Origin of the sequence: Sphingobium sp. 3R8, from assembly GCF_020166615.1 — a bacterium.
GTDB lineage: Bacteria > Pseudomonadota > Alphaproteobacteria > Sphingomonadales > Sphingomonadaceae > Sphingobium > Sphingobium bisphenolicum.
Genome location: NZ_JAIQXR010000013.1, coordinates 55460 through 112636 on the forward strand (window position 1 = coordinate 55460; position 57177 = coordinate 112636).

Consider the following 57177-nt stretch of genomic DNA (forward strand, 5'->3'; position numbering starts at 1 on the left):
CATCGCCCAGCGGCATGCCGGGGGTGCAGACTTTGGTGCCGTTGCTGCTCAACCATGTGGCGGAGGGGCGGCTGTCGCTGCGGCGCTTCATCGAACTCACCTCGTCGGGACCGCAGCGGGTGTTCGGGCTTGTCGGCAAGGGACGGATCGCGCTCGGCTATGACGCCGACTTCACCGTGGTCGATCTGAAGAAGCGCTGGACGGTGGGCAGCGACTGGCTGGCCTCGCGCTGCAACTGGTCGCCGTTCGAGGGCGATCAACTGACCGGCAAGGCGGTCGGCACCATCATTCGCGGCAATCGCGTGATGTGGGAGGATGCGCTGGCCAATGTGGCGGTGGGTGAAGCGGTGCGGTTCGAGGCGACCCAGTTCGCCTGATATCATCCATCCGTCCGCTTCGAGACCGACTCGAAACGGACGGATGGAGATTTATGCCGTCGCCAGCCGGTTGCGCCGCGCGTTGGCGATCCCGTCGCTGGCGAAGAAGATGAGGCCGAGCCAGATCAGTCCGAAACTCGCCATCTGGCCGGTGCTGAGCTTTTCGCCGAACAACAGCACGCCGCAGAGAAATTGCAGCGTGGGCGCGAGATATTGCATCAGGCCGAGCGTCGCCATCGGCAGGCGCTGGGCGGCGACGGCGAACAGCACCAGCGGCACCGTGGTCACCGCGCCGGAGATGATGAGCAGCGCCGTGGTCGGCATATCCTGCCCGAAACCGACCCCGCCATGCCCCATTTCCCATAGCAGATAAGCGATGGCGAGCGGCGTGAGCAGCGCGGTTTCAACGCCCAGCCCGGTCATCGGCGCCACCGGCGTCAGCTTGCGCAGCAGGGCGTAGAAGGCGAAACTGAAAGCCAGCGCCAGACTGATCCACAGCGTGGTCAGCGCCGACGCGGCAAGAATGGCGACGCCGATGGCGGCGACGCCGATCGCCAGCATTTGCGAGAGCCGCAGCTTTTCCTTGAGCACAAGGACACCCAGGGTGACGTTCACCAGCGGGTTGAGGAAATAGCCCAGGCTGGCCGCGACGATATGGCCGCCGTTGACCGCCCAGACATAGGTCAGCCAGTTGACCCCGATCATCATCGCAGATCCCGCCAGCGGCACCACCAGTCGCCGGTCGCCCATGGCGCCAAGGAAGGCGGGCAGCCCTTTGCGGGCGGCGATGATGGCGAGGATCAGCAGCAGCGACCAGAGGATGCGCTGGGTCACGATCTCCACAGGATCGACATGGTGCAGCAGGCGGAAGAAGAGCGGCAGCAGCCCCCATAGGCCATAGGCGGCCAGTGCTGCGAGCAGACCCTTGCGCGCTTCCGGATGATCCCGGATCAGAATATGCCGCCGCCCAGAAACAGCCGCAGCGCGCCGAAAGCGGCGACGATCAGGCAGAAGTTCCGCCCGCCATTTTTCGACGACATCATGCCGACAAGGGCGCCGAACAGGGCCAGCGGCACCAATATCCAGTTGAGCGCGCCCAGCAGCGGAATGATCGCGGGGATCATGAGGATGAGGGTGACAAGGCCGATGAAGCCTGACAATATATTGAGCATCGGCCCATCATGGCCGACCAACTGTCCCAGAGCAAGACAGCGGGACAAGGCCAGTCGATAAGAGCTGGCCATCTGCGCAAAAATCGGCAGATTCACCAAATATCCTAATGGAATATTAACTTGCCCTCTTCATGGCTTGTTTACGAAGGAGTGAAGCATGGCGCGTGTCCGGTCTGTAGCGATGGTTTCTCTGGTGCTGGCGCTGGCCGCGTGCGGCAAGGGGGACAAGGATGCCAGCCTCGCCGCGCTCGATGCGCAACTGACCGACAATGCGACCGACCCGGCGCTCAAGGGGGCGCTGGCCGATCCGATCGTCGTCGATCCGCAACTGGTGGGTCAGGCCAACCGCAATGCCGTGCGTCCCGCCGATCGGCCCGCCAATGGCGCGGTACCGGTGCTGGCCGGGGACGCTGGCGCAGCGCAGGCGGAGGCGGTAAAGTCGGCCGGCGGCAAGCTGATCGCGGCCCCGGCGGCGAGCGAGGGCGAGGCGATGGCGTCGACCGTGACGCTGGGCGCGGTCGCGCGCGAACAGGCCGGGCGCCGTGGCGGCAACGGCAACTGCGCGAAGAAACTCAATTACGGCATGGAATGGGCGCAGCGACTGCCCGAGCCCTTCGGCCTGTTCCCCGGCGCGCAACTCACCGAGGCGGCGGGAGCGGAGGCCGGTGGCTGCACCCTGCGTGCGGCCAGCTTCGTGACGCCTGCGCCGCGGCAGGGCGTGATGGATTATTATTACACGCTGGCCCGTCGCGCCGGCTATGACGGCGAGCATAAGATCTTGGGCGGCGACCATGTGCTGGGCGGCACCCGCGGGTCCGACGGCAGCGCCTATTTCATCCTCTTCACCGATGCGCCGGGCGGCAAGACCAGTGTCGATATCATCGCTGATAACGGGCGGTAGGCCTGTTGTGCGACGGCAAGTTGGACAGTTCTAGCGGAGTCTATCGTCTTAAATCACTGTAATAATTTGATTTTTTATCGACTTGCCATGAACCGTTGTGCGCTTTCATCCTATTTTTCTTTGTTATCAAAGGCTTGTGCAGAAGTGCATCAGTGTCTGAAGAAGAGCGTTACGGACGCCACATGGTTGACGCGCATGTTGCCCGCGCGCTGATTGATGACCTGGTTGAGATAGCCCACTTCCAGTGTCGATGCGCCGGGCAGGCCGATTTCCGCGCCGACGAAGCTGCGTAGCTGGTCCAAGCCGCTGCGTGCGCCCCAGTCGGTGTCGTTGAGCGCGGCGAAACCCTCGGCATAGACCAGCGCGTTGACGGCGTCGCTGTCGGCACGCAGCGGTTTTTCGTAGCGAAGCATCTCGCGCAGCCGCCAGCCCATGTCGTCGCCGTCCGAGCGCCAGCGCTGTTCGAGGCGCGTGCGGGACGAGAGTTCGCCGCTCCAGGGCTTGCCGAGCGTCCAGCTCAATTGCTGGAAGCTGCGTTCCTCGTTGATATCCTTGCCGCCCTCGATCGGTACGACGACATGGGCATAGCCCTGATAGAGGGTTAAGCTGGGGGAGAATTTCCAGCCTGCAGCGCCGCGAAACAGCGACTGGTCGATGCGCGAGACGCCGTCGCCGATACGTGGCTGGATCTCCGCGAAATAGACAAGTTCGTCCTTCACCGATCCCATGGCGGTCAGGTTGAGCCAGAATTGCTCATCCTGGCTGGTGGCCGCGCGGCTTGGGTTCGACAGCAGGGCGAGGCAGGCGGACAGGCAAAGGGCGAAGCGGCGCATGGATTTCCTGGGATCGGAAGAGGAACGGACCGCCGACGGACGGGTGCCCTTTCTCTAATCCGTACGCATGTCCATCTTGTTGCCCGTGCGTTAGTTTATGTTCGGCCCGGCATGTTTGAAGCCGGGTGTCAGGTGATGACGCTCGGCTGCTCCATGCCGGTATGGCCGGATATGTCGGCGACCTCCTGCGCGGCGGCGATCAGCGGGGCGAGGGCGTCGCCGGTTTCCAGGCCGAGGTCGCCGTCCGGGCCGACATAACGCTCGATATAGACGCGCAAGGTGGCGCCCTCCGTGCCGGTGCCGGACAGGCGGAACACCACGCGCGATCCATCCTCGAACAGGATGCGGACGCCCTGATTGCGGCTGACCGACTGGTCGGTGGGGTCGGTATAGGCAAAATCGTCGGCCGCCCTGATCGTGCCGCCGCTGTTTGTCGTGCCGGGCAGGCTGTCGAGCTTGCCGCGCAGCGCCGCCATTAGCGCATCGGCCTTGTCCTTGGCGATGGATTCATAATCGTGGCGGGCATAATAGTTGCGGCCATAGGTCGCCCAATGGTCCGCCATGATGGCGGCGACGCTTTGCTGGCGGACGGCCAGGATGTTGAGCCAGAGCAGGACGGCCCAGATGCCGTCCTTTTCGCGCACATGGTCGGAGCCGGTGCCGGCGCTTTCCTCGCCGCAGATGGTCGCCATGCCGGCGTCGAGCAGATTGCCGAAGAATTTCCAGCCGGTCGGCGTTTCATAGAGCGGCACGCCCAGCTTTTTCGCGACCCGGTCGGCCGCGCCGCTGGTCGGCATGGAGCGGGCGATGCCCTTGAGGCCAGCGGCATAGCCGGGCGCCAGATGGGCGTTGGCGGCCAGCACCGCGAGCGAGTCCGAGGGCGTCACATAGCAATGGCGGCCGATGATGAGGTTGCGGTCGCCGTCGCCGTCCGACGCCGCGCCGAAGTCGGGCGCGTCGGGGGCCATCATCCGGTCGTACAGTTCTTTGGCATGGACCAGATTCGGGTCGGGATGGTGATGGCCGAAGTCCGGGAGCGGCGTGCCGTTCATCACCGTGCCTCGCGGCGCGCCCAGCCGGCGTTCGAAAATCTCGACCGCATAGGGGCCGGTCACTGCGCTCATGCTGTCGAAGGCGAGGGTGAAGCCATTCGCGATCTGGGCGCGGATCGCGGCGAAATCGAACAGGCTTTCCATCAGGTCGGCATAGGCCGCCACCGGATCGACAACCTCGACCGTCATGCCGCCCAACTGGCTTTCGCCGATCGTGTCGATATCGACATCGGCGGCATCGAGGATTTTATAGCTGTCGATGACGAGCGAGCGGGCGGCGATGGCGTCCGTCACCTTTTCCGGCGCGGGGCCGCCATTGCCGATATTATATTTGATGCCGAAATCCTCGTCCGGGCCGCCCGGATTGTGGCTGGCCGACAGGACGAGGCCGCCGAACGCGCCGGATGCGCGGATCAGGTGCGAGGCGGCGGGGGTGGACAAGATACCGCCTTGGCCGACCAGCGCCCGGCCGAAGCCGTTGGCCGCCGCCATCTTCAGGACGATCTGGATGACGTCGCGGCTCAGGTAACGGCCGTCGCCGCCCACCACCAGCGTCTGCCCGGCAAAACCGTCGAGGCTGTCGAACACCGACTGGACGAAATTTTCGGCATAATAGGGCTGCTGGAAAATGCGGACCTTCTTGCGCAGGCCGGACGTGCCGGGCTTCTGGTCGTCGAACGGCGTCGTGGCAACGGTGTAAATCACCCAATATCCCCTGAACTGCGTTTGCGCACTGCGATATTATGGGCCTTATGGCCCGGCAATGTTGCGACGCGCAATCGGGTTAAGCTTTTCAGGTCGCCAGCCGCAGTGCGACTTCGTTCATGAAGCGGGCGTCGTCATTCTTCGCCAGCCATTCGGCTTCCGCGCCGATCGCGGCCAGCATGTCGGTCAGGGCGTCCATCTCGCCCTTGGCGTAGTTGCCCAGCACATAGCCATGGACCTTGTCCTTATGGCCCGGATGGCCGATGCCGATCCGCACCCGGCGGAAATCATTGCCGATATGCGCGTCGGTCGAGCGCAGGCCGTTATGCCCGGCATTGCCGCCGCCGCGCTTCACCTTGACCTTCATGGGCACCAGGTCGAGTTCGTCGTGGAAGACAGTGACGTCCTGCGGTGTCAGCTTGTAGAAGCGCATGGCTTCGCCGACCGAGCGGCCGCTTTCGTTCATGAAGGTCGCGGGTTTGAGCAGGATGACCTTTTCCGGCCCGATCCGTCCTTCCTGCACCCAGCCCTGAAACTGCTTCTTCGGCGGCGAAAAGCGATGCAGGTCCGCGATCAGGTCCGCGACCATGAAGCCGACATTGTGCCGATGCATCGCATATTGCTGCCCCGGATTGCCAAGGCCGGCCCAGATTTGCATGGTCATGCTCCAAAGAAAATCCCGCCCGCCGGGTAGGCGGACGGGATCGGAATTTCCAGCCCGGAGGCAGAAAGGCTTATTCGCCTTCGGCCGCCTCGGCGTCCGCTTCGCCTTCGGCGCTCTTGAGAGCCGACGGGGCGACGACGGTCGCGATCGAGAAGTCGGTGTCCGCATGCAGGGCCTTGGTGCCCTTGGGCAGGGTCACGGCGCTGATGTGGATCGAATCGCCGACTTCCAGGCCGGTCAGGTCGACCACGACTTCGTCGGGGATTTCGGCCGCATCGACTTCGAGTTCGATGTCGTGCGCGACGACGTTCAGCACGCCGCCCTTCTTCAGGCCGGGCGAGGCGTCTTCATTTTCGAAGCGCACGGGCACATGGACGTGAACGGTGGCATGTTCCGAAACGCGCAGGAAATCGGCGTGCAGCGGACGGTCCGAGACGGGGTGAAAGGCCACGTCCTTGGCGAGGGTGCGGACGGTCTTGCCGCCGACTTCGACCATGATGACCGAATTGAAGAAGTGGCCGGTGCCGAGCTGCTTGTTGAGGAGCTTTTCCTCGACATGGATCGACAGGGGTTCTTCGTTCATTCCATAGATGACGGCGGGTACGCGGCCCTCACGGCGGAGGGCGCGGGAGGCTCCCTTGCCTGCCCGATCGCGTGCCTCGGCCGACAGCGTAAGCTGCTCGCTCATTGCGTGTCTCCAAAAGCAAAATTAATGTACTTTCCCGCCACGCCTCCAGGGATGACCATAGCGGAAGGCGGCCCTTTAGCAGAAAAGGGCGGGAATGCAAGGGTGGGGGCGATATTGCGCAAGGTCCGTTCGGTTCGCGCTTGTCGAGAACGATGGACGCGTTCTCGACAAGCTCGAACCGAACGGTGGTGGGGGAGGCGTTACTGCACCCGCGTCACCGTGAACCCCCTGGCCTTGAGCAGGTCGATCAGATTTTCCCGGCCGGTCAGGTGGCCCGCGCCCACCGCGATGAAGGGGCGGCCCTGCATCGGTTCGATCGCCTTCACCCAGTCGCGATTGCGGGCGACCAGAACGGCTTCCTCGACCATCGGGTCGGGCTGCTCGCCAATCTGGTCCTCCTTGGCGATCGCCTCCATGTCGCCCTTCGACCAGGCGGTCAGGATACGGTCGTAGAGCGCCTTCATGCCCTTGGATTCATGGACGGTCTGAACGAGCAGGCGGGACTGCGCCGCTTCGGGCAGGGTGTCGAAGGCGGCGAATTGCCGTTCCACCGTCTCCAGCCCGCCGATCGGCTTGCCGGCTTTCCTGAACGTTTCGATCAACACCGGCTCGACGCCGTCATCCTGGCTGACGCCCAGCCCCTGCTGGCTGGCGGCGGACAGCAGCATGGCGGCGGCCCAGCTTTCATAGCCCGACAGCAATTGGCTGTTGGTGCCGCCGTCGGCCATTGCCTTCACCAATGCCGTCTTTTCCTCGTCCGGCACGCGCCGTTCCAGCGGCGGCAGGTCGGCGCTGCGGCCCATTTTCTCGAACAGGGACAGCGTTTTCTGCTCGTCCTGCAGGTCCGCAGCTTCCAGAATCAGACGGTCGGAGGCGGTCATCGCGTCCTTTATCGTGGGTGTGTCCCAGGCGACACCCTTGGGCAGGACGTGGATCGTGCCGAACAGCCAGCCTTTCAGTTCGCCGCGCTGCACCTGCCACAGGGCCGGGCCGCCTTGCGCTGTGGACTGTTTGGGGGTGTCATTCTGTCCACAGGCTGCGACCAGCGTCAGCGCGAACAATGCGAGGAGGCGGGTGACGACGCGCATCATGGCTTTCCATCTTTCACGGGGGTTGGCTTCAGACGGCGGGCGCGCAGGCCCAATGTCTTGAGTTGGTCCTGCACGCTGCCCTTGCCGGCGAGATGACCCGCGCCCACGGCGACGAAGACGGTGCCGGGCTGGTCCAGCCGCGCCTTGATCCACTTGGCCCAATGGGCATTGCGGCCGGTGAGCAGAACCTGCGCCAGTTCCGGCGTCGCTTCGAGCGATTCGTTCATCGACTTGGCCAGCTTGTCCGGTTGCCCGGCCTGCCAGTAGCGCAGCAGGTCGCCAAATTCGCTCTCCATTTCCGGCAGGCCATCGACGGTGGCGTTCAGGAACTGAACCTGCTGCGCCATCGGCAGGCTGGCGAAGAAGCCGACCTGCTGCTCGACGGTTTCGAGCGCATCGACCTTCTTGCCCGAGGCCTGCGCCGCGCTGCGCAGGATTTTCTCCGCGCCGAGGTCATTTTTATAGCCCAGCTTTTCGAGCGGGGCGACCGACAGCGCCATGCCGCTCATCCAGGGATTGAACATGTCGAAGGTCCGCCAGGGCAGGCCGTTGGCGTCCATCGCCGCCTGATATCTCGTCCGCGCATCGGGGGCCAGCCGGTCGGACAGCTTCACCCCGTCCTTCGCCATCGCCATGGTCGTCATGGCCGCGCCGATCGCGCGGGGGTCGTCCGGCTCGATAATCTCCAGCACCAGTTCGTCCGACCGGTCGAAGGCGCGCTTTATGTCGCCATGGAACCAGTCGATGTCCGGCTTCATCACATGGACGGTGCCGAACAGATAGATGGTGGTGTCGGCATCCTGCACCGCCCACAGCGCCGGGGTGGCGGTCGCGATGCTGGAGGCGGGGGCGGCGGCGGGTTTGGCATGGGCAGGGACGCCGCCGATCAGCAGCCATGCGGCGCCAAAGGCCCGCAACAGGGTGGGTAGCAATTTCATGCTCCCTTCAATGGGGAGCGCGGGGCGGGAGGGCAAGCCGCTTAACCCTGTTTAGGGCGGCTTCCGCTAACCCTTGGCCCCTAACCCTTGGCCCTTGGCCCTTGGCCCTTGGCCCTTGGCCCTTGACCCTATCGGCCCCATGGGCCAAGGCGCGGCCACGTAATTCAGCGATTTCGATAAGGACGTTTCGTGGCCGAAGGCAAAGCGCTTTCCTTCCAGGACCTGATCCTGACCCTCCATGCCTATTGGGGGAAACAGGGCTGCGTCATCCTCCAACCCTATGACATGGAAGTGGGGGCGGGCACATTCCACCCCGCGACCACGCTGCGGGCGCTGGGGCCGCAGCCCTGGAACGCCGCCTATGTCCAGCCCAGCCGCCGCCCGACCGACGGGCGCTATGGCGAAAATCCCAACCGGTTGCAGCATTATTACCAATATCAGGTGATCATGAAGCCCAGCCCGGCGAATTTGCAGGAACTCTATCTTGGGTCGCTGGTGGAAATCGGCATCGATCCGCTGGTCCATGACATTCGCTTCGTCGAGGATGATTGGGAAAGCCCTACCCTGGGCGCCTGGGGTCTGGGCTGGGAAGTGTGGTGCGACGGGATGGAAGTCACCCAGTTCACCTATTTCCAGCAAATGGGCGGATATGACTGCAAGCCGGTCGCGGGTGAGCTGACCTACGGGTTGGAGCGGCTGGCCATGTATATTCAGGGCGTCGACAGCGTTTACGACCTGAAATTCAACGCCGCCGGCGTCACCTATGGCGACGTGTTTCTGGCCAACGAACAGCAGATGTCGAAATGGAATTTCGAGGTCGCGGACACGGACAAGCTGTTCCGCTGGTTCAAGGATTGCCAGGCCGAATATGGTCGTTGCATCGAAGCGAACGTGCCACTCGCCGCCTATGACCAGGCGATCAAGGCGAGCCATGTGTTCAACCTGCTCCAGGCGCGCGGCGTGATTTCCGTGCAGGAACGCGCCAGCTATATGGGCCAGGTGCGCGACATGGCGAAGGGCAGTTGCGAGGCGTGGATCGCCAGCAATGCCGACGCCTGGAGCGCCAAATTTCCGGGGTGGACCGCGTGATGACTGATTTCCTCCTCGAATTGCGCTGCGAGGAAATTCCCGCGCGTATGCAGGTCAAGGCGTCGGAGGATCTGGCGCGCCTGTTCACCGAAGAACTGGCCAGGGCCGGCCTCAAGCCCGCTGCGATCGACAGTTTCGTGACGCCGCGTCGCCTGGCGCTGATCGCGCGCGACCTGCCGGTGGAAACCGCGGCGGTGAGCGAAGAGCATAAAGGTCCGCGCACATCCGCGCCGCCCCAGGCGCTCGAAGGCTTTCTGCGCAAGACCGGCCTGACCCAGGACCAGTTGGAAGACCGGGACGGCGTCTGGTTCGCGGTCGTAAACAAGCCCGGCCGCGCCACCATGGATGTGTTGACGCAGGCCGTGCCCGCCGTCATCCGCGCCTTCCCCTGGCCCAAGGCGATGCGCTGGGGCGTGGCAAGCCAGACGACCGAAAGCCTGCGCTGGGTCCGCCCATTGCAGGGCATCGTCGCCATTTTGGGCGAGCAACTGGTCGATATCGCGGTCGAGGATGTGCGGTCCAGCTATGCGACGCTGGGCCATCGCTTTCACCATCCCGGCGCGATCACGATCGGCGGCGCGGACGACTATGTCGAGAAGCTGCGCGCCTGCCATGTGATCGTGAGCCATCAGGAGCGGCAGGCGATCATTGAAGCGAGCGCTGCCGAGGCCGCTGCGGCCCATGGGTACAGCGTGATCGAGGATAAGGGGCTGGTCGCGGAGAATGCGGGCCTGACCGAATGGCCGGTGCCGTTGCTCGGCGATTTCGACCCGGCTTTCCTGGAAGTGCCGGCCGAAGTTATTCAGCTAACCCTGCGCATCAACCAGAAATATTTCGTGCTGCGCGACGCGGCTGGCAAGCTGGCCCCCGCCTTTATCTGCACCGCCAATATCGAGGCGAAGGACGGCGGCGCGGCGATCGTCGCGGGCAACCGCAAGGTGCTGGCCGCGCGGTTGAGCGATGCCCGCTTCTTCTGGGAGCAGGATCGCAAGACGGCGCTGGCGGACCATGCGCAGAAGCTGGCGCGCATCACTTTCCACGAGAAGCTGGGCACCGTCGCCGACAAGGTGGAGCGGGTCGCGAAGCTGGCGCGGTGGCTGGTGGAGGAGGGGATCGTTACTTCTTCAACCCTCCCCTTCAGGGGAGGGGCCGGGGGTGGGGGCGTGCCGGATAGCACAGCGCCTGCCGAAATCCCCCACCCCAACCCCTCCCCTGAAGGGGAGGGGCTTGATCCTGCGCAACTCGCCGACCTTGCCGAACAGGCCGCGCGCCTCGCCAAGGCCGACCTGGTCACCGAGATGGTCGGCGAGTTCCCCGAATTGCAGGGCGTCATGGGCGGCTATTATGCGCGTGCGGAGGAGCTGCCCGATGCGGTGGCCGACGCGATCCGCGACCATTATAAGCCGGTCGGGCAGGGCGATGACGTGCCGACTGCGCCAGTGACGGTGGCCGTGTCGCTGGCGGATAAGCTGGATACGCTGGTCGGCTTCTTCGGTATCGAGCAGGGACCGACCGGATCGAAAGACCCGTTCGCGCTGCGTCGCGCCGCCCTGTCCATTCTGCGGCTGCTGGAAACCAATGGGCTGCGGTTGAACCTGAAGAAAGTGCATGCCTTTGCGCTGAGCGACCATGTCTATCGGCATGTGTTCCTGAACACCAAGGCGCTGGCCGACGTCGATGCGCAGACGCTGGCGAAGTTCGGCCTCGATCCCTCGAAGGTGACCGATGTGGAATGGCAGGCGGCCAATCTGGCCCGGCCGGAAATCAAGTCGTTCGTGGGCGCCTTCGCCTCGTCGGACATACCGTTCCTCGACTTCTTCGCCGATCGCCTCAAAGTGCAGCAGAAGGAAGCCGGGGTCCGCCACGACCTGATCGACGCGGTGTTCGCGCTTGGCGGGGAGGATGACCTCGTCCGTTTGCTGGCGCGCGTCCATGCTTTGCAGTCCTTCGTCGCGACCGATGACGGGGCCAACCTGCTCGCCGGGTACAAGCGGGCGGCCAATATTCTCAAGAAGGAAGCACCGGCCCAACCCGCCACCGTCACCCCGGCGAACGCCGGGGTCCCGCTTTCTTCATCCGCAGCAGCAGAAGAAAGCGGGACCCCGGATCAAGTCCGGGGTGACGAAGATAAGGGAGGCGGCGATACGGAGCTGTCCTACACCCCCGAACCCGCCGAGGCCGCCTTGCTCGCCGCGCTGGACAGCGCCGAGCCGCAGGCCGCCGCCGCCGTCGCCGACGAACGGTTCGAAGACGCCATGACCGCGCTCGCCACGTTGCGTGCGCCGATCGACGCCTTTTTCGACACCGTCACGGTCAACGACGCCGATCCCGCAAAACGTGCGGCGCGTCTCGCGCTGCTCGACCGGGTGCGTTTGGCGGTGCATGGCGTCGCGGACTTTTCGAAAATTGCGGGATGACGGATAAGTCGGACATATCCGTCCATAAAAATGACGGAATGACGACAAAATCCTGATAAAGGCGGGTGCAATTTGCACCTGTCTTTTGTAAAGGCTGCTGCAGCGCACAATATTCACGGCAATCAGTGCAGGGAGAGCCGGATCACATGGTTACGACGGAAGAGGCCATCATGAACAGCACCGCGACGCGCTATGTCTATCGTTTCGGCGGCGGTGTCGATGATGGCGGGCAGGGCGACCGCAACCTGCTGGGCGGCAAGGGCGCCAATCTGGACGGCATGGCCGCGATCGGCCTGCCGGTGCCGCCGGGCTTCACCATCACCACGGAAATGTGCACCCGCTATTATGTCGATGGCGGCAAATATCCCGAAAGCCTGACGCCGGAAGTCGCTGGCGGCATCGCCCATATCGAGGGGATCACGGGCAAGCGTTTCGGCAATGCAGCCGATCCGCTGCTGGTGTCGGTCCGTTCGGGCGCACGCGCGTCGATGCCGGGCATGATGGATACGGTGCTTAACCTGGGCCTCAACGACGAGACCGTCATCGGCCTGGCGACGACCAGCGGCGACGAGCGCTTCGCCTGGGACAGCTATCGCCGCTTCATCCAGATGTATTCGGACGTGGTGCTGGAACTGGACCATGGCGCGTTCGAGGAAGCGCTGGAGATCGCCAAGGAAGACCAGGGTTACAGCCTGGACACCGAGATGACGGCCGCCGACTGGAAGGCGCTGGTCGCCGAATATAAGGCGCTGGTGCTCAAGCTGTGGAACAAGCCCTTCCCGCAGGATGTGCATGACCAGTTGTGGGGCGCGATTTCGGCCGTGTTCGGTTCCTGGCAGTCGGAGCGCGCGAAGGTCTATCGCCGCCTCAACAACATTCCCGGCGAATGGGGCACCGCCGTCAACGTGCAGGCGATGGTGTTCGGCAATATGGGCGAAACCTCGGCGACGGGCGTGGCGTTCACCCGTGATCCGTCGACCGGCGAGAACGCCTATTATGGCGAATATCTGATCAACGCGCAGGGCGAGGACGTGGTCGCGGGCATCCGCACCCCGCAATATCTGACGCTGGCCGCGCGCGAGCGGGCCGGGGCCAAGCCGCTGTCGATGGAAGAGGCGATGCCGGAGACCTATGCCGAACTGGCGAACGTCTTCCAGATCCTGGAAACCCATTATCGCGACATGCAGGACATCGAATTCACGGTGCAGCAGGGCAAGTTGTGGATGCTGCAGACCCGGTCGGGCAAGCGCACCGCCAAGGCCGCGCTGAAAATGGCCGTGGATATGGCGCATGAAGGGCTGATCACCGAAGAAGAGGCGGTCGCCCGCGTCGATCCCGCCGCGCTCGATCAGCTCCTCCATCCCACGCTCGACCCCGAAGCGCCGCGCGATGTGCTGACCAAGGGCCTGCCCGCGTCGCCGGGTGCGGCCAGCGGCCTGATCGTGTTCGACGCCGACACCGCCGAGCGCCGCGCCGAACTGGGCGACGCCGTCATCCTGGTGCGCGTCGAAACCAGCCCGGAAGATATTCACGGTATGCATGCGGCCAAGGGCATCCTGACCGCGCGCGGCGGCATGACGTCGCACGCGGCCGTGGTGGCGCGCGGCATGGGTCGTCCCTGCGTGTCCGGCGCTGGCGGCATTTCGATCGACGGCAAGACCAAGATCCTGCGCGTCGGCGGCCGCGAGCTGAAGGAAGGCGACATCCTGACCATCGACGGGTCGACCGGCGAAGTGATGGCGGGCGAAGTGCCGACCGTGCAGCCCGAACTGGCGGGCGATTTCGGTACGCTGATGGTGTGGGCGGACAAGGTCCGTCGCCTGAAGGTGCGCGCCAACGCGGAAACGCCGCAGGACTGCAAGGTCGCGCGCGAATTCGGCGCTGAGGGCGTGGGGCTGTGCCGGACCGAGCATATGTTCTTCGACGCGGCGCGCATCACCGCGGTGCGCGAGATGATCCTGGCCGACAGCGAGAAGGGCCGCCGCGTCGCGCTCGACAAGCTGCTGCCGGAACAGCGCGACGATTTCGCGCAGATTTTCATGGTGATGGCGGGCCTGCCCGTCACCATCCGCCTGCTCGATCCGCCGCTGCACGAATTCCTGCCCCATGGCGAAGCGGAGTTCGAGGAAGTGGCCAAGGGCGCGGGCGTCAGTGTCGATACGCTCAAGCGCCGCGCGGCGGAACTGCATGAATTCAACCCGATGCTGGGCCATCGCGGTTGCCGCCTGGGCGTGACCTATCCCGAAATCTACGAGATGCAGGCGCGCGCGATCTTCGAAGCCGCGCTGATCGTCAAGGCACGGGGCGGCGAAGCGCCGATCCCCGAAGTGATGATCCCGCTGGTCGCGACCGCCAAGGAGCTGGAACTGATGAAGGCGATCGTCGATCGCGTCGCAGCCGAAGTGTTCGAAGAGCAGGGCGAGCGCGTCGACTATCTGGTCGGCACCATGATCGAACTGCCGCGCGCGGCGCTCAAGGCGGGCGAGATCGCCGAAGTCGGCGAATTCTTCTCCTTTGGGACCAACGACCTGACCCAGACGACGATCGGCATCAGCCGCGACGATGCGGGCCGCTTCCTGACGCAATATGTGGACAAGGGCATCTTCGCCCGCGATCCCTTCGTCAGCATCGACGTGGAAGGCGTGGGCGAACTGATCGAACTGGCGGCGGAGCGCGGTCGCAAGACCCGTCCGGACATTAAGCTCGGCATTTGCGGCGAACATGGCGGCGATCCGGCCTCGATCGCCTTCTGCGAAGCGACGGGCCTCGACTATGTGTCGGCGTCGCCCTATCGCGTGCCGATCGCCCGACTGGCCGCAGCGCAGGCGGCGCTCGCCCGGAAGTGACGGCAAAAAGGGCGGGGCATCAACCCCGCCCTTTTTCTTTGGGCTGATGCTGTGGGCAGGCTCAGCCGAACAGGCCGCGCTTGTGGCCCTTCTCCAGCTCGCTGGCCTGCTTGCGCCAGTCTTCATGCGCGATGGTGCCCGGTTTCAGGCCCAGTCGCGCCTCCAAGGTCGCTTCCTGCTCGGCATTGAGCGCGGCGATCTGGCCATAGCGATGATAGCCGGCTTCGTTCAGCGACAGTTCCTGAGCCTGACTCACGCCGCTGATCCTGCTCAGATCGTCGCGGCCATGGACTGCGCCCGCGACCGCCGTCGCCGTGCCAGCGCCGATCGGTCCCGCCGACTGGCGCTCCAGCTCCGCGATCCGGGCATGGGAGGCCTCTATGCGGGCGTCCCGCTCCTTGATCGCGCTGCGATGCACCGCTTGTTCGTCCTGCCACAGCCGCCGATATTTGCCGCGACCGCTCATCATCAGACCCAGCAGCCAGCCGATGACCAGCACCACCAGCAGCAACGCAACCTCGTTCAGATTGAAGCTCATCATGGCGTCCTCCTGCCGCATTGAACGAGGGACGGTGGATAAAAGTTGCCAGGCCATAAAAGTGCAAAAAAGGGGCTTGCCCAATCGGCCAAGCGCTTCTATCTGCGCGTCTCCACGCACCCATAGCTCAGCTGGATAGAGCATCAGACTACGAATCTGAGGGTCGGGCGTTCGAATCGCTCTGGGTGCACCATTTTTTCGAAGGGCTTTTGGTCCGGGCTTACAGCCGCGGTCCGTTCGTCTTTCCTGCGCACCCATAGCTCAGCTGGATAGAGCATCAGACTACGAATCTGAGGGTCGGGCGTTCGAATCGCTCTGGGTGCACCATCATTAGATCGAATAAAGAGGCGGCGTCTGGCCGCCTTTTTTGCGTTCAGCGTCAGGCGGTCGCCAGCGCCACCATGGCGTCGATATCGACATGGCTTTCCAGCAGCGCGGCCACCTCGTCCAGCGCGTCCTCGACCGACTGGTCATAGTCCCGTCCCGCCGATCCGCCGCCCAGCCGCCGCAACAACGCATCGCGTAGCGCCGTGCTGCCGAGCAGGCCATGGACATAGCTGCCCATCACCCGCCCGTCGCGGCTGATCGCCCCGTCCGGGCGCGCGCCGTCGATCAGGGCGAAGGGGCGGGCACAGTCCGGACCGTCGGTGACGCCCATATGCATTTCATAGCCGGTAAAATCGGCGTCGAGCGCGCGGCCGCGCACCTGCTCCAGCGTCTTTGCCCCGGACAGGCGCGTGTCGATATCGAGCAGCCCCAGCCCTGCGACCGATCCCGCCGGCCCCTCCAGCCCTTCGGGATCGGCGATGGTCCAGCCCAGCATCTGATAGCCGCCGCACAGGCCCAGCACCGCGCCGCCGCGCCGGTGATGGGCGCGAATGTCGATGTCCCACCCTTGCGCGACCATGGCGTGCATGTCCGCGACCGTCGCCTTCGATCCGGGCAGGATCACCAGCGCGGCGTCGCCGGGGATGGGTTGTCCCGGCCCGATCATGCGCAGGTCGACGGTCGGCTCCAGCTTGAGCGGATCGAGATCGTCGAAATTCGAGATGCGCGGCAACACCGGGCAAGCGACGACCAGCGGCGCGGCGGTCGAGAAGGTCCGACGTTCCAGCACCACCGCATCTTCGCTTGGCAATCGCGCGACGGCGTCGAGCCAGGGCACCACACCAAAGCCGCGCCAGCCCGACAGCGCTTCGATCTGGGCATAGCCATCCTCGAACAGCGCCGGGTCGCCCCGGAATTTGTTGATGAGGAAGCCGCGGATCATCGCCGCATCGTCGGGATCAATGACCGCGTGGGTGCCGACCACAGCCGCGATCACGCCGCCCCGGTCGATATCGCCCACCAGGATTACCGGCACGTCGGCGGCGCGGGCGAAACCCATATTGGCGATATCGCCGGCGCGCAGGTTGATCTCGGCCGGCGATCCCGCGCCTTCGACCACGACGATGTCGCATTGGCCGCGCAGCCGTTCGAAGCTTTCCAGCACGGCGCCCAGCAACGGCCCGCGCGCGCTGCGGAAATTGCCCGATCCCAGCGCGCCGCGCACCTGACCATGAACGATCAGTTGCGACGTTCGATCGGCCTGCGGCTTGAGCAGCACCGGGTTCATATCGGTATGGGGGGCGACGCCGCAGGCGATCGCCTGCAACGCCTGCGCCCGGCCGATCTCCCCGCCGTCGCTGGTGACGGCGGCGTTGTTGGACATATTCTGCGGCTTGAACGGGCGCACCCGATAGCCCCGGCGCGCCAGCGCGCGGCACAGCCCCGCCACCAGCACCGACTTGCCGACGTCCGATCCGGTTCCCTGCAACATGATAGCGCCCATGGCCTGCTCCTGACGGTGCAGCGCGGGCATGGCAAGGGGGATCAAGGCACGGATCAGGCGACGATGGCCGCCATGCCGCAGCGGCGCTGATGGACGCGCACCTCCGCCGACCCCACCCGGACGCCCAGCGTGGCCGTGACGCTGTTGAGGATGCCGTCCAGCAGTGGTGCGGTGGTGCCCAGCACCGCGCCGACCAATGGGCTGAGCGGGCTGTTGCCGATGGTTATGCCTAGAAGCGACACCTGTATCTGGGTCTGGCCTGCCAGGCTGGCGGCGATGCCCTGCGTCAGATCCTGCGTGCTGACGGTCTTGGCCTGCTGCGCGCTGATCTCCGACGGCGAGAAATGGACGCTATGGGTCTGGGTGCCGCCCAGGCTGATATTGGCATAGCCGGTGACGCGCGTACCGAGCGTCTGCGCCAGCACGGCGGCGCGCGGGTTGGCGGGGACCGAAAAATTGGTCAGCGCACTCATATCGACATCGCCCAGCACCGCGGTCCCGACCGACGGCGTGACCGCTAGGGTGACGCCGCCATCGCTGCCGCACTGGATATCCGACAGGCGCGCCTCCGCCGCCGCCAGTTCGACATAGAGCGGCACTCGTACGGAGGCGATGCCGGACAGCGCGGTGGCGACGGAGCTTTCCAGATAGATGCGGGTCTGGGCGGTGCGCAGCACTACGTCGCGCTTGGCGGTGATGCTCATCAGCGGCGAGCGGGCCTGTCCCTCGCCCGTCACCAGCATCAGCCGCGTGCTGCTGAGGCCCGGCACGGTGACGCGCAGGTCCATCGGGATTGTCGTCCCCGATGGCGGGCTGAGCACCATGCGCAGCATGGAGAAGGCGTCGAGCAGGATATTGGGTTGTCCGGTGGCATTGGCGGCGCCCCGCATCGGACCGAGGTCGACAATGTCGCTGAGACGGACGGAGCGGCCCGGAATGCGGCTGGACAGCGCCAGCAGGGTCGTGGCGGCGGGGCTGGCCCCGGCGCTGTCGGCCATCGCGCCGAGCAGGTCGGACAAGGGGATTTCCCTGTCGAACAGCGCCCCATAGGCTTCGCCGTCGCGCCCGGTCCGTACGCGCAGGGCATCGGCCATGTGCAGCAGGTCGAGATTGGCGCTGGCCAGCCCGTTATAATCCATCACCGACAGGTTGAGTTCGGTGCCCGCAAGATTGGACAGCAGCATGTTGGGCAGTCCGCCGCTGAGCGAAGCAAGGCCGGTGCCGAGCGAGAAGGCGGCGGCGTCGGTGCGGGCGGCGGTGGCGCGGGCGCTGAGGTCGATGCCGTCCCGGCCGACCAGCAGGCGGGCGAAGAAGAGAGGCGCGCGGCGGCGCACCTCCACCCGCATGGCGCCGCCATTGGCATCGCCTGCTCGGAAGCGCTGGTCCATCGGAAGGGAGGCGTCGGCGGAATAGCTGCCGGTGTCGAAGGTCGCGAGGGCCGCGCCGTTGATCCCGCTGCGCCCGACCAGTTGTTCGGCGGCGGTGCGGCCGCCATCGGCAGCGGCCAGCGCGGCGGCGTCCGCTACGCCCTGCAACTGGCGGCGAGCCAGATAGACCGATCCCAGATCGACAGCGACGGTGGCGGCGCCCGCCAGCATGAACAGCGATCCGGCCAGGATGAACGTCACGCCGCCACGCCGGTCCCGCGCCAGCGCCCGGCCGAAGCGCGCGCCGATCATTGGCTGGCGATCCGCACGACGGCGCTGCGTTCCAGCACGTTGCCCGGCATCGGGAAGGGCATGGCCGAGAACAAGGGCGCGCTGGCGAGACTGTAGCGCAGCGTCACCGTATAATAGCCGCTGCTTTCGCCGGTACTGACGCCGATCGTCTGGGCGGCGGGGGCGGGGAAGGCGGCGCGCGCGGCAACGACGCTCTGGTCGACCAGCGTGCGGCGTTCGGTCGCGTTCAGCCCGGCCACCGACGCGCGGGCGGCATCATTGGCGGCCTGCTGCAGGCTATGGGCGGTCATGAACCAGCTGCCATAGGCCAATATCCCCATCAGCAGCAGGATGAGCAGCGGCAGGGCGAAGGCCGCTTCGATCAGGCTGCTGCCGGCCTGATGGCGCAGCAGCGCGACCAACGGTCGACGCGATCGGGTGAAGGAGCAGGCGCTATCGTAAGACATGAGAGCGATGCTACGGCGCGCGGTTCAATATCGCGTATGCTTCGCCTGTCGGGCATTTGGCGGGTTTTACATAGTGGAAACGAGCGCCCGGCAGGCAAAAACTGGCCTTCTCCGCAAAAGTTGCGCACGCCCACCGGACATCATCCGATATGGACGTTGTTGTCGCGCATTCAGGCGGCGGTCGTGGGAGTAATGACGATTACGGCGCCCTCCGTACCGTAAATGCCGTGCAGCCGGGCGATCGCTGCGTCGATCGGCGCCAGCGAACCGTCGTTGGTCAGCAATTGGGTGGCGAACCGCATGTCGCCTTCGCCACGCAGCACGCGTTCCATCTGCTCGCGGAAGTGGGGGCGAGCGGGCAGCGCGACCAGGTCGGCGACCGGCACGTCCGACAGCCGATCGGCGGTCAGGCCGACCATCGCGCAAAAGCTGTCGTTCACGACATCGATGAAGCCGCGCATCGACACCCGGACATAGCCGACCCCGCCATGCACCCCCATTGCCTTGAGGATCGCCGATTTGACGTCGGCCAGCCGGTGGCGCTGCATGTCGGCGGTGATGTCCCGCAGCAGCAGGCCGACGCCGCCGGCGAAGGGGAAGGTCTGGACATGCAGCCAGACGTCACCGCGAAAGGGGGAGGGGATATCGGCCGCGCTCGCCTCGCCCGAAGCCAGGCTGTGGCGGATATGCGCCTCCGTCAGCGTGCCGGCCAGTTCGGGAAAGGCGTCCCACAGCGACTGATCCTCCAGACGCCGGTCCCATCGCCTGGCCATCGCGAGCGCCACCCCATTGACATAATCGATGGTCAGGTCGGCGCGGCACAGGATCAGCCCCTGATGCATCCGCGCGGCGAGTTCGAAAGTGCGGTCGGGCGCGACCGCGCCATCGTCGCCGACCGTCATCGTGCGAAAGCGGTCCAGCCCGATGAAGACATGGGTTTCGCGGCCATGATGGGTGACCATCACCGGCTCATGCGATCCGACCTCGCGCCAATGGGCGAAATTGCGCACCAGTTCGGCGGCGGGCACGCTGCGCCTGCGTCGATCGTCCAGCATCCTGTCGGCACTCCATCATCAGTGATGGAGGCAGGATAAGTCAGGGAAGGCTGTCATGCTGGTCGAGTTCGATCCGTTTCGGAACGAGGGCGGGCGCCAGAGTTCCGAGTCAGCAGGTGATTCCGCCGGCTTGGAAAAAGGCTCTATATCCCGCGCTGATAGTCCAGCGCGTCGATGATCTTGCCGCCCGCCATGAAGACGGCGCCCGAACAGGCGAGCGCCAGCAGATGGCCGCCGGCGCCTGGATATTGCTGCATGTAGACATGGCCGCGCTCGGCTGCGCCCAGCGCGAGCGCATAGATCACCAGAAACGCCTCGAACTTGGTCTTGATGATGAAGAGGCGCTTGATCCGTTCCATGTCGATTCCATCCGGCGTTGCCCACGCCGTCAGGGTGAAAGATCGCCCGACAGCTGCAAATGGTCAACAAGCGTTAACCATGATTGCTCGATCCGGGCAATCAGCCGTGTGTCGCTCAAATCCTCGGGCGCGATCGATTCTGGCCAATATTGGGACACGATCCGCGCAATATTATCCAGCCGCGCTTCGTCCACCAGGAAGCGGGGATCGATATCGACAGGATCGGCAACGACGCGCAGCCGCAGGCAGGCGGGGCCGCCGCCATTGGCCATGGACTGGCGCACGTCGACCGGGATGAGGCGGCGGATCGGGCCATTGCCGGCGATCATCTGCTCCAGCCAGTTCCAGACCGCGGGCGTCTGCTGCGCCTCGGTCGGCAGCACCAGCGCCATGCCTGTCCCGAGCGAAGTCGAGGGGCCGCTGTCGGGCAGGGTGACGAGCTGGGCATTGAAGAGATAGGATGTGATCGCATCGGCCAGGCTGACCGCGCAGGCAGGCACCTCCACGATCTCGACACAGGGCAGGGCGGCCCGCAGATCGGCGTAGAAGGCCTGTTTGTCGGCGAACGCCTGTTCGTGGGTGAAGAGCACCCGCTCGTTCGCCACCGCGACGACGTCATTGTGGAAGGCGCCCGCGGCGATCGCGGCTTCGGACTGCTCGACGAACAGCGTGCGCGCCGGATCGAGGCCATGGATGCGGGCGACCGCCTTGCTCGCCTCCATATGCTGGCGGGCGGGGAAAGCGCCGCCCGACCGGCCATAGACGAACACTTCCACGCCCGGCTGGTCGTGGCGTTCCGCCAGACGCATATGATTGGCTGCGCCCTCGTCGCCAAAGGGGGCGGGGATGGGATCATGGACGGCAAAGGCGCGGGTGTCGGAAAAGGCGATGCGGAGCTGCGCCAGCGTCTGCGGCCATTCATGGCTGCGATGCGGCATGGTGACGAGATTGGCGACGGTCAGGTGCGTCCGCCCGTCCGCCGTATCGCTGGCGGGTGAGATGGTTGCGGCGTTGGCGGCCCACATGGAGGAAGCGGACATGGCCGCCGCGCGAATATGCGGATCGGCGTCGCCGACATCGGTGCCCAGCTTCGTCAGCCAGGCGACGTCGGGCCGCCATTGCGGCAGGAAGATGCCCTGAGCCAGGCCGAGGCGGATATTGCCACGCATCTTCTCCAGCCCCTGGAGCGCCGCCGCGCGGGGATGCGCCACTGCGCCGGCGTTGCGCGCGGAAGCGAGATTGCCGAGGCTGAGGCCCGCATAATTGTGGCTGGGACCGATGATCCCGTCGAAATTGATTTCCCTGACGCTCATGCCCGCCCTGCCATGGTGAAGGAACCGCCGGTTTCGAGGCCGAGCCGTGCCGCGCTGGCCGCGTCGAGCGACACCGCGCCGCTGTCATCTTGCTGCACGAAGCCCCAGGTGCAGCGATAATCGGCCAGCTTGCCGGTTGCGATCAGCATCTTGTCCCCGCCCTTTTCATGGGTGGCGGACAAAGTTACGTCTCGCGCCGCGGCGATCGTCTTCAACTGGTCGATCTGGCCGACCATGGTCGGGCCGCCGTCGAAGATATCGACATAGCCGGCATTGTCGAACCCCTCCGTCTCCAGCATCCGCATCGCCGCGCGGCCATTGGGGTGGGGCAGGCCGATGACGGCGCGGGCGCTGTCGGTCAGCATCGCGGTATAGATGGGGGTCTTGGGCATCAGGTCGGCGATGAACTGGTTGCCGTTCACCGCGTTGAATTCGTCCGCCTCCTGGAAATTCATGCCGAAGAAACGCCCGGCCAGACCGTCCCAGAAGGGCGATCCGCCCGCTTCATCAATGACGCCACGCAGTTCGGCCAGCACCTTGTCGCCGAAGCGGCTGCGGTGGGCGCGGATGTAGAGATAGCGGCTGCGCGCCAGCAAAAGCCCCAGCCCCTCGGCGCGCTCACGCGGGTGGAGGAACAGGCCGCCGACCTCGGCCGACCCTTCCAGATCGGTGGTGAGCGAGAGCATTTGCGCGCGAAAAGTGCGGCCCAGTTCGCGGCTATGCTGGGTCAGCACGCCCAGACGATAGCTGTAGAAGGGCCAGCTCTGGCCCACGGTGGAAAAGATCTGACAGGTGCCGCGCACTTGGCCCGTCTCGACATTTTCCAGCACCATGACGATCAGTTCGTCCTCGATACCCTCGTCCTGCCGTGCGAGCGCCTGTTCGGTGCGCTCCAGCTTGGCGGACAGCGCGGTGCGATCGGGCGGCAGGTTGGTGAAGCCGCCGCCGGTCAGCTTCGCCATTTCGTAGAGCGTCTGCAAATCGTCGGCGCGCGCGATGCGCATGATGAAGCTCAAGCGGTGATCCCCTCTTTTTTATATCGATCCAGGTCGAACCGGCCCCGGGCGATCCGCCACAGCGCCAGCGCCGACAATTGCGCGCGTTCGGGCAGGCTGTCGGTAAGCAGAAATTCGGCGTCGCTATGGATGCTGCCGCCGCGCACGCCCATCGTATCGACCACCGGCACGCCACAGGCCGCGATATTATTGCCGTCGCACACGCCCCCGGTATCGCGCCAGCCGATGTCGAGGCCCAGTTCAGCGCCGCATTGCCGCACCAGCCCGAACAGTGCCTGCGCCTTGGCGTCCATCGGCTTGGGCGGCCGGCCGAAGCTGCCGTGCAGATGCAGGCTGACGTCATGGTCGCGCGCGACATCGACCATGGACCGGTCGATCAGGGCGCGGGCGGCGATCTCGTCCTGCGGCGTGCGCGGCCGGAAATTGACCCGCAGCACGGCATGGTCGGGCACGACATTGTTCGGGCTGCCGCCGTCGATCCTGGCGGGGTTGCAGGAAAATCCTGCACCGCTCCCGGCCTTCAGCCGTAGCGCCAGGTCGGCGGCGGCGAGCAGGGCGTTGCGGCCGTCATCGGGATTGCGGCCAGCATGGGCACTTCGGCCCGTCACGATGATGGAGAAATTGCCGCTCCCCGCGCGCGCGCCGGCCAGCGTGCCGTCGGGCAGGGCGGACGGCTCGTAAGTGAAGGCTGCCAGCTTGCCTGCCGCCATCTCCCGCAACAGCGCCGCGGATGACGCGCTGCCGACTTCCTCGTCGCTGTTGATCACCACGTCATAGCCCAGTGTGGCGATCGCGTCCGATCCTTCGATGGCGTTGAGCGCCGCGAGCATGACCGCGAGCCCGCCCTTCATGTCGGCAACGCCGGGACCGTTGAGGATGCCCGGCTCCAGCCAGCGCTGCTGCTGGAAGGGGTGATCTATGGGGAACACCGTGTCCATATGCCCGGTGAGGAGCAGCCGGATGGGCGCTTCGGGACGGACTGACAGATGGAGATGGCGGCCATGTTCGATGGTTTGGACGCGCCCGTCCGGCGACACGCTCTCCACCGGCGCGGGATCGACCAGGCGGATCGTGCCGGGCAGCGTGGAAAAGGCCTCGACCAGCACTGCGGCCATGCGGGCGAGGCCATCCAGATTGCGCGATCCGCTGTTGATCGCCGCCCAAGCCCGCGTCTGCGCGAGCATCGGCGCGGCCGCAGCGCGGTCAAGCAGCCTCCGTTCCTGCGATGAAAAATCCGTCATCCGCCCTGATCTATCAGAGCGCCGCGCGCGCCTCCACCCCCGCAATAAAATTGCGTGGTTCAGAAATCATAGGTCAGGGTCAGGCGGCTCAGGGTGTCGAGGTCGCGGCTGGACAGCAATGTCTCGGATTCATACTGGATATTGTAGGAGAAAGCGGCCGACAGCCGTGTGCTGACCTTGGTTTCTACCGAGGACAGGGCGTTGAGCGTATAGACGTCGCTTTCGGCATAGCCCGATGCGGTTTGTTTGAACGTCACCGTCGGCGTGGCGCGCCAGGCCAGCGCCATGGAACCGCGGACGCCCAGTTTCGTCTCACGTTCGCCGATCAGATATTTGGCGTGGCGAATGGACGGACCGATATCGGCCGACAGATCGACCGGCTTGCTGACGATCAGCTTATAGCCGACGCCGACCGAGGCGGTGTAGCGTTGGTCATAGCCGATCGAGGTGTCGCGTTCGAACTGGGCGAGGCCGTAGGCGAAGCCGCGCGGATCGAATTCATATTTGGGTTCGTAGCCGGCGAAATAGCGTTCGCGCGACGTGACACCATTGGCGCGGCGATAATCGGCGGCGGCGGTCAGCTTGTGCGACCATTGCAATCCGGCGCGAGTCGCCGTCGCGGATACGCTGATCCCGAGTTCGCTGGTCGAGCCTGTGGAACGGAAACCGCCTGCCTCGACCCGGCCGGTCCACAATTCGGTGAAGTGCGCTTCGCGAATCACCGTGTCGTGGGTCGCCTTGGTCCGCTCCTTCCAGCTGTTGACCATGCGCTGGATTTCGTCGGCGGAGGCCGGGTTGGTCTGTTTGGCGATCTTGGAAATGGTGGCGATTTCGGTTTCGTTGCCGTTGGCGATCGCAGCTTCCATCATTTCGCGGACGGCCGGCGGCAGCAGCGCCGATTCGGCCGCGCGCGCCGTGGCGGGCAGGGCGACGATCAGCAACGACAGGGGGATAAGACGAGCATACATCGCCCCGTCATAGCCAACCGACCGGGGATTTTAAGCCCCCAAACGCCTACCCCCGTCAGATAAGCGCCCGGAACTCCTGCAATATGTCGCGATACAGTTTGCGCTTGAACGGCACGATCAGGTCGGGCAGCGTTTCGGGCGACGTCCATTTCCATTCCCGGAATTCCGGGTCCTTGGTCTGGATATCGATGTCGCTGTCCAGGCCGACGAAGCGGGCCAGATACCAATATTGGCGCTGGCCGCGATATTTGCCACCCCACAGCTTGCCGACCAGTTCGGGCGGCAGATCGTAGAAATGCTCGTCCTTCGCCTTGGCGATGATTTCGACCAGATCGGGGCGGATGCCGGTTTCTTCCTGCAGTTCGCGCAGCGCGGCCGCCCTGGCATCCTCGCCTTCATCGATGCCGCCCTGTGGCATCTGCCACGCCTCGACCACATTATCGAGCCGCTGGCCGACGAACACCTTGCCGTCCATGTTCACCAGCATGATCCCGACGCAGGGCCGGTATGGCAATAAATTTTCATTCGGCATCGAAGCCATGTCATCCCCAAAAATTCCGGTTCCCGACGTCCTTGCCGCCTAAAGATCGTCATCGGCGTCGCTACACGACGCGGGGGCCAGAATAGGCAGGGCGGGGCTCCGCGTCCATCGGCCGAATCATCCACCTGTCGATTTGCGGCGACGCGATGGCCGGATCAATCGACGGGACGGCGAAGGCAATATGCCCCAAGGGCCGCTTGGAACCGGCGGCGGAGGGGCGCATTGCCCCGGCATGTCCGATCCCCTTCTCCTTTGGTTTCGTCAGGATCTCCGCCTGTCCGATCAGGCCGCCCTGGCCGCCGCTGTCAGCGAAGGGCCGGTGATTCCGGTCTATGTCCTTGATGATGAAGGTCCGCGTCAATGGGCGATGGGCGGCGCGGCGCGCTGGTGGCTGCACCATAGCCTCGCGCGGCTGGACGAAAGCCTGCGGGGCAAGGGATCGCGCCTGATCCTGCGTCGCGGGCGCAGCGCGGAGGTGCTGGCGGCATTGGCGAAGGAAGTCGGGGCGTCCCGGGTCCATGCGCTGCATCACTACGAACCCTGGTGGCGCAACGCGGAAAAGGCGGTGGCCAAGACGCTCGACCTGAGCCTGCATGACGGCGGCCTGCTCTTGCCGCCGGGCGCGGTGCGGACCGGGGCGGGCGGCATGTATCGCATCTACACGCCCTTTTCGCGCGCCGTTATGGAGCATATGCCGCCCGCCGCGCCGCATCCCGCGCCGCACCGGATCGATGGACCCGCGCACTGGCCGCACGGCGATTCGCTGGACGATTGGGCCTTGCTGCCGACCAGGCCGGACTGGGCGCAGAGTTTCGGGGCGGACTGGACGCCGGGCGAGCAGGGCGCGCGCGCCAATGTGGCGCATTTCATGGACGAGGTTGGCGATTATCCGACCGCGCGGAATCTGCCGTCGATCGAAGGAACGTCGCGCCTGTCGCCGCATCTGCATTTCGGGGAAGTGTCGCCCGCCTATGTCTGGCACCGGGTCGAATCTTCAGGCCATGATGCAACGATCTTCCTCAAGGAGTTGATCTGGCGTGATTATGCACATGTCCAGATTTGCGGCTTGCCCGTTTATGGGTCCGAAAATGCGCGATCCAATTTCGATGCGCTGCTCTGGCGCGACCTTCGGGAAGCACGGACCGATTTCGCCGCATGGAAGACGGGCAGGACCGGCTATCCGATCGTGGACGCCGGTATGCGGCAGCTTTGGACGACGGGCTGGATGCATAACCGGGTGCGCATGATCGCCGCCAGCTTCCTGATAAAGCACCTGCTGATCGATTGGCGGCATGGCGCGCGCTGGTTCTGGGATACGCTGGTCGATGCCGATTACGCCAATAACAGCGTCAATTGGCAATGGGTCGCGGGCAGCGGCGTCGACGCCAATCTGTTCACGCGAATCATGGCGCCGCTGACCCAGTCGGACAAGTTCGACGCGGCCGATTATATCCGGTCATGGGTGCCGGAACTGGCGGACCTGCCCGACGCAGCAATTCACGATCCAGATGCCCATGGCGCACGACCGGCCGCCTATCCGGCGAAGATCATTGGCCATCGTGAGGGGCGAGAACGCGCTCTGACCGCCTATCGTCGCATCAAGGGGTGATTGCAGCCGCGACCGGCTTGCGGCAGGATTGGCGTCATGAACGCCATCACTCCCCGGCGCGGCCGGCGCGCGCTATCGGTCAAACATCCGCCGCGATCCGGCGCCCCCAGCCGGACGTCCCGCGCGCTGGCGCCCCTGTTCCATCGCCTGCTCGACCGGATCGACCAGGGCCTGGAAGAAGGCGGGCTGGAAGCGTCGCTGCCCGACGGTACGCGCCGCCTGCTGGGCGGTCGGGCGCCGGGGCCGCAGTGCGAGGTGGATTTGCGCTCCTGGCGCGCGCTGATGCGGCTGGCCGTGGGCGGATCGGCCGGCTGGTATCGCGCCTGGGCGGCGGGGGAATGGGCCAGCCCCGACCCGGTGCCGCTCTTCGCCCTGTTCATGCGCAATGCGGCGGCGCTGGGTCAGGCCGCGCGGCCGCGCGGTCCGGGGCGCTGGATCGGGCGCGCGACGCACTGGCTGCGGCGCAACAGCCGGGCGGGATCGCGGCACAATATCGCCTATCACTATGATCTGGGGAATGATTTCTACCGGCTCTGGCTGGATGAAAATATGCATTATTCCAGTGCCTTGTTCCTCAATGCTGACGACAGGATCGAAAGTCTGGAACAGGGGCAACAGCGCAAGGTCGATGCGATCCTGGACCGGCTGGACCTGACGGACGGCGCGTCGCTGCTGGAGATCGGCTGCGGCTGGGGTGGGCTGGCCGAGCAGGCGATGGAGCGGTGCGCGGTCGCCTATAGCGGACTGACCCTGTCGACCGAGCAGGCCGACTATGCCCGCGATCGGCTGGGGTCGGGCGCGCAGATTTTGCTGACCGACTATCGCGACGCGCAAGGGCAATATGAGGCCATCGCCAGCGTGGAGATGGTGGAAGCGGTCGGCCAGGCCTATTGGCCCGACTATCTGGCCGCGATCCATCGCCTGCTCAAGCCAGGGGGCAAGGCGGCGATTCAGTATATATTGATCGATGACGCGATTTTCGAACGCTATGCCCGGGGCGCCGACTTCATCCAGGCCTATATTTTCCCCGGCGGGATGCTGATGTCGGACAGCCGCTTTCGCGCGCTGGCCGAGCGACAGGGGCTGGAATGGCGCGACGTGCGTCGCTTCGGCCCGGATTACGCCGAAACGCTGCGCCGCTGGCGCGAGCGGTTCGACCGGGCGATCGACGAAGGCCAGTTGCCCGCCAGTTTCGACCAGCATTTCGTGGCCTTGTGGCGCTATTATCTGATGTATTGCGAAGGCGGCTTTCGCGGCGGCGGCATCGATGTGGCGCAGGTGACGCTGGTCAAACCGGCGTAACCGTCAGCCTTCGACTCGTATCCTGTGGCCGGTCGGCGCATCGGACGCGACCAGATCGACGATCGCGCTGGCGACGGCTTCCGGCCCCTTGAGGCTCGCCGGATCTTCGCCGGGGAAGGCGCGGGCGCGCATCGCCGTGCGGGTCGCGCCGGGATCGACGATATGGGTGCGGATGGCGGAGATATTCTTCATCTCCTCACCATAGGCGCCGACCAGCGTTTCCAGCGCCGCCTTCGACGCGCCATAGGCGCCCCAATAGGCGCGCGGCGCCACGACCGAGGAGGTCAACGCCACCACCCGCGCGTCGCCGCTGGCGCGCAGCATAGGGTCGAAAGCGGCGATGAGCGCTTGAGGCGCGGCGATGTTGAGCGTCAGCAGCCGCGCAAATTCCTTCGCGTCGATCGCCGGAACCGATGCCAGCGCGCCCAGCGTCGCGGCGTTCAGCACCAATATGTCGAGCGCCTGCCAGCGTCCGCCGATCGCCTGCGCCAGCCGGCCAATGCTCTCGCCATCGGTCAGGTCGAGCGGCGCGATCGTCGCATGGCCGCCGGCCTTGTGGATGCGATCCTCCACCTCTTCCAGCCCGCCGCTGGTCCGCGCGGTCAGCACGACATGCGCGCCCGCGGCGGCGAGCGCTTCGGCCGTGGCGGCGCCGATGCCGCGGCTCGCCCCGGTGACGAGCGCCAATTTGCCGGAAAGTGGGCCAGAAAGGGGATGCTCGGACATGATGTTCCTCTCGTCCCGACCGCAATCGGAACCGCATGAAGGATGAAAGGGAGTGGGCGGCCCGGTCAGGAACCGCCCAGGGCCGTCAGACCACGCGCTCGGCGAGCAGTTCCAGCTGGTTGGTCACCACTACGTCATCCTGATCGGTGAGCGTCGTGGGATAATCGCCGGTGAAGCAGGCGTCGCAATATTGCGGGCGGATGTCGGCGCGCTTGGCTTCGCCCAATGCCTTATAGAGGCCGTCGATCGAAATGAAGGACAGGCTGTCGGCATGGATGAAATCCTGCATCCCGCCCACGTCCAGCTTGTGCGCCAACAGCTTGGTGCGTTCGGGCGTATCGACGCCGTAGAAGCAGCTATGCTTGGTCGGCGGGCTGGCGATCCGCATATGGACCTCCGCCGCGCCGGCTTCGCGCATCATCTGCACGATTTTGAGGCTGGTCGTGCCACGCACGATCGAATCGTCGATCAGCACGATCCGCTTGCCCTCGATCAGCGCACGGTTGGCGTTGTGCTTGAGCTTCACGCCCAGATGGCGGACCTTGTCGCCCGGCTGGATGAAGGTGCGGCCGATATAGTGCGAGCGGATGATGCCCAGCTCGAACGGGATGCCCGATTGCTGGGCATAGCCGATCGCCGCGGGCACGCCGCTGTCGGGCACCGGGATGACATAGTCCGCCTCGACCGGATTCTCGATCGCCAGTTGCGCGCCGATCGCCTTGCGGACCGAATAGACGCTGGAGCCATCGACGATCGAATCGGGGCGGCTGAAATAGACATGTTCGAAGATGCAGGGACGCGGATGCGTGTCGCCGAAGGGGCGATGCGACCGGATCTGTCCGTCATTGGTGACGATGACCAGTTCGCCCGGATCGATGGTGCGGACATAGTCGGCGCCTACCACATCGAGCGCAACCGTTTCCGACGCGAAGATCGTGGTTTCGCCCAGATTGCCCATCACCAGCGGGCGAATGCCCAGCGGGTCGCGGCAGGCAATCATGCCTTCGGGCGTCATGACGATCAGCGAATAGGCGCCCTCGACCTGCTTCAACGCATCGATGAACTTGTCGAGCAGGGTGCGATAGCTGGACGTCGCCACCAGATGGATGATGACTTCGGTGTCGGAGGTCGACTGGAAGATCGAGCCACGGCGAATCAGTTCGCGGCGCAGCTTCATCGCGTTGGAGATATTGCCATTATGGGCAATGGCGAAGCCGCCCGAGTTCAGTTCCGCATAGAGCGGCTGCACGTTGCGCAGCGACGTTTCGCCGGTGGTGGAGTAGCGTACATGGCCACAGGCGGTATCGCCGGGCAGGCCGCGAATCACTTCGTCCCGGTCGAAATTCCCAGCCACATGCCCCATCGCCCGGTGGGTATGGAAATCATGCCCGTCCCAGCTTGTGATGCCCGCGGCTTCCTGCCCGCGATGTTGCAGGGCGTGAAGGCCAAGCGCGACGATGGCAGACGCTGTTTCCGCGCGGGAAACACCGAAAATGCCACATTCCTCGCGCAACTTGTCGTCGTCGAAGGGGTTTGTCGTAATCATGGGTGCGAGCGGTTCCATAGCCGTTCCTGACAGGCCCACAGGGCCGTCCTTGGGCGCGCATATAGGGACTTCCGCCCGCTTTGTCGCCCTCCTGTCATAAAAAAGCGCAACGAAACGTTCCGTTTCCCGGATTTGCGTCGTTGAAACGCTGAAATGGCGTCCCGGTCAGAAGTGAAACAGCCATCCCGCGATGGCGCCGCCAGCGACGACCGCTGGCGTGACCCATGCCCCTTTCACGCGCCACACAAGAACCAGGGCGACGCCGGCCAGGGCCATGGCCGCCCAGACATGATCGACCCGCATCGCCGTCGCCTGGGCCAACTGGATGAAGGTGGCGGCGATGATGCCGACGACCGCGGCCGCGACGCCTGTGAGGCCATGATGGAGCGCCGGGTTGGCGATCACTGCTTCAAGCCGCTCGAAAAAGACGAGCGAGAAGGCGAACGCGGGCAGGAACATGCCCAGGGTGATGACCAGCGCGCCGGCAGGGCCGCCCACGATATAGCCGGTAAAGGTGGCGAATATCACGAGCGGCGCGGGCAGAACGCCCGCCAGCGCGATACCGTCGAGAAATGCGCCATCACTGATCCAGCCGCGGCCGACCGTGTCGGCGCGGACATAGGGAATGGCGGTGTACGCGCCGCCGAACGTCAGCAGGCCGCCCTTGAGGCCCGCCACGAACAGCATGGGCAGCGTTACCGCCGCATGGGCGATGGCTTGCGGGCGAAGCTGTTCCGATCCGCCCACAGGCAGCAGCGCCACGGCGAGGATGACGGGCGTCAGCAGGATGGCGATAGCCAGAATCGGGCGATGCGCGAAGGCATAGGCGATACCGCCGCTGGCCAGCGGAACGTAGAAGGGCACGCCGAGCAGCGGGGATGCGAGGCCGACAAGGGCGATGCAGAGCAGCAGCCCATCTTCGACCACATGCTGGCCGATCCGCACGACGGCCCGCAGGATGATCGCCAGCACGACGATCTGCACGCCCAGCAAGAGGCCCGCGAGGCCGATATTGCCTTCGATCCATCGCGTATAGGCCGCGCCGGCCGCCAGCATCAGCACCAGTCCCGGCACCATGAAGCCCAGGCCGGCCACGATGCCGCCGGCGCGACCGCGCGCGACCATGCCCAGATGGACGCATAATTCATGGGCTTCGGGACCGGGCAATATCTGCAGCACGGCCAGCAGCCGGTTGAACCGGCCCGGCGCGATCCAGCGTTCCTGTTCGACCAGCGCCTTGCGCAACATGGCGATCTGGGCGACCGGGCCGCCGAAGGCGAGGAGGCCGAACCCCAGGAATTTCAGGAACAGCGCCCACAGGCTGAGCCGTGGCGGCCCAAAAGCATCGATCTTATCATTCATCCCACGCCCCTTCGCGCCGCACATGCGGCGAATGGAGCGGACTTGGGCGACGATCGCCTGGCCGGGCGTCCGCATCGGCCCGGTTCATCCTCTATCGGCGAGCCACATGGCGGATGTCAACGCGTTCGCACCGGCCGGAATCGGCTCACGCGATTCGTTCATAGGCTATCGGCAAAATGCCCTACTGGCGTTGCCTTGCGCGCGCGGCTAAAGACGCAGCCCTGATGCATCGTTTCGCCAATCCCGCCCGCTTCCTGAAGATCGCGCGTCCGTTGACGGGCTGGCTGTTCTGGCCCGGCCTGCTGCTGCTGCTCGTCGGCTCCGCCTGCGGGCTGTTCCTGACCCCGGCCGACTATCTGCAGGGGCAGACGGTGCGCATTCTCTATATCCATGTGCCGGCGGCCTGGCTCGGCATGGGCGGCTGGAGCGGGATCGCCATCGCCGCGCTGATGCAGCTTGTCTGGAAGCATCCGCTCGCCGCCGTCGCCGGGCGCGCCATCGCCGCGCCGGGCGCGCTGTTCACCGCCATCTGCCTGATGACCGGCGCCATCTGGGGTCGCCCGACCTGGGGCACCTGGTGGGAATGGGACGGGCGGATGACGTCGATGCTGGTCCTCTTCTTCCTGTATCTCGGCTATATCGCGCTGGGCAATGCGAGCGCCCGGCAGGCGCAGCAGGGCGGCGTCAGCAATGTGACCGCCATTTTCGGGCTGGTTGGCGCGATCAACATTCCGATCATCAACCGGTCGGTGGTGTGGTGGAACAGCCTGCATCAGGGACCGTCCATCACCCTGCGCGGGTCGAGCATCGACGGATCTTTGCTCTGGCCGCTGGGACTGACATTGCTGGGCTTCACCCTGCTGTTCGGCGCGATCGTGCTGATGCGGATGCGGGCGATCCTGGCGCAGAACAAGGTCGAGGCGCGGATGCAACGCCTGGCGCGTGGATAGAGCAAGAGGGTGGGGCGATGAACCAATGGGCTTTCGTGATCGCCGCCTATGCGGTGACGCTGGCGGGTACGGCGATCGTCAGCCTGGCGAGCTGGCGCGCTATGCGCAGGGCTGAAACGCGGGCCGACCAGATTGCGGATCGGACATGAAGGCGAAACATCAACGACTGATCCTGGCGCTCGCGGCGCTGGTGGCGCTGGTGGGGGCGGGGCTGCTGGCGGCCTCCGCACTCAAGGATGAGGCTGCCTATTTCTACGCGCCCAACGACGTCAAGACCAAGGGCGTCGAACCGGGCAAGCCCATCCGCCTGGGCGGTATGGTGGTCAAGGGGAGCCTGAAGCGCGCGGCCGACGGCGTCACCATTCATTTCGATGTGAGCGACGGCAAGGCGACCGTCCCGGCGACCTTCAGCGGCATCGCGCCCGACCTGTTCAAGGAAGGCAGCGGCGTCGTGGCCGAAGGATCGTTCAACGGCCAAGGCATGTTCGTCGCCACCAACCTGCTCGCCAAGCATGACGAACGTTACATGCCCCGCGAACTGGAAGGCATGAGCTATAATGAGAGCACGCACGAGATGAAGGTGGAGCGGTGATTACCAACCGACATCTCCCTCATCGTCACCCTGAACTCGTTTCAGGGTCCATCGATCGGCAATGCCCTTCGCTCTCGGTTCCGGGATGGATGCTGAAACAAGGTCAGCATGACGTTGAGGCAATAGGAGCATGATCGCCGAAACCGGCCTCGCCGCGCTTTGGCTCGCCGCCGCGCTGGCGCTGCTTCAGCTTGTTCTTGCCTTCGCCGGTCTCAAGGGCGGAAAGACGGAACTCCTTGCTGCCGTTCGCCCCGCCGCCGTGGCGCAGGGCATGCTGACCGCGATAGCCTTCGCCGCGCTCATCACCCTGTTCATGCGGTCCGACATGTCGGTATTGCTGGTCGTCACAAACAGCCATTCGATGAAGCCATGGCTGTATAAATTCGCGGGCACTTGGGGCAATCATGAAGGCTCGATGCTGCTGTGGGTGACGGTGATGGGCGTGGCGGGCGCTGCCGTCGCCCTGTTCGAGCGCGCGCTGCAGCGCAACGCCCATATGGCGACGCTGGGCGGACAGGCGGCGATCTCGCTGGGTTTCTATGCCTTCCTGCTCTTCTCCTCCAACCCCTTCGCGCGGATCGATCCGGCGCCGGCGGACGGGCAGGGCTTGAACCCGCTGCTGCAAGACCCCGGCCTCGCTTTCCATCCACCGACCCTCTATCTCGGCTATGTCGGCCTGTCGGTCGCCTTCTCATTCGCCATCGGCGCGCTGCTGACGCGGCAGGTTGATGCGGCCTTTGCCCGCGCCATGCGCCCATGGGTGCTGGCGGCCTGGGTGTTGTTGACCCTGGGCATCACAGCGGGCAGCTATTGGGCCTATTATGAGCTGGGCTGGGGCGGCTGGTGGTTCTGGGACCCGGTCGAGAATGCGTCGCTCATGCCGTGGCTCGCGGCGACGGCGCTGCTCCACAGCGTCACCGTGCTGGCGACCCGCGACGCCCTGCGCGCCTGGACGGTGATGCTGGCGGTGGTCGCCTTCTCCATGTCGATGGTCGGCACCTTCCTGGTGCGTTCCGGCATCTTGACCAGCGTCCATGCCTTCGCCGTCGATCCGACGCGGGGCAGTTTCATCCTTGGCCTGCTCGCGCTCTATATCGGCGGCGCGCTGGCTTTGTTCGGCTGGCGGATCGGATCGGTACGCGAAGGCGCGCCGTTCGAACTGGTCAGCCGCGAAACCATGCTGGTGGTCAACAACCTGTTGCTGACGGTCATATTGGGCCTCGTCCTGATCGGCACGCTCTATCCGCTGATGACCGAAGCCTTCGGGCATAAAGTATCGGTCGGCGCGCCCTATTTCGACCGCATCGCCGGGCCGATCGCGCTGGCGCTGATGGTGGCGATGGCGGCGGGACCGCTTACACGGTGGCGCAAGGACCGGGCGCAGGCTGTTGGAAAACGTTTGCTGGTTCCGTTGGGCATCGCGTTGCTGGTCTCCATCTCGCTGTCTTTGTTCGCCTGGGGCCGCATCGGCATCCTGCCTTTCCTGGGTCTCGTGATCGCGGTCGCGGTCGGCGTCGGCAGCCTTGCCCCGCTGTGGAAGCGCAAGCTCTTGCGCACCCCGCTCTTCACCTATGGCATGGTCGTCGCTCATCTGGGCTGCGCGGTCAGCCTGGCCGGTATGGCCTGCGATTCGGCCTTCACGGTCGAAAAGCTGGTGGCCGCCCGTCCCGGCGACGTGATCCAGACCGCCGGCTGGTCGCTGCGCTTCCGCCAGATCATACCGATCGCGGGCGATAACTGGACCGCGTTGCAGGCGGATATGGATGCCAGCCGCGGCGGGTCTTCGGTGCTGATCCGTCCGCAATCGCGCTTCTTCGCCTCGCCCCCGACCAGCACCAGCGAAGCGGCGTTGCTGACCCGCTGGGACGGCCAGCTTTACGTCGTGCTGGGCGAAGAAGTGGAGGGCGGCCGTTGGCAGTTGCGCATCTGGTGGAAGCCCTTCGTCACGCTCATCTGGCTGGGCGGCGTCATGATCGCGCTGGGCGGCGCGCTGGCGCTGGTCGGGCGCGAGCGGCGCGGCTGGTTGATGAAATGGCGGGCGCGGGAGGCGCGGCTATGAGGAAGCTGCTCATCTGGTTGCCGCTGCTGTTGTGCCTGGCCTTTGTCGGCCTGTTCGCCAGCGGCCTGTTCAAGCCAGACGATCGCGTCATCCATTCGCGCCTGGTCGGCCAGCTCCTGCCGGCCTTCAGCCTGCCCGCGGCCGCCAGCGATCGTCCGGCGTTGGCGAGCACTCAACTCGCCACAGGCAAACCCCGGCTGCTCAACATTTTCGCGAGCTGGTGCGTCCCCTGCGCCGCCGAAGCGCCGCAACTCGAAGCGCTCCAGAAGGCCGGAGCGCAGATCGACGCCATCGCCATCCGCGACGCTCGCCCGGATGTGGACGCCTTCCTCAAACGCAACGGCAATCCCTATGCCCGCATCGGCCTGGACGCGCGCAGCGCGGTGCAGATGGCGCTCGGTTCGTCCGGCGTCCCGGAAACCTTCGTGATCGATGGCAAGGGACGCATCGCTTATCAGCATATCGGCGACATCCGTGCCGACGACGTACCCATGATCCTTGAAAAGCTGAGGGCCGCGCAATGAGGCTGATCCTAGCCCTGCTGCTGGCGCTGGTTTCCCTGCCGCTGTTTGGCACGCTGCTCAGCGCCCAGACCGCGCTGCCGCCGGCGCCCTATGCCGACCGGCAGATCGCCGACCCGGCGTTGGAGCGCAAGGCGAAGGCGCTGATGGAGACCATCCGCTGCCTGACCTGCCAGAGCCAGTCGATCGCCGATTCGGGAGCCAGCATGGCGGGCGACATGCGATCGCAGATTCGCGAACGGATCATGGCGGGCGAGCAGCCCGAAGCGATCCGAAGCTGGCTGATCGCCCGCTATGGCGACTGGGTCAGCTATGAACCCACCGCCGCGCCGATCCTCTGGCCACTCTGGGCCGCGCCGGTGCTGCTGCTGGGCCTGGGCCTGCTGCTGCTGCGCGGCCGGATCAAGCGGAGGAACCGGGCATGACCGGCTGGTTCATCGCGGTCGGCCTTGCCGTTGTCGCCTTTGGCGCCTTACTGTTGCTCGGCCGGATTCCGCGATCGGCGCGGGAGATCAGCGCGGCGGCCCTGCTGCTGGGGCTGGCTGGCTATGCCTGGCAGGGCAATCCGGGCCTGGCCGGCGCGCCGCGCGTAAGTAGGGAAAATGCGGGCGACAAGTTCGACGAGAAGCTGGCGCAGCAGCGCCGCGGGCTTGCCGAACGCTATGGTCCGGCTGGGCAATGGCTCATGCTATCCGATGGTCTGGGCCGGCAGGGCAAGACGCGGGAAGCCGCCAATATCCTGCTGGCGGGCCTGCGCGCGACCCCCGACGATCCCAATCTCTGGCTGGGGCTGGGCAATGCCCTGGTGGCCCATGCCGACGGCGTGGTCTCACCCGGCGCGGACTTCGCCTATCGCCGCGCGCTGACGCTCGACCCGGAGGGGCCAGCGCCCCGCTATTTTTACGGTCTCGCCCTGGCCCGCAACGGCCAGTTGCAGGCGGCGCGCGACCTGTGGGCGTCACTGGCGGCCAGCGCCCCGGCCGGTAGCCAGGTGAAGGCGGAACTGGACGCCAATATCGCGCGTATCGACTCCATGCTGGCTGCAGACGCCCCGGTGGGGCCATGATGCAGTGCAGCGTTCGCATTGCGCGCTTCCTGGAGCCGTGATAGGGCGCGGCGGTTTACGGGGGACGTGCGGACTATTCCGCAGTCGCCCCCGATTGGGTGTCGATACGAACATGATCCTTCATGGCTGACCTCCTTCCCAACACCGCGTCGGCTTCCGATGACGAGGAGCATGGCGGACATGGTCATGCGCGGCAGAAGGCCACGTTGAAGCTCGTCGTCGGTGCAATCGGCATCGTGTTCGGCGACATCGGCACCAGCCCGCTCTATGCGTTCCGCGAAACCTTCGCCGGCCACCATCATCTGGACCTCGATCCCGATCATATTTTGGGCGTCATCAGCCTGATGTTCTGGTCGATGATGCTGGTCGTGACGATGAAATATGTCAGCATCATCATGCGCGCCGACAATAAGGGCGAAGGCGGCAGCCTGGCGTTGCTGGCGTTGATCAACGGCCAGACCAAGACGCAGCGCTGGTCGCGCGGCATCGTGCTGCTGGGTGTGTTCGCCACCGCCCTCTTCTACGGCGACTCGATGATCACCCCGGCGGTTTCGGTCCTGTCGGCGGTGGAGGGGCTTACGGTCTACAATCCCGCCCTTGCGCCGGCGATCCTGCCCGTGGCGATCGTCATCCTGCTCGGCCTGTTCTGGATACAGGGTTTGGGCACCAACAAGGTCGCGGCCTTTTTCGGCCCGATCATGCTGACCTACTTCGTCACGATCGCGGCGCTGGGTGTCGTTTCGATCATCAAGACCCCCGGTATCCTCTATGCTTTCAACCCCTATTGGGCGGTGATGTTCTTCGTCACCGATCCGCTGCCGGCTTTCCTGGCGCTCGGGTCGGTGGTGCTGGCGGTGACGGGCGCCGAAGCGCTCTACGCCGATATGGGCCATTTCGGCCGCAACCCGATTCGCGTGTCCTGGCTCGCCTTCGTCCTGCCCGCGCTGATGCTCAATTATATGGGGCAGGGCGCGCTGCTGTTTCGCGAGGGTGCGGCCGCGCTGCACAGCCCCTTCTACAATCTAGCGCCGCAATGGGGGCAGTTGCCGCTGATCGTGCTGGCGACGCTTGCCGCCATCATCGCGTCGCAGGCGGTGATCTCGGGCGCTTTCTCCGTGACGCAACAGGCGATTCAGTTGGGCTTCATGCCGCGCTTGCGGATCGAGCATACCAGCGCCTCCACCGCCGGCCAGATCTATATCCCCCTCATCAACTGGGGGTTGATGGTGATGGTGATCCTGCTGGTGCTGACATTCCAGACATCGTCCAATCTGACCGCGGCCTATGGCATTGCGGTGACCGGTGCGATGTTCATCGACAATGTGCTGTTGACGGTCGTGATGTACCGGCTGTGGCACTGGAAATGGTATTATGCCGCGCCGGTGCTGGCGGTCTTCTATCTCGTCGATGGCGCCTATCTGGCGGCGAACCTGACCAAGGTGCCGGATGGCGGCTGGTTTCCGCTGCTGATCGGCTTCGTCGTCTTCACCCTGCTGACCACCTGGTCGCGCGGCCGTCGCCTGGTGCAGGACCGTTTGCGAGAGGCGGCGATGCCGATCCCGGTCTTCGTCGCGTCCGCCGCCAACAGTGCGGTGCGGGTGCCCGGCACGGCAGTGTTCATGACGTCGACGCCCGATGGCGTGCCGCACGCGCTGTTGCATAACCTCAAGCACAACAAGGTGCTGCATGAGCGCGTCATCCTGCTGACGGTCAAGATCAAGGACGTGCCGGTCGTCGAAGATGATGGCCGCTGCAAGCTGGAGGATCTGGGCCGGGGCTTCTTCCGCCTCGTCCTCCAATATGGTTTCATGCAGGAACCTGATGTTCCTGCCGCGCTCAAGAATGTCACGGGCTGCGGGCAGGCGTTCAAGATGATGGACACCAGCTTCTTCCTGGCCCGCCAGACGCTATTGCCTTCGGCCAAGCCGGGGATGCCGCTGTGGCGGGAGAAGATCTTCGCCTGGATGTTGCGCAACGCGGAAAGCGCGATGGAGTTTTTCCGCCTGCCCACCAACCGCGTCGTCGAACTGGGTAGCCAGGTCGAGATATGAAAAGGGCGCGGCCTTGCGGTCGCGCCCTTCATTTTTCCATCGATGCCGCGATCAGGCGGCGTCGCGATCCTTGACGCTGATGTCGACCAACTGACCGCCGTTGATGGCGATCTTCTTGGGCTTCATCGCTTCGGGCACTTCGCGCACCAGTTCGATCGTGAGCAGGCCGTCGGCCAGGTCAGCCTTTTCCACCCGCACGAAATCGGCCAGTTCGAAGCGGCGTTCGAAGCTGCGGTTGGCGATACCCACATGCAGGAATTTGGAGCGATCCGCCGGCGAGGCGTCGTCCTTGCGACCGATCACCTGAAGCAGGTTCTGCTGGGCGGTAATGTCGATCTCTTCCGGGCGGAAGCCCGCGACGGCCAGGGTCACGCGATAGCGATCCTCCGACAGGCGTTCGATGTTGAAGGGCGGATAATTGTCGCCCTGCGCCAGCCGGGCGTTATTTTCGATCAGGTCGAACAGGCGATCGAAGCCGACGGTGGAGCGGCGATAGGGGGTGAGGTCGAAACCACGCATTGTCATAATCTCCCAAAGAGCAGAATGAACGGACCGAACCCTGATTCAGGCGTTCGGCGATACTGTGCCCGGCCCCATGAAGGCGACCGGACACGCTGGATATGGTTCGATCGTCGGGGGTTTCAAGAGGGTGGCACGGCCCGATCGCATGGCCGGGAAAGACGGGGGGTGGACGCTTTGTCCCATAGTCCGCGCCGACATCACGCCGTAAAGAAGGCGTAATAAAAAAACACCCGGATCGTGTTTTCACGATCCGGGTGTTTAATGGACGATTGCTCGTCTCCCCCTTGGCCTGCCTCGACCGCTTCTCAGCCCCCTAAGCTCGAAGCGGGATGCAGTATCCCTGAACCACGGCCTTTCACCTGTGCTTCGATTGTCTTGCTATGACCGACGCAGGGCCGAGTCACGGCCAAAATCCGGGCCGTGCTATTTTCCGTTCGTCGCTGTGGCCGTGATGCAACAATCGGGCAATGCTTGCCGTTATACGGCTCCATGCCTAGAGCGTCAGGCAGACCATCCTGCAAGGGGCCGTTCGCGCCACATGATTCTATCCCGTTACGAACGCATGATCGCCAAGCGCTACCTGCTGCCGGGCAAGGGGGAAGGGTTTATCTTCCTCGTTGCGGGCATCAGCCTGGCTGCGGTCATGCTGGGTGTCGCCGCGCTCATCATCGTCATGAGCGTCATGAACGGCTTCCGCGCCGAGCTGTTCGACAAGATCGTCGGCCTCAATGGCCATGCCGTGGTGCAGGGCTATGGCGGACGCCTGCCCGACTGGCAGTCGATCCTCAAGCAGGCCCGCGCGACCCCCGGCGTGACGAAGGCAACGCCGATGATCGAGCAGCCGTTGGGTGCGATCTTCCAGGGCCGGTTCGAGCCTGCCCTGGTGCGCGGCATGACGGTCGCCGACATTCGCAACAACAAAACGCTCAAGGGCAAGGTGCTGGCCGGCAGCCTCGACAATCTGACGCCCAATAGCGGCAAGGTGGGGATCGGATCGCGGCTGGCGGAAAATATGGGCGTCCAACTGGGCGACACCATCACCATCTACAACCCGGCCGGCCGTTCCACCCCCTTCGGCACGGTGCCGCGGCAGGTCGCCTATCAGGTCGCCGCGATCTTCGAGGTCGGCGTCTATGATTATGACAAGGCGATGGTCGTCATGCCGATCGAGGATGCGCAGACGCTGCTGTTGCTGGGCGATGTCGTCAGCATGATCGAGGTCGAGACGGTCGATCCCGACCGGGTGGGCCAGATATTGGAACCGCTGGCCGGCAAGGTCGCCGGACGCGCGGTCATCACGGACTGGCGGCAGATGAACGCATCGCTGTTCGAGGCGCTGGCGGTGGAGCGGGTAGCGATGTTCGTCGTTCTGTCCATCATCGTGCTGGTGGCGGTGTTCAACATCCTGTCCTCGCTCATCATGCTGGTCCGCGCCAAGACGCGCGACATCGCGATATTGCGGACGATGGGGGCAAGCCGCGTCGGGCTGGTCAAGATTTTCATGACGGTCGGCGTCACCATCGGCACGCTGGGCATGGTGGCCGGCATGGTGCTGGGCTTCACCTTCCTCTTCTTCCGCCAGAATATGGTCAATGCGATCCAGTTCGTGACGGGGCAGAATCTGTGGGACCCCTCGATCCGCTTCCTGACCGAATTGCCGTCACAGCCCGATCCGGTCGAGATCGCGGTGATCTGCATCATGGCGCTGGTGTTCAGCTTCCTCGCCACGCTCTATCCGGCCTTCAAGGCCGCCAATACCGATCCCGTCCAGGTGCTGCGCTATGAATGATATCCTCAAAGTGACGGGCCTTGCCCGCAGCTTCACCCAGGGCGGCGTGACCATCGACGTGTTGCGCGGCATCGACCTGACCGTCGGGCCGGGCGAGATCGTCGCGCTGCTGGGGCCGTCCGGTTCGGGCAAGTCGACGCTGTTGCAGGCGGTGGGCCTGCTGGAAGGCGGGTTCGACGGGTCGATCCGCATCGCGGGCGAGGAAGCGGCGAAGCTGGACAATGACGGGCGTACCCGGCTGCGCCGGGATGCGCTGGGCTTCGTCTATCAGTTTCACCATCTGCTGCCCGATTTCAACGCGACCGAAAATGTCGTCCTGCCGCAGGTGATCCGCGACGTGGAGATGGCGGCGGCGAAGGCGCGGGCGGAACTGCTGCTGACCTCGCTGGGCCTGGGGCATCGGCTCGACCATCGGCCGAGTCAGTTGTCGGGTGGCGAGCAGCAGCGGGTGGCCGTCGCCCGCGCGCTGGCCAACAGGCCGGCGCTGGTGCTGGCGGACGAACCGACCGGCAATCTGGACGAGCGGACTGCGGACGTCGTTCTGTCCGAATTCCTGCGGCTGGTGCGGGGCGAAGGCTCCGCCGCGCTGGTGGCCACCCATAATGAGCGGCTGGCGCAGAAGATGGACCGGGTGGTCCGACTGCACGAAGGCGTCCTGGAAGGCGCTTAAGCCGCCGCGGAAGCGCCATCGCGCACGGTCGCGACCAGTATCCGGTCCCGGCCTTCCGACTTGGCGCGCAGCAACGCGGCGTCGGCGGTCTGCAACAGTCGGTCGGGCCGGCCATGATCGGGGAAGGCGGACAGGCCGAAGGAGGCCGTGATCGGTCCCAGTTCCTTGCCATGATGTCCCAGGCGCAGTTCCTGAATGCGCCGCTGGATCTGCATCGCACGGCCAAGCGCCTGATCGAGGTTGAAGCCCGGCATCAATATGACGAACTCTTCGCCGCCCAGGCGGAAGGCATGGCCATGTTCGCGCAGCGAGTCGCCCAGCACCGCCCCCACGGCGCGCAGCACGGCGTCGCCGGCATCATGGCCATAATTGTCGTTGAAACGCTTGAAATGATCGATATCGACCATCAGGCAAGCCAGCGGCGTGCCGTGGCGATCGGCGTCCTGCACCAAGGTCTGGAGCATGGTGTCGAACTGGCGCCGGTTGGGCAGGCCGGTCAGCGCGTCGGCCATGGCCATTTCGCGCAATGTGTCGCGCAGACGGAGATTGGCGAGGGCCAGGCCGACATTTTCGGCCAGCATTTCCAGATATTTTCCGGTCCGCTCCAGATGGTCGGCGTTGCTGTCGGTCGGCTCCTCATAATAGAGCATGCCGATGCTCTCGCTCTGCGCGGCGAGCGGTATGCAGATGGTGCTGACGCTTTCTGAAACGCCCAGATGCTCGCACGGAATATCGACCATGTCGCCGGTCGGCCGGTGGGTCTGGCCACGACGCAGCGCCCAACAGGCTGAAGGCGGAAATTCGATGCGCGATTGCGCGGGCGACAGCCAGTCGCAGGCCTGGGTCATGGCGTTGCGGCGAGCGTCGTGGATATAGAGCCGGCCCGGAAAATCAGGCGCGATTTCCGGAGCGAAGCGGCGCACGACATCGACCAGGTCGCTGACGCTGTCGCAGCCCTGCAATCGTTGCGTCAGCCGCGATATCAGGTCGCGCATCATCCGGTCGGCGTCGCGCTCCTGCTCCAGCCGTTGTCGTTCCAGCCCGTTTTCGCGGAAGATGCGGATCGCCTGCGCCATGTCGCCGATTTCGTCGACATGGGCGGAATCGGGCGGAATGGCGTCATAATCCTGCGCCGCAAGACGCGTGACGACATCGCTCAGCCGCACGACCGGTCGCAGGATGCGTTGTTTCAGCACGAAATAGAGAACGCACAGGAAGAGCAGTGCCGTCATGCCGAGCATGATTTCGGACATGGTGCGCCATTGGCGCGCGGTATCGGTCGCGCGCGCCACCGCATGGTCGGTGCGCTGGTCGAGCATATATTGGAACTTGCCGACCTGTGCGGCGACCCGGTCCAGTTCCCGGCCATATTCGTCGCCGAACAATATGGTGCGGGCGGTCTTGTCGTCCTTGGCCTGAGCGGCCCGGATCGCGGCATCCTGTTCATCGGTCAGCGCGTCGGACCAGTGCATCGCCTGGCGCAGGGCAGCCAATTCACTCTCATTGGCGCCGGCGTCGCGCAGATGGGCGATCCGCTGCTCGACCGAACGCAGCGCCTCCTTTTCCCGGCGATAGGCGATGAGATGGCTGGGGTCGCCACTGATGACGAAGCCGCGGGCCTGCTCGGTCAGGCGATAGACATCCTCCTCCAGCGTGGCCGTCGCCTGGTCGAAGGTGGCGCGCTGCGCCACGGCGGCGCGTTCGCGCTCCTCGGCGCCGGACGCCATCAGCATGGTGGCGCCGGAAACGAGCGTGAGGGCGACGGTAGCGCCGTAGGCCCAGTTGGTGATCGTGGAGAGACGCATGATGCAGCCGACGATAGCGGCGACAGGTTGGCAATCCGTTAAGGATGGCCCGCAAGCGGTTTACCCACAGATTTCGTTGCCCAAGGGCTGGGACGAATCAGGCTTCGCCCCTAGATTGGCCCACATGCCTCATGCTCCCTTCGTACCGCTGCGCGTCTTTTCCTCCTTCACCATGCTGGAAGGGGCGATAGACCCCAAGAAGATCGCCAAGCAGGCCAAGGCATTGGGCTTTCCGGCCGCGGCGATCACGGACCGCAACGGGCTGTACGGTTCGATGGCTTTTTCCGACGGGTGCAAGGATGAGGGCGTTCAGCCAATCATCGGCGCGATGCTGGGCGTGCTGCGGCCGGGGCGGCCATCCAATGCGGCGCCGATGCACGACTGGCTGGCGCTCTACGCGCAGGACGCGACCGGATATGACAATATCTGCGCACTGGTGTCGATGGCGCATCTCGACCGGCCGGTCGAGGAAGTGCCCCATGTGACGATAGAGGCGCTGGAAGGGCGGACCGATGGCGTCATCGCGCTGACAGCGGGGGGCGAGGGCGCGCTGGCGCGGCTGTTCGCGGAGGATCAGCCCGATGCGGCCATTGCCTATGTCGCGCGGCTGGAGGCGCTGTTTCCGGGGCGGCTCTATGTCGAGATATGCCGCCGGCTCGACGCGATCGAGGGCAAGGCGGAACCGCAACTGCTCGACCTGGCCTATGATCGCGACCTGCCGCTGGTAGCGACCAATCCCACCTGCTTTGCCGAACCGCATTTCCATGAAGCGCATGACGTGATGCTGTGCATCGCCGACAGCGCCTATGTCGACATGCCCGATCGCCGCACCAGTTCGCCCGACGCCTGGATGAAGCCAGCGGGCGAGATGAAGCGGCTGTTCGAGGATTTGCCCGAGGCGCTGGCGAACACGCTGGTGGTTGCGCAGCGCTGCGCCGTGGCCGCGCCCAAGCGCAAGCCGATCCTGCCCAGCCTGGCCGGTGATATCGAGGGTGAGGCCCGGATGTTGCGCGACCTGGCGAGCGCCGGGCTGGACGCGCGTCTGGCGAAGCTGGGCATCATCGCGGACGAGGCGCGCCAACCCTATGTCGAGCGCCTGAAATTCGAGACGGACATCATCATCCAGATGGGGTTTCCGGGCTATTTCCTGATCGTCGCCGACTTCATCAAATGGGCGAAGGACCATGATATTCCTGTGGGTCCGGGCCGTGGGTCCGGCGCCGGATCGGTTGTCGCCTGGGCGCTGCTGATCACCGATCTCGATCCGTTGCAGCTCGGCCTGCTGTTCGAGCGCTTCCTGAACCCGGAACGCGTGTCGATGCCCGACTTCGACATTGATTTCTGCGAAACGCGGCGCGGCGAGGTGATCCGCTACGTCCAGCAGAAATATGGCGCGGACCATGTGGCGCAGATCATCACTTTCGGTAAGCTGAAGGCGCGCGCCGTGCTCAAGGACACCGGCCGCGTATTGCAGATGAGCTATGGCCAGGTCGACCGGCTCGCCAAGCTGGTGCCGAACCATCCGACCGATCCCTGGACGCTAGAGCGGTCGTTGAATGGGGTCGCCGAGTTCCGGGCGGAATATGACAATGACAATCAGGTCCGCCGCCTGATCGACTATGCGATGAAGCTGGAAGGCTTCCCGCGTCATAGCTCCACCCATGCGGCGGGCGTGGTGATCGGCGACCGACCGTTGCAGCAACTGGTGCCGCTCTATCGCGATCCGCGATCGGACATGCCGGTGACCCAGTTCGACATGAAATATGTCGAGGGCGCGGGGCTGGTGAAGTTCGACTTTCTCGGCCTCAAGACGCTGTCGGTGTTGCAGAAGGCGGTGCAATTGCTGACCGCGCGCGGCGTGACCGTCGATCTGGATACGCTCGCCTGGGACGACAGCGCGGTTTACGATCTGCTCCAGCGTGGCGACACGGTGGGTGTGTTCCAGTTGGAATCGGAAGGGATGCGCAAGACGCTGGCCGCAGTACGGCCGACCAATTTCGGCGACATCATCGCCCTCGTCTCGCTCTACCGCCCTGGCCCGATGGACAATATTCCGATGTTCGGGCGTCGCAAGAATGGCCAGGAAGAGATTGAATATCCGCACATTCTGCTGAAACCGATCCTCGAAGAAACCTACGGCATCTTCGTTTATCAGGAACAGGTGATGCAGGCCGCGCAGATATTGGCGGGCTATTCGCTCGGCGACGCCGACCTGCTGCGCCGCGCCATGGGCAAGAAGGTGAAGGCGGAGATGGACGCGCAGCGGTCGCGCTTCGTCGAGGGCTGTGCCGCGAGCGACATCAAGCCGGCCAAGGCGAACGAACTGTTCGACTTGATCGACAAGTTCGCCGGCTACGGCTTCAACAAGTCGCACGCGGCCGCCTATGCCCTGCTCGCTTATCAGACCGCCTGGTTGAAGGCGCATTATCCGGCGGAATTCTATGCCGGGTCGATGGCGTTCGACATCCATCTGACCGAAAAACTGACGGTCTTCGTGGACGATATGCGGCGCATGGGGCTGACCTGCCTGGCGCCTGATCTCAACCGCAGCCAGGCCGACTTCACCGTCGAGGCCGTGCCGTGTGAGGGCGAGGACAAGCGACTGGGCTTCGCCGTGCGCTATGCGCTGGGGGGCCTCAAGGGCGTGGGCGAGAAGGCGATGGAGCAGTTGGTCGCCGAGCGTGAGGCGGCGGGGGCGTTCCAGTCGCTGGACGACTTCGCCGACCGGATCGAACCACGGTTGCTGAATCGGCGGCAGTTGGAAAGTCTGGCGGCGGCGGGGGCGTTCGATGGCGTCCATGCCGACCGGGCGGGCGTTCATGCCGCGGCGGAAACCATCTTGTCGGTGGCGTCGAGCAATGCAGCGGCGCGCGAAAGTGGGCAGGGCGGCTTGTTCGGCGACGTGGAGACGCCGCATGCCGACGTCCGCATTCCGCCGCATCAGGCCTGGACCGTGGCGGACCGCATGGCGCAGGAAAAGGAGGCGTTCGGTTTCTACTTCTCCGCCCATCCGGTCGATCGGTACAAGCATCTCGCCGATGCGCGAGGCGCGCGCAGCTATGGCGCTGTGTGTCAGGCGCCAATGCCCGCGCCCAATGCCGAAGGGCGGGCGATGACGATCATGGCGGCGATGGTCGAGGATGTGCGCTGGCGCGAAACCAAGCGCGGGGCGCGCTACGCCAATGCGACCTTTTCCGACCAGAGCGGCCAGTTTCAGGCGAGTTGCTTCGATGAGGGCGCTTGCAAGGCGATCGAGGAACTGGCGGCCGATGGCGATTGCGCGCTGCTGGTCGTGGAACTGGACCGGTTGCCGGGCGAGGAGACGCCGCGGGTGACGGTGCGGGGGGTCGAGCCGTTCCGGGCGATCGCCAGCGCGTCGCGCATGGAATTGACGGTCGATGTGGAGACCCCGCAGGCGGTCGAGGCGCTGGCGACCTTGCTCGCTGGTGCAAGCGGTGGACGGAGCGAGGTATTCCTGCGCGCGCCGGTGGGCGAGGGGCAGGCGGCGCGGCTGTTCCTGGGCGACACCTATAGCCTGGGCGCGGATCAGGTGGATGCAATCTCTACGATCAAGGGGCTGTCGATCCACTGCTTCGAGCGGATGGATGTGAAGGCGGACGGCTACAAGACGCGCACGCGGCGAACGGCGATGCGGTTGGTGGGGTGATTGCGGCGGGTTTTGCGCTGTCGTTTTGGGACCATAGTCGGCCACCCAAAGCCGTCCGAACAACGGAGGCTAAAATAACCGCATCTGTGCGCCTTCGGGTGGGCGGAAGAGGTCGGTGCGCAGGGTCAGCCGTTCCGCGCCAAGGCCTGCGCGTTTGCGGGCCTTGCTGAAGCGGGTGCGGATGAGGTCGGCCCAGACGCCCTGTCCGCGCATCCGGGTGCCGAAATCGGGGTCGTTGTCGCGGCCGCCGCGCAGGTCGCGGATGATCGCCATCACCTTGGCCGCGCGATCGGGATAATGGGCGTCGAGCCAGGCGCGGAACAGCGGCGCGACCTCGTGCGGCAGGCGGACGGGGATGTAGCTGACCTCCCGCGCGCCCGCCTGCGCGACGTGGGCGACCAGCGTTTCGATCTCATGGTCGGTGATGGCGGGGATGACCGGCGAGATGCTGGCGGTGACGGGGATGCCGGCGGCCGATAGCTGGCGGATCGCCTCGATCCGGCGCAGCGGATGCGGCGCGCGGGGTTCCAGGGTGCGGGCGATGGCGGGGTCAAGGCTGGTGACGGAGAGCATGACGGCAACCAGCCGGTCGCGCGCCAGATCGGCGAGCAGGTCGATGTCGCGCACTATGCGGTCGGACTTGGTGGTGATGAAGGTCGGGTGGCGGGTTTCGACCAGCAATTCCAATATATCCCGCGTGATCCGCCAATCCTTTTCGATCGGTTGATAGGGGTCGGTGTTCGTGCCCATGGCGATGGGCGCGACGACATAGTTGCGCTTCGACAGTTCGGCGCGCAGCAGTTTTGCGGCATCGGGCTTGGCGAACAATCTGGTTTCGAAATCGAGGCCGGGGGACAGGTCGTGATAGGCATGGGACGGGCGCGCGAAGCAATAGATGCAGCCATGTTCGCACCCCCGATAGGCGTTGATCGATTGGGAAAAGCCGATGTCGGGGCTGGCGTTGCGCGTGAGGATCGTGCGGGGATGTTCGACCGTGACCTGGGTGCGGCGGCGCGGGACAGGGCCGTCCAGTTGCTCGACCGTATCGAGCCAGTCGCCGTCGGCCTCCCGCTGGGGGAGGTTGAAGCGGTGGCTGTCGCCGTTCAGCGTTGCGCCTCTGCCCCTTTCGATCGCCATGGCGCATAAGAACATATAAGGAACAACGTGTCAATTGAGACGACAAGTGCAACAGCAGTACGGCACCGGCATTTCATTAATTGACTAACTAATGAAATGCCGGATCGGCCTTAACGCTCCATCAGCCGCGGCATCAGTTCGACGAAGTTGCAGGGGCGGAAACGGCTGTCGAGTTGGGTGACGAGGATACCGTCCCAGGCGTCCTTCACCGCGCCGGTCGAGCCGGGCAGCGCGAAGATATAGGTGCCGCGCGCGACGGAGGCGGTGGCGCGGGACTGGATGGTGGAGGTGCCGATGTTCTGATAGCTCAGCCAGCGGAACAGCTCGCCGAAACCGGGGATTTCCTTGTCCTGCACCTGGGCGAGCGCTTCCGGCGTGACGTCGCGGCCGGTGACGCCGGTGCCGCCGGTGGTGAGGATGACGTCGATCTGCGGATCGTCGATCCAGGCATGGAGGCGGGCGACGATGGCGGACCGGTCGTCGCGCTCGATATAGCGGACGGCGAGGATATGGCCGGCGCTTTCCAGCCGTTCGATCAGCGCATCGCCGGAGCGGTCCTCGGCGAGGCCGCGTGTGTCGGAGACGGTGAGGACGGCGATCCGGACGGGAATGAAGGCCCGGCCCTCGTCGATCGGCATCAGTCGGAACCGCCACCCATGGCGGCGGAAGGCTGGGCGCGGCCGTCGGCCTTGCTGAGCCTTACCAGCTTCACGCCCTTGGCATTGGGGAAGGTCGGCCACATGCCCTGCGCCATGCCGGTCAGGCAATCGGCGCTGCCCTTCGCCTGGATCTGGTACATCCAGTAGTTGCGCATGACGATGTTCACATAGGCGCGGGTTTCATAATAGGGCAGCGATTCCATGAAGAGCAGCGGATCGCCCTTGTCATGGACCTGCGTGTTCCAGCGATCGACCGGCTGCGGGCCGGCATTATAGGCGGCCATCACCTTGGGCAGCAGGCCACCGGTCGCGCTCATGTCGCGCAGCGATTCCAGATAGCGCTGGCCATATTCCATGTTGGTGGACGGCACGAAGAGTTGCGATGCGTTGGTGAGGCCCACATCGCCGGCGGTGCCGGGACGGACCTGCATCAGGCCGCGCGCACCCGCGCTGCTGACGACGTCCGAGCGGAAGCCCGATTCCTGGAGCGTGTGGGCGTAAATGAGCGAGGGATCGACGCGCCAGCCGCCATCGGGGCGCCAGTCCGGCGCGGGGAAGCGGGCGAAGCTGTCGGGCTGCTTGCCCGCCGGGCCGTTATGGGCGAGCCAGAGCTGGGTCGCGGGCAGGTTCAGGGCGCTGGCGAGGCGCAGCAGCGCGTCATATTGGTCGCTGCCGCCGATCTTGGCCTGATAGCGGATCAGTTCGTCGGCGCGGCCGTTGTCGCCGATCGCGGACAGGGCGATCGCGGCGCGGGCATTGGGGCTGGCCCGGAGCTTCTGCCATTCGAGCGCGCCGAAGCGGCTGCCGACCGGCGCGGCGCCGAGCGGCAGGCCGAGCGATTCGCGGGCGAGCAGGCCGTAGAAGGTTTCGTCCGAACGGGCCGCCTGCTTGAGATAGGCGGCGACCTTCTCCGCTTCGCCGCAGACCATATAGGCGCGCGAGGCCCAATAGGCGCCGGCGGCGCGCATGTCGGCGTCGCCCGCCAGTGCGGCCACATTGGCGAAGGCCGGTGCGGCGGTGCGGCAGTCATTCTGGCGCCACGACGCAAGGCCAGTGGTCCAGTGCGCCTGCACCGTCCAGTCGCCGCCGGTGCGGGTTTCGAGCGCGCGCGCGGCCATCCGGCGGGCGTTGCCATCGTCATTTTCGATATAATAGGCCCAGGCGACGCGCTGGCGCACCTCGGTCAGGCCTTCGGACGTCAGGCCCGCTTCGCCGTTGGCCAGCAGGCTTTCCGCGCCGATCGGGTCGTCATTCTTGACATAGGTCTGGATCTGGCCGGCGAGGGCCTGCGCCAGTGCATCGGTCTTGGTCGCGGCGACATATTGGCGGCGCGGGGCGGCGCCGAGCCACACCATCTTCTGGATCTGGGGCAGGGTCGGCAGGATGGTCGCGCCGCGCTTTTGCGCCAGCCGGGAGAGCTGGTCCGCCTTGGGGAGCCAGGCGGCCTTGTTGATCAGGTCCAGCAGGTCGAACAGTTCGACCCGCGGCGACCCCTTCGCCAGATAGATTTCGGACAGTGCCAGCGGACGGACGGCGTCCTGCGGATCGAGCGCGGCGACCATCGCCTTGGCGTCGGTCCATTGCTGCGCCTGGATCGCGGCGAACAAGGCGCGGTAGCGGGCCTTGTCCCCATCGCTCAGTTGCAGCGGCGAAGATTCGGTCGAGAGGGTCGGCAGGACCGGGGCGGTTTCGGCGCTGGCGGGAAGCGCGGCGGCCAGGCCCATGGCAATCAGGGCGAAACGGGAAATTTGGGTCGCGGCGCGAATCACGGACGGGCTTCCTCGATCAGGCTTTGCAGGGCGCGCCAGCATTCCGCCTTGGCTGTCGGCTGGGTCAGCAGCAACCGGGGGTGAAATGTGGCGACGGCGGGCACAATGCCGCCATCATGATTAAATTGGCGTAAACTATCGGGCGATGCGGCACCGTCCGTCGGCATCAGCGCACGGATCGTCCGGTCGCCCAGCAGTAGCAGCCGGCGCGGAAGGGCCAGCGCGACATGGGTGCGCATCCGATCGGCTGCGAGGGCAAGATCGGACGCCTCCACCATGCCGCCGGGCGGGCGGGCGGTGAAGAGCGAGGCGAGATGGATGGCGTCGCGATCGAGGCCGATCGCCCGCAGCATCGCATCGAACAACTGGCCGGCGCGATCGGCGAGCAATCGGCCTTCGGCGATATCGGCAGGATCGGGCAGGTCGGTGACGACCATCAGCGCTGCCGGCGTTTTGCCCACCGGCGCGATCCGTGTGCCGGCCCAGCGTCGTTCGGGCTGGGACGGATCATTGGCGAGCCAGTCAAGGAACGATTCGAGCGTTCGCGGCTTCTCCTTGACGGGCGCTGCGATCGCGGCGGCCGCCATGCCGGATGGGCGCGCAGCGACGGGGCGCAGCCAGTTCACTGGCGATTCGCCTGTGGCGCTGTCAACGCCTGCGAGCTGCCACCACGCCAGATAGGCGTCGGCGGTCGCCGCATCATCCTGCAATAATCCCCGCATCGCGAACAGTTAGGGCCAGAGGTTGACGAGGGGGTCAAGGTGCTTCATCGCCTTAGATGGTAAAGTGTTGGACTAATGCGGCGATTGGAGAGGACGGGGTGCAGCCCGCCGATCGCCCCAATGGAGGGATGAATGAGCGAACGGGAATCGATGCCCTATGACATCGTGATCGTCGGCGGTGGGCCGGCCGGTCTGTCGGCGGCCATCCGATTGAAGCAATTGGCGAATGATGCGGGCCAGGAACTCGCGGTCTGCGTTCTGGAAAAGGGGTCGGAAATCGGCGCCCATATCCTGTCCGGCGCGGTGATCGATCCCAAGGCGCTCGATGAATTGCTTCCCGATTGGCGGACACAGGGCTGTTCGCTGGCGGATGTGCCGGTGACGGACAACCAGCACTGGTTCCTGACCAAAACCGGCAAGATCGCCATGCCGCACATCATGACGCCCGGCTGGATGCATAATAAGGGCACCTATACCGGATCGCTGGGCAATCTGTGCCGCTGGCTGGGCGAGCAGGCCGAGGGGCTGGGCGTCGAAATCTTTCCCGGCTTCGCGGCGGCGGAAATCCTCTATAATGAGGATGGCAGCGTGAAGGGCGTGGCCACCGGCGACATGGGCGTCGATCGCGAAGGTGAGCATAAGGGCGATTATCAGCCGGGGCTGGAACTGCATGCCAAATATACCTTCTTCGCCGAAGGCGCGCGCGGCCATCTGACCAAGATATTGAAGCGCCAGTTCGCCCTCGACGCCGACAGCGAGCCGCAGGTCTATGGCCTGGGCATGAAGGAATTGTGGGACGTCGATCCCGCGATGCATCAGCCGGGGCTGGTGATCCATTCGCAGGGCTGGCCGCTGACCGATGCCTATGGCGGGGGATTTCTCTACCATCAGGCCAATGGACAGGTGGCGTTGGGCTTCGTCGTGGGACTGGGCTATCGCAACCCGCATCTCTATCCGTTCGAAGAGTTTCAGCGCTGGAAGCAGCATCCTGAAATTCGCAAATATCTGGAGGGCGGGCGCCGCGTGTCCTATGGCGCGCGCGCGATCAACGAGGGCGGCTGGCAGTCGATCCCCAAGCTGGTCTTCCCCGGCGGCGCGCTGATCGGCTGTTCGGCCGGCTTCGTGAATGTGCCGCGGATCAAGGGCACGCATACGGCGATGAAGTCCGGCATGCTGGCGGCCGAAGCCGCGTTCGAGGCGATTCAGAACGAGCGCGCCCGCGACGTGCTGGACGATTATGAATTGCGCCTGCGGTCGAGCTGGATCGCGGACGAGTTGAAGCTGGTGAAGAATGCCGAGCCTTTGTTGTCGAAGTTCGGCGGGACGATCGGCACGCTGCTGGCAGGCATCGACATGTGGATGCGCACGCTCAAGATCGGCCTGCCCTTCACGATGAAGCACAAGGCCGACAATGAGAAGATCTGGCCCAAGGACGCCTGCGCGAAGATCGCCTATCCCAAGCCCGATGGCGTGGTGAGTTTCGACCGGCTGTCGTCGGTGTTCCTGTCGAACACCAATCATGAGGAGGACCAGCCGGTCCATTTGCAGCTCAAGGATCCCGCGATCCCGATCAGCTACAATCTTCCCCTTTATGACGAGCCGGCGCAGCGTTACTGTCCGGCGGGTGTCTATGAAGTGGTCGGTCAGGAAGAGGGCAATCCCCGGTTCCAGATCAACGCGCAGAATTGCGTCCACTGCAAGACGTGCGACATCAAGGACCCGACCCAGAATATCAACTGGGTCGTGCCCGAAGGCGGCGGAGGACCGAATTATCCGAACATGTAAGCGCCTGACCCTGTTGCTGATGCTGACGACCCCGGCGGTGGTTCCGACCATGGCGGGGGCGTCGGTCGATCCCGCCATGGTGGGAAATGGCGCGCTCCATGCCTATGCGCGGGCGCGAATGGCGGACGGGGACGGTGCGCTGGGGCTGGCGGTCGCCAGCTATCGCGAGGCGCTGAAGCAAGACCCGGCGCGGATCGAGATCGCCCGGCGATCCTATGTGCAGGCGCTGGAGAGCGGCGACCGGTTGCTGGCGCGGCAGTCGGCCGCGTTGCTGGACCGGGCAGGGGCGCTGCCGCGCGACGGCACGCTGCTGCTGATCGGCGAGGCGCTGACGGCCAAGGATTGGGCCAGCGCGCGCGCATTGACCGACCGGATGCTGGAGGAAGGCAATTTCGCTTTCCTTACGCCCATCGTCCGTAGCTGGATATCGCTGGGCGAGGGGCAATATGCGCCGCCGGTGATCGACGGCAAGGATCGGTTCGCGGCGCTGGGTCTACGCTATGCCGATGAACATGCGGCGTTGCAGGCGCTGGCGCGCGGCGATCTGGCGACGGCGGCGCCAGCGACGCGGCGGGCGCTGGCCGTGCGCAGTGGCGATGGCGCGGCGTTGCGGCTCGCCTTTGCCGGGCAATTCGCGGCGCGGCGCGCGAAGGCGGAGGCCTTGACCCTGTTGCCGGTCGGCAGCGCCAGCTTCGCGCGGGCGCGCGCCGACATCGAAAAGGGCAAGGGGTTGAAGGCGGCGGGCGCGGCGACGACGCCGGCGCAGGGCTTTGCGCGCTTGCTGGCGCGGCTGGCGGTCGATGTGTCGTCCGATGGCAGCGGTTCGGCGCTGGGGTTGCGGCTGGCGCGGATCGCGACCTTCGCCGATCCCGACGGTCCGGAAATCCACATCGTGTCGGCCCGGTTGCTGACGGCGCAGGGCCATGCGGCGGGCGGCGTCGCCGAAGCGGGCAAGGTGCCGGCCAATGGCTGGTATGGCGCCCTCGCGCAGGCCGAACTGATCGACGCGCTGGCGGCGGCTGGCGACATGGATGGCGCGCTGGCGCTGGCCCGTGTGCAGGCGGCGGAGCCGGGCGCGGAGGCGGATCGGCAGGTGCGGCTGGGACGTTTATTGGCGCAGAAGCAGGATTTCGACGGTGCGGCGACGGCGTTCCGGGCGGCACAGGCCGGCTATGAAGGCGACCAGTTGCCCTGGACGCTGCTGCTGTTCGAGGGCAGCGCGCTGGAACAGGGCAAAAGATGGGACGAGGCGCGTGCGGTGCTGGAACGTGCGGCGAAGATCGCGCCCAATGAGCCGGTGATCCTCAACTATCTGGGCTATGCGCAAATCGAGCGGCGGCAGAATGTCGAGGCGGCGCTGGAATTGCTCAAAAAGGCGAGCGCGCTCAAGCCGCAGGATGCGTCGATCACCGACTCGCTGGGCTGGGCGCAGTTCGTGACCGGCAATGTCGATGCGGCGGTGCCGGTATTGGAGCGCGCGGCGGCGGCGGCGCCGACCGACAGCACGATCAACGAGCATCTGGGCGATGCTCTGTGGGTTGCGGGGCGGCGGTATGAGGCGCGTTACGCCTGGGCGGCCGCGTCGGTCTTTGCCGAGGGCGACGTCGCCACGCGGCTGGCGGCGAAGCGCAAGATGGGGATGAGGCCCGAATATGCCGCACCCTGACGGGAAAATGGACGCGCAGATCGGGCTGGTCGATGCGCCCGTCACCGAGATCGCCTATGCCAAGGTCAATGTCGCGCTGCATGTACGGGCGCGGCGGGACGATGGCTATCATGCTCTGGAGAGCCTGTTCGTCTTCGCGGAGCATGGCGACCGGTTGCAGGGACAGGCGACCGACGATGGCGCGATCGACCTGGCGATCGACGGGCCATTCGGGGCGGCGCTGGGCGCGGATGCGGACAATCTGGTGGTGCGGGCGGCGCGGGCGTTGCAGGCCTATCTGGGCGAGCAGCGCGGCGCGGCGATACGGCTGACCAAATATCTGCCGGTGGCGTCCGGTATCGGCGGCGGGTCGGCGGATGCGGCGGCCACGCTGCGGTTGCTGGCGCAATTGTGGGATGTGCGGATCGAGGCCGGGGAGCTGGCGGGGCTGGCGTTGGGCCTGGGATCGGACGTGCCGGCCTGTGTCGCCAGCGTGACGCAGATGGTCGGGGGGCGCGGCGAAAGGCTGGCGCGCCATGCCGTGGACGGGCTGGAGGGATGTCCGATGCTGCTGGTCAATCCCGGCGTCGGCGTGTCGACGGCGCAGATATTCGCCGGTTGGGACCGGGTGGATCGTGGTCCGCTCGACGGGTCCAGCCTGGAGGCGCTGCGCGACGGGGCGCGCAACGATCTGGAAGCGCCGGCGCTGGCGATCGCGCCGGTCATTGGCGATGTGCTGGCGATGTTGGCGGTGCAGGAGGATCTACTGCTGGCGCGGATGTCGGGATCGGGCGCGACCTGCTTTGCGCTGTTTCGTAGCGATCGCGCTCTGGCGGCGGCGGCGCAGGCGGTGCGGCAAGCCAATCCCGGTTGGTGGGTGATGGAAACGCGGATCAGGAGCGCATGAGCGAAGCTTATAATCAGATTGACGGCGGCGGACTGGATCTGCTGATCGTGGGCGATCATGCGTCAGCCCATGTGCCGGACGATATCGAACTGGGTATCGACCCGGCGTTGCTACGCGAACATATCGCGATCGACATCGGCGTGGCGGCAGTCAGCCGGTTGCTGGCCGGGCAGTTGGGCTGCACCGCGATATTGGGCGGCGTGTCGCGGCTGGTGATCGACCTCAACCGCGAGGAGGATGCGCCGGGCCTGCTGCCGGTGATGAGCGATGGCCATGCGATCCCCGGCAACCGCGATGCGGATCTGGCCGACCGGATGATGCGCTTTCACCATCCCTATCATCATCGGGTCGCGACGCTGCTGGAGGGCATGGGGTCGCCCTTCATCCTGTCGGTTCATAGTTTTACGCCCCTGCTGGCGAGCGATCCGGGGCAGCAGCGGCCATGGGATATCGGTGTGCTCTACAATCAGGACGATCGCGCCGGGCGGATCGCGATTCCCTTGCTGGAGGCGGCGGGGCTGAAGGTCGGCGACCAGTTGCCCTATGCCGGTACATT

50 protein-coding genes and 2 tRNA genes (2 of these 52 only partly in view) are annotated in these 57177 nt (G+C 65.3%); 24 read left to right on the forward strand and 28 right to left on the reverse strand.

What is annotated here, in order from left to right; translation table 11 throughout:
* Positions 1-377, forward strand: partial view of a dihydroorotase gene (locus K9B33_RS13510; protein WP_224549457.1) — the end only. The gene continues 955 nt to the left of window position 1, outside the view; 377 of the gene's 1332 nt are visible here — the last part of the coding sequence; its start codon lies beyond the left edge, outside the window; its stop codon occupies positions 375-377.
* Between the two features lie 51 nt (positions 378-428).
* Here K9B33_RS13510 and rarD read toward each other — a convergent pair whose 3' ends face one another.
* Together rarD and K9B33_RS13520 are read right to left on the reverse strand one after the other, a co-directional pair.
* Positions 429-1298, reverse strand: a complete 870-nt coding sequence (rarD, locus tag K9B33_RS13515) for an EamA family transporter RarD (protein WP_318011135.1) — start codon at positions 1296-1298, stop codon at positions 429-431.
* Between the two features lie 29 nt (positions 1299-1327).
* A complete protein-coding gene (locus K9B33_RS13520) occupies positions 1328-1549 on the reverse strand; it encodes a hypothetical protein (protein WP_224549578.1) in 222 nt (73 codons plus the stop codon).
* 157 nt (positions 1550-1706) lie between these two features.
* Between K9B33_RS13520 and K9B33_RS13525 the strand changes: the two genes are divergently transcribed.
* On the forward strand, positions 1707-2450 hold the full coding sequence (locus K9B33_RS13525; RefSeq protein ID WP_224549458.1) for a hypothetical protein: 744 nt from the start codon (positions 1707-1709) through the stop codon (positions 2448-2450).
* 149 nt (positions 2451-2599) lie between these two features.
* On the opposite strand, the gene K9B33_RS13530 is transcribed toward K9B33_RS13525, so the two are convergent.
* The 6 genes from K9B33_RS13530 to K9B33_RS13555 form a co-directional block, all read right to left on the reverse strand.
* A complete protein-coding gene (locus K9B33_RS13530; RefSeq protein WP_224549459.1) occupies positions 2600-3283 on the reverse strand; it encodes a DUF2490 domain-containing protein in 684 nt (227 codons plus the stop codon).
* A 128-nt stretch (positions 3284-3411) separates the two neighbouring features.
* The gene (locus K9B33_RS13535; RefSeq protein ID WP_224549460.1) at positions 3412-5040 is read right to left on the reverse strand and encodes an alpha-D-glucose phosphate-specific phosphoglucomutase; all 1629 of its coding nucleotides are present in this window, start codon (positions 5038-5040) and stop codon (positions 3412-3414) included.
* Positions 5041-5128: 88 nt separating this feature from the next.
* Positions 5129-5698 (reverse strand): aminoacyl-tRNA hydrolase, encoded by a 570-nt coding sequence (gene pth, locus K9B33_RS13540; RefSeq protein ID WP_224549462.1) that lies wholly within the window; start codon positions 5696-5698, stop codon positions 5129-5131.
* 76 nt (positions 5699-5774) lie between these two features.
* Positions 5775-6392 carry a 50S ribosomal protein L25/general stress protein Ctc gene (locus K9B33_RS13545; RefSeq protein ID WP_224549464.1) on the reverse strand — a complete coding sequence of 206 codons (618 nt, stop codon included), beginning with the start codon at positions 6390-6392 and terminating at the stop codon, positions 5775-5777.
* Between the two features lie 200 nt (positions 6393-6592).
* Positions 6593-7483: a TraB/GumN family protein gene (locus tag K9B33_RS13550; protein WP_224549466.1), complete on the reverse strand. Its 891-nt coding sequence runs from the start codon at positions 7481-7483 to the stop codon at positions 6593-6595.
* The gene (locus K9B33_RS13555) at positions 7480-8421 is read right to left on the reverse strand and encodes a TraB/GumN family protein (RefSeq protein WP_224549468.1); all 942 of its coding nucleotides are present in this window, start codon (positions 8419-8421) and stop codon (positions 7480-7482) included. Before K9B33_RS13555 ends, K9B33_RS13550 begins: the two co-directional genes overlap by 4 nt.
* 189 nt (positions 8422-8610) lie before the next feature.
* On the opposite strand from K9B33_RS13555, the gene K9B33_RS13560 reads away from it, so the two are divergent.
* The 3 genes from K9B33_RS13560 to ppdK all read left to right on the forward strand — a co-directional run bounded on the left by K9B33_RS13560 (position 8611) and on the right by ppdK (position 14773).
* The gene (locus K9B33_RS13560) at positions 8611-9510 is read left to right on the forward strand and encodes a glycine--tRNA ligase subunit alpha (RefSeq protein ID WP_224549469.1); all 900 of its coding nucleotides are present in this window, start codon (positions 8611-8613) and stop codon (positions 9508-9510) included.
* Positions 9510-11927 carry a glycine--tRNA ligase subunit beta gene (gene glyS / locus K9B33_RS13565; protein ID WP_224549470.1) on the forward strand — a complete coding sequence of 806 codons (2418 nt, stop codon included), beginning with the start codon at positions 9510-9512 and terminating at the stop codon, positions 11925-11927. Before K9B33_RS13560 ends, glyS begins: the two co-directional genes overlap by 1 nt.
* 146 nt (positions 11928-12073) lie before the next feature.
* Complete coding sequence (gene ppdK, locus K9B33_RS13570; protein WP_224549471.1) at positions 12074-14773, forward strand: pyruvate, phosphate dikinase; 2700 nt, start codon at positions 12074-12076, stop codon at positions 14771-14773.
* A gap of 61 nt (positions 14774-14834) precedes the next feature.
* On the opposite strand, the gene K9B33_RS13575 is transcribed toward ppdK, so the two are convergent.
* The gene (locus K9B33_RS13575) at positions 14835-15314 is read right to left on the reverse strand and encodes a hypothetical protein (protein ID WP_224549472.1); all 480 of its coding nucleotides are present in this window, start codon (positions 15312-15314) and stop codon (positions 14835-14837) included.
* Positions 15315-15427: 113 nt separating this feature from the next.
* Here K9B33_RS13575 and K9B33_RS13580 point away from each other — a divergent pair.
* Positions 15428-15504 (forward strand) — tRNA-Arg (locus K9B33_RS13580).
* Positions 15505-15561: 57 nt separating this feature from the next.
* A tRNA-Arg gene (locus K9B33_RS13585) sits at positions 15562-15638 on the forward strand.
* A gap of 52 nt (positions 15639-15690) precedes the next feature.
* Here the strand turns inward: K9B33_RS13585 and K9B33_RS13590 are convergent.
* From K9B33_RS13590 to K9B33_RS13635, 10 genes are all read right to left on the reverse strand, one after another.
* A complete protein-coding gene (locus tag K9B33_RS13590) occupies positions 15691-17142 on the reverse strand; it encodes a cobyric acid synthase (RefSeq protein ID WP_224549473.1) in 1452 nt (483 codons plus the stop codon).
* A gap of 53 nt (positions 17143-17195) precedes the next feature.
* Positions 17196-18821: a pilus assembly protein TadG-related protein gene (locus K9B33_RS13595; RefSeq protein ID WP_224549474.1), complete on the reverse strand. Its 1626-nt coding sequence runs from the start codon at positions 18819-18821 to the stop codon at positions 17196-17198.
* The gene (locus K9B33_RS13600; RefSeq protein WP_224549475.1) at positions 18818-19267 is read right to left on the reverse strand and encodes a TadE/TadG family type IV pilus assembly protein; all 450 of its coding nucleotides are present in this window, start codon (positions 19265-19267) and stop codon (positions 18818-18820) included. Before K9B33_RS13600 ends, K9B33_RS13595 begins: the two co-directional genes overlap by 4 nt.
* 170 nt (positions 19268-19437) lie before the next feature.
* Positions 19438-20322 carry a PAS domain-containing protein gene (locus K9B33_RS13605; protein WP_224549476.1) on the reverse strand — a complete coding sequence of 295 codons (885 nt, stop codon included), beginning with the start codon at positions 20320-20322 and terminating at the stop codon, positions 19438-19440.
* A 143-nt stretch (positions 20323-20465) separates the two neighbouring features.
* On the reverse strand, positions 20466-20681 hold the full coding sequence (locus K9B33_RS13610) for a hypothetical protein (protein ID WP_224549477.1): 216 nt from the start codon (positions 20679-20681) through the stop codon (positions 20466-20468).
* Positions 20682-20710: 29 nt separating this feature from the next.
* The gene (locus tag K9B33_RS13615) at positions 20711-21994 is read right to left on the reverse strand and encodes an N-succinylarginine dihydrolase (protein WP_224549478.1); all 1284 of its coding nucleotides are present in this window, start codon (positions 21992-21994) and stop codon (positions 20711-20713) included.
* A complete protein-coding gene (locus tag K9B33_RS13620; RefSeq protein WP_224549480.1) occupies positions 21991-23010 on the reverse strand; it encodes an arginine N-succinyltransferase in 1020 nt (339 codons plus the stop codon). The genes K9B33_RS13615 and K9B33_RS13620 overlap by 4 nt, the downstream gene beginning before the upstream one ends.
* Positions 23007-24251: a hydrolase gene (locus K9B33_RS13625; protein WP_224549482.1), complete on the reverse strand. Its 1245-nt coding sequence runs from the start codon at positions 24249-24251 to the stop codon at positions 23007-23009. Before K9B33_RS13625 ends, K9B33_RS13620 begins: the two co-directional genes overlap by 4 nt.
* Positions 24252-24310: 59 nt before the next feature.
* Positions 24311-25219 (reverse strand): YdiY family protein, encoded by a 909-nt coding sequence (locus K9B33_RS13630; RefSeq protein WP_224549484.1) that lies wholly within the window; start codon positions 25217-25219, stop codon positions 24311-24313.
* Between the two features lie 55 nt (positions 25220-25274).
* Positions 25275-25760, reverse strand: a complete 486-nt coding sequence (locus tag K9B33_RS13635; protein WP_224549486.1) for an RNA pyrophosphohydrolase — start codon at positions 25758-25760, stop codon at positions 25275-25277.
* Between the two features lie 232 nt (positions 25761-25992).
* Here K9B33_RS13635 and K9B33_RS13640 point away from each other — a divergent pair, with 232 nt between their 5' ends.
* Positions 25993-27369: a cryptochrome/photolyase family protein gene (locus K9B33_RS13640; RefSeq protein WP_224549487.1), complete on the forward strand. Its 1377-nt coding sequence runs from the start codon at positions 25993-25995 to the stop codon at positions 27367-27369.
* A gap of 36 nt (positions 27370-27405) precedes the next feature.
* Complete coding sequence (locus K9B33_RS13645; protein ID WP_224549489.1) at positions 27406-28671, forward strand: SAM-dependent methyltransferase; 1266 nt, start codon at positions 27406-27408, stop codon at positions 28669-28671.
* A gap of 3 nt (positions 28672-28674) precedes the next feature.
* Here K9B33_RS13645 and K9B33_RS13650 read toward each other — a convergent pair whose 3' ends face one another.
* From K9B33_RS13650 to chrA, 3 genes are all read right to left on the reverse strand, one after another.
* On the reverse strand, positions 28675-29397 hold the full coding sequence (locus K9B33_RS13650) for an SDR family NAD(P)-dependent oxidoreductase (protein ID WP_224549491.1): 723 nt from the start codon (positions 29395-29397) through the stop codon (positions 28675-28677).
* A gap of 85 nt (positions 29398-29482) precedes the next feature.
* On the reverse strand, positions 29483-30943 hold the full coding sequence (purF, locus tag K9B33_RS13655; protein WP_224549494.1) for an amidophosphoribosyltransferase: 1461 nt from the start codon (positions 30941-30943) through the stop codon (positions 29483-29485).
* 165 nt (positions 30944-31108) lie between these two features.
* The gene (gene chrA, locus K9B33_RS13660) at positions 31109-32305 is read right to left on the reverse strand and encodes a chromate efflux transporter (protein WP_224549496.1); all 1197 of its coding nucleotides are present in this window, start codon (positions 32303-32305) and stop codon (positions 31109-31111) included.
* Positions 32306-32529: 224 nt separating this feature from the next.
* On the opposite strand from chrA, the gene ccmC reads away from it, so the two are divergent.
* The 8 genes from ccmC (at position 32530) to K9B33_RS13695 (ending at position 39544) form a co-directional block, all read left to right on the forward strand.
* On the forward strand, positions 32530-33255 hold the full coding sequence (ccmC, locus tag K9B33_RS13665; protein ID WP_224549498.1) for a heme ABC transporter permease CcmC: 726 nt from the start codon (positions 32530-32532) through the stop codon (positions 33253-33255).
* Positions 33256-33272: 17 nt separating this feature from the next.
* A complete protein-coding gene (locus K9B33_RS23070) occupies positions 33273-33404 on the forward strand; it encodes a hypothetical protein (protein ID WP_261934714.1) in 132 nt (43 codons plus the stop codon).
* Positions 33401-33847, forward strand: coding sequence for a cytochrome c maturation protein CcmE (ccmE, locus tag K9B33_RS13670; RefSeq protein WP_224549500.1), 447 nt, complete (start codon positions 33401-33403; stop codon positions 33845-33847). Before K9B33_RS23070 ends, ccmE begins: the two co-directional genes overlap by 4 nt.
* A gap of 130 nt (positions 33848-33977) precedes the next feature.
* Positions 33978-35906: a heme lyase CcmF/NrfE family subunit gene (locus K9B33_RS13675; RefSeq protein ID WP_224549501.1), complete on the forward strand. Its 1929-nt coding sequence runs from the start codon at positions 33978-33980 to the stop codon at positions 35904-35906.
* Positions 35903-36430, forward strand: coding sequence for a redoxin family protein (locus K9B33_RS13680; RefSeq protein ID WP_224549502.1), 528 nt, complete (start codon positions 35903-35905; stop codon positions 36428-36430). The genes K9B33_RS13675 and K9B33_RS13680 overlap by 4 nt, the downstream gene beginning before the upstream one ends.
* Positions 36427-36852, forward strand: a complete 426-nt coding sequence (locus tag K9B33_RS13685; protein WP_224549503.1) for a cytochrome c-type biogenesis protein CcmH — start codon at positions 36427-36429, stop codon at positions 36850-36852. The genes K9B33_RS13680 and K9B33_RS13685 overlap by 4 nt, the downstream gene beginning before the upstream one ends.
* Positions 36849-37493, forward strand: coding sequence for a tetratricopeptide repeat protein (locus K9B33_RS13690; protein WP_224549504.1), 645 nt, complete (start codon positions 36849-36851; stop codon positions 37491-37493). Before K9B33_RS13685 ends, K9B33_RS13690 begins: the two co-directional genes overlap by 4 nt.
* 122 nt (positions 37494-37615) lie before the next feature.
* Positions 37616-39544: a potassium transporter Kup gene (locus K9B33_RS13695; protein ID WP_224549505.1), complete on the forward strand. Its 1929-nt coding sequence runs from the start codon at positions 37616-37618 to the stop codon at positions 39542-39544.
* A 51-nt stretch (positions 39545-39595) separates the two neighbouring features.
* Here the strand turns inward: K9B33_RS13695 and K9B33_RS13700 are convergent, their stop codons facing one another.
* Entirely contained in the window at positions 39596-40069 is a 474-nt protein-coding gene (locus tag K9B33_RS13700; protein ID WP_224549506.1) for an Hsp20 family protein, read from the reverse strand.
* A 535-nt stretch (positions 40070-40604) separates the two neighbouring features.
* On the opposite strand from K9B33_RS13700, the gene K9B33_RS13705 reads away from it, so the two are divergent.
* Complete coding sequence (locus K9B33_RS13705) at positions 40605-41855, forward strand: lipoprotein-releasing ABC transporter permease subunit (protein ID WP_224549507.1); 1251 nt, start codon at positions 40605-40607, stop codon at positions 41853-41855.
* A complete protein-coding gene (locus K9B33_RS13710; protein WP_224549508.1) occupies positions 41848-42525 on the forward strand; it encodes an ABC transporter ATP-binding protein in 678 nt (225 codons plus the stop codon). The genes K9B33_RS13705 and K9B33_RS13710 overlap by 8 nt, the downstream gene beginning before the upstream one ends.
* Here the strand turns inward: K9B33_RS13710 and K9B33_RS13715 are convergent.
* The gene (locus tag K9B33_RS13715; protein WP_224549509.1) at positions 42522-44330 is read right to left on the reverse strand and encodes a diguanylate cyclase; all 1809 of its coding nucleotides are present in this window, start codon (positions 44328-44330) and stop codon (positions 42522-42524) included. The genes K9B33_RS13710 and K9B33_RS13715 overlap by 4 nt on opposite strands.
* 124 nt (positions 44331-44454) lie before the next feature.
* Between K9B33_RS13715 and dnaE the strand changes: the two genes are divergently transcribed.
* The gene (dnaE, locus tag K9B33_RS13720) at positions 44455-47997 is read left to right on the forward strand and encodes a DNA polymerase III subunit alpha (protein ID WP_224549510.1); all 3543 of its coding nucleotides are present in this window, start codon (positions 44455-44457) and stop codon (positions 47995-47997) included.
* A gap of 69 nt (positions 47998-48066) precedes the next feature.
* On the opposite strand, the gene K9B33_RS13725 is transcribed toward dnaE, so the two are convergent.
* The 4 genes from K9B33_RS13725 to K9B33_RS13740 all read right to left on the reverse strand — a co-directional run bounded on the left by K9B33_RS13725 (position 48067) and on the right by K9B33_RS13740 (position 52272).
* Positions 48067-49134: a PA0069 family radical SAM protein gene (locus K9B33_RS13725; protein WP_224549512.1), complete on the reverse strand. Its 1068-nt coding sequence runs from the start codon at positions 49132-49134 to the stop codon at positions 48067-48069.
* Positions 49135-49244: 110 nt separating this feature from the next.
* A complete protein-coding gene (moaB, locus tag K9B33_RS13730) occupies positions 49245-49772 on the reverse strand; it encodes a molybdenum cofactor biosynthesis protein B (protein ID WP_224549514.1) in 528 nt (175 codons plus the stop codon).
* Complete coding sequence (locus K9B33_RS13735) at positions 49772-51562, reverse strand: lytic transglycosylase domain-containing protein (RefSeq protein WP_224549515.1); 1791 nt, start codon at positions 51560-51562, stop codon at positions 49772-49774. The genes moaB and K9B33_RS13735 overlap by 1 nt, the downstream gene beginning before the upstream one ends.
* The gene (locus K9B33_RS13740) at positions 51559-52272 is read right to left on the reverse strand and encodes a uracil-DNA glycosylase family protein (protein WP_224549516.1); all 714 of its coding nucleotides are present in this window, start codon (positions 52270-52272) and stop codon (positions 51559-51561) included. Before K9B33_RS13740 ends, K9B33_RS13735 begins: the two co-directional genes overlap by 4 nt.
* A gap of 144 nt (positions 52273-52416) precedes the next feature.
* Here K9B33_RS13740 and K9B33_RS13745 point away from each other — a divergent pair, with 144 nt between their 5' ends.
* The 4 genes in view from K9B33_RS13745 to K9B33_RS13760 are tightly spaced (at most 19 nt apart) and all read left to right on the forward strand, a layout consistent with a single transcriptional unit that may run on beyond the window.
* Positions 52417-54069, forward strand: coding sequence for an electron transfer flavoprotein-ubiquinone oxidoreductase (locus K9B33_RS13745; RefSeq protein ID WP_224549517.1), 1653 nt, complete (start codon positions 52417-52419; stop codon positions 54067-54069).
* Between the two features lie 19 nt (positions 54070-54088).
* The gene (locus K9B33_RS13750) at positions 54089-55735 is read left to right on the forward strand and encodes a tetratricopeptide repeat protein (RefSeq protein ID WP_224549580.1); all 1647 of its coding nucleotides are present in this window, start codon (positions 54089-54091) and stop codon (positions 55733-55735) included.
* Positions 55722-56621 carry a 4-(cytidine 5'-diphospho)-2-C-methyl-D-erythritol kinase gene (locus tag K9B33_RS13755; protein WP_224549518.1) on the forward strand — a complete coding sequence of 300 codons (900 nt, stop codon included), beginning with the start codon at positions 55722-55724 and terminating at the stop codon, positions 56619-56621. The genes K9B33_RS13750 and K9B33_RS13755 overlap by 14 nt, the downstream gene beginning before the upstream one ends.
* Positions 56618-57177: the 5' portion of an N-formylglutamate amidohydrolase gene (locus K9B33_RS13760; protein WP_224549519.1), read on the forward strand. 157 nt of this gene lie beyond the right edge of the window; the window shows 560 of its 717 coding nt (coding positions 1-560); its start codon is at positions 56618-56620; the stop codon falls past the right edge of the window. Before K9B33_RS13755 ends, K9B33_RS13760 begins: the two co-directional genes overlap by 4 nt.

Coding starts and splice junctions, on each gene's coding strand:
- K9B33_RS13520 (WP_224549578.1), bottom strand. CDS start 1,549: ATGCTCAATATATTGTCAGGCTTCATCGGCCTTGTCACCCTCATCCTC.
- K9B33_RS13525 (WP_224549458.1), top strand. CDS start 1,707: ATGGCGCGTGTCCGGTCTGTAGCGATGGTTTCTCTGGTGCTGGCGCTG.
- K9B33_RS13530 (WP_224549459.1), bottom strand. CDS start 3,283: ATGCGCCGCTTCGCCCTTTGCCTGTCCGCCTGCCTCGCCCTGCTGTCG.
- pth (WP_224549462.1), bottom strand. CDS start 5,698: ATGCAAATCTGGGCCGGCCTTGGCAATCCGGGGCAGCAATATGCGATG.
- K9B33_RS13545 (WP_224549464.1), bottom strand. CDS start 6,392: ATGAGCGAGCAGCTTACGCTGTCGGCCGAGGCACGCGATCGGGCAGGC.
- K9B33_RS13550 (WP_224549466.1), bottom strand. CDS start 7,483: ATGATGCGCGTCGTCACCCGCCTCCTCGCATTGTTCGCGCTGACGCTG.
- K9B33_RS13555 (WP_224549468.1), bottom strand. CDS start 8,421: ATGAAATTGCTACCCACCCTGTTGCGGGCCTTTGGCGCCGCATGGCTG.
- glyS (WP_224549470.1), top strand. CDS start 9,510: ATGACTGATTTCCTCCTCGAATTGCGCTGCGAGGAAATTCCCGCGCGT.
- ppdK (WP_224549471.1), top strand. CDS start 12,074: ATGGTTACGACGGAAGAGGCCATCATGAACAGCACCGCGACGCGCTAT.
- K9B33_RS13575 (WP_224549472.1), bottom strand. CDS start 15,314: ATGATGAGCTTCAATCTGAACGAGGTTGCGTTGCTGCTGGTGGTGCTG.
- K9B33_RS13590 (WP_224549473.1), bottom strand. CDS start 17,142: ATGGGCGCTATCATGTTGCAGGGAACCGGATCGGACGTCGGCAAGTCG.
- K9B33_RS13595 (WP_224549474.1), bottom strand. CDS start 18,821: ATGATCGGCGCGCGCTTCGGCCGGGCGCTGGCGCGGGACCGGCGTGGC.
- K9B33_RS13600 (WP_224549475.1), bottom strand. CDS start 19,267: ATGTCTTACGATAGCGCCTGCTCCTTCACCCGATCGCGTCGACCGTTG.
- K9B33_RS13605 (WP_224549476.1), bottom strand. CDS start 20,322: ATGCTGGACGATCGACGCAGGCGCAGCGTGCCCGCCGCCGAACTGGTG.
- K9B33_RS13610 (WP_224549477.1), bottom strand. CDS start 20,681: ATGGAACGGATCAAGCGCCTCTTCATCATCAAGACCAAGTTCGAGGCG.
- K9B33_RS13615 (WP_224549478.1), bottom strand. CDS start 21,994: ATGAGCGTCAGGGAAATCAATTTCGACGGGATCATCGGTCCCAGCCAC.
- K9B33_RS13625 (WP_224549482.1), bottom strand. CDS start 24,251: ATGACGGATTTTTCATCGCAGGAACGGAGGCTGCTTGACCGCGCTGCG.
- K9B33_RS13630 (WP_224549484.1), bottom strand. CDS start 25,219: ATGTATGCTCGTCTTATCCCCCTGTCGTTGCTGATCGTCGCCCTGCCC.
- K9B33_RS13635 (WP_224549486.1), bottom strand. CDS start 25,760: ATGGCTTCGATGCCGAATGAAAATTTATTGCCATACCGGCCCTGCGTC.
- K9B33_RS13640 (WP_224549487.1), top strand. CDS start 25,993: ATGTCCGATCCCCTTCTCCTTTGGTTTCGTCAGGATCTCCGCCTGTCC.
- K9B33_RS13645 (WP_224549489.1), top strand. CDS start 27,406: ATGAACGCCATCACTCCCCGGCGCGGCCGGCGCGCGCTATCGGTCAAA.
- K9B33_RS13650 (WP_224549491.1), bottom strand. CDS start 29,397: ATGTCCGAGCATCCCCTTTCTGGCCCACTTTCCGGCAAATTGGCGCTC.
- purF (WP_224549494.1), bottom strand. CDS start 30,943: ATGATTACGACAAACCCCTTCGACGACGACAAGTTGCGCGAGGAATGT.
- chrA (WP_224549496.1), bottom strand. CDS start 32,305: ATGAATGATAAGATCGATGCTTTTGGGCCGCCACGGCTCAGCCTGTGG.
- ccmC (WP_224549498.1), top strand. CDS start 32,530: ATGCATCGTTTCGCCAATCCCGCCCGCTTCCTGAAGATCGCGCGTCCG.
- K9B33_RS23070 (WP_261934714.1), top strand. CDS start 33,273: ATGAACCAATGGGCTTTCGTGATCGCCGCCTATGCGGTGACGCTGGCG.
- ccmE (WP_224549500.1), top strand. CDS start 33,401: ATGAAGGCGAAACATCAACGACTGATCCTGGCGCTCGCGGCGCTGGTG.
- K9B33_RS13675 (WP_224549501.1), top strand. CDS start 33,978: ATGATCGCCGAAACCGGCCTCGCCGCGCTTTGGCTCGCCGCCGCGCTG.
- K9B33_RS13680 (WP_224549502.1), top strand. CDS start 35,903: ATGAGGAAGCTGCTCATCTGGTTGCCGCTGCTGTTGTGCCTGGCCTTT.
- K9B33_RS13685 (WP_224549503.1), top strand. CDS start 36,427: ATGAGGCTGATCCTAGCCCTGCTGCTGGCGCTGGTTTCCCTGCCGCTG.
- K9B33_RS13690 (WP_224549504.1), top strand. CDS start 36,849: ATGACCGGCTGGTTCATCGCGGTCGGCCTTGCCGTTGTCGCCTTTGGC.
- K9B33_RS13695 (WP_224549505.1), top strand. CDS start 37,616: ATGGCTGACCTCCTTCCCAACACCGCGTCGGCTTCCGATGACGAGGAG.
- K9B33_RS13700 (WP_224549506.1), bottom strand. CDS start 40,069: ATGACAATGCGTGGTTTCGACCTCACCCCCTATCGCCGCTCCACCGTC.
- K9B33_RS13705 (WP_224549507.1), top strand. CDS start 40,605: ATGATTCTATCCCGTTACGAACGCATGATCGCCAAGCGCTACCTGCTG.
- K9B33_RS13710 (WP_224549508.1), top strand. CDS start 41,848: ATGAATGATATCCTCAAAGTGACGGGCCTTGCCCGCAGCTTCACCCAG.
- K9B33_RS13715 (WP_224549509.1), bottom strand. CDS start 44,330: ATGCGTCTCTCCACGATCACCAACTGGGCCTACGGCGCTACCGTCGCC.
- dnaE (WP_224549510.1), top strand. CDS start 44,455: ATGCCTCATGCTCCCTTCGTACCGCTGCGCGTCTTTTCCTCCTTCACC.
- K9B33_RS13725 (WP_224549512.1), bottom strand. CDS start 49,134: ATGGCGATCGAAAGGGGCAGAGGCGCAACGCTGAACGGCGACAGCCAC.
- moaB (WP_224549514.1), bottom strand. CDS start 49,772: ATGCCGATCGACGAGGGCCGGGCCTTCATTCCCGTCCGGATCGCCGTC.
- K9B33_RS13745 (WP_224549517.1), top strand. CDS start 52,417: ATGAGCGAACGGGAATCGATGCCCTATGACATCGTGATCGTCGGCGGT.
- K9B33_RS13750 (WP_224549580.1), top strand. CDS start 54,089: ATGCTGACGACCCCGGCGGTGGTTCCGACCATGGCGGGGGCGTCGGTC.
- K9B33_RS13755 (WP_224549518.1), top strand. CDS start 55,722: ATGCCGCACCCTGACGGGAAAATGGACGCGCAGATCGGGCTGGTCGAT.